We start from the raw sequence: 57,054 nt of genomic DNA, 5'->3' as shown, positions 1-57,054 counted from the left end.
GCGCGACGACGCTTGAATTTCTCTGAAACTGGATGAGCAATCTTGTCATCGGTCGCTAGGCGCATGAACCCCCGGACCAATTCCTCTGGTGTCATCCCTGCTCCATCATCAGCAATTTCTATGTAGTTTGCGTGTGAGGGATTCGAAATGCGTACGGCAACGCGTGTTGCGTCTGCGTCGTAAGCATTCTTAACGAGCTCTGACAAGGCGGTTTCATGGCGCGCAACGAGCTCTCGTCCAAGACGGGCAACCAAGCCAGCGTCGACGGAAAACCGCGCCCTGCTAGTGTCAGTACTGACCAATGCACTAGCGACCTCTGCAATCCGCTCGAAGTCGAGATCTGGCTTGTCCAGCTCAGCTGCCAGAGCTTCTCTTAGATCAAATTGAGTTGCCAACGTAACTCCGATAAGCTCCGAAAAAGATTCCTGCTTAGATCGACCGACGCTCCCGTGTACGCCAAAGTACGCCAGCTAGTCTGAGTTTTTGTCCGCAATTCCCCTGCGCGCTCGGAGGATAGAGAGTTGCTTCCGCAAGTCTGTTTGAACACGAATCCAGTCCGCGCCGAAAAAGTGCGGCAGAATGATCCCATCGGCAAATAACGTCGCTGCATCTTGACCCTCGGTTCTCATTATGTAGTCAAGACGTTCAAAGCTCTGCCTTTCTATGGAGGTTGGCGGGATTAACAATGGCAGCCTTCGCGCATCCTTCAATTCAAACTTAAGGACACCTCCGCCGTAGACTCTCCCAAGACGTTCCGCCTCAAGCTGCGTGAACGTTGTGAGCATGCTTGCGCAAATCGTGAGTGCGTGAGTTGGATCGCGGTTGATAAACGCAACACGATGTAAGGTATTTGTACACACAAGCCCCGGGTCGACAATCGCCAGCCGAGGCCCCGAGTTGTTCATATAGGTAAATATCGCGTCGCAAGTTCGCCCCAACTGCACGCGCCACCATGGGTCCCTCTTTGAGAACCAGAGCGTCCCGCGCCGTTGCTCCTTCGAAACAGTTGCTAGATATCGTCGAATTGCGCCACCTCTTGGCCCAAGTGTCTCCGGGAGAAGTAAGAGGGTGCGTTCTCCCTCTTGGGCGAGCATGCGCATTTCGTGGCTTGTGACAGATAACCCCCGGACATGACGGGCGCGCGATACGATGGGCAGCAGAGCAACTCTGGGCAGGTCGCGTTCACGGGCCTGAGTTTCGGAAATTACGAAGGATCTATTTGCGCCGGTAACGACTCCAATTTCAAGGCGGGCTAAGTCGCCAAGAATTTGGCTCTGGACCGGTTTGTGCGGCGTGACAGCGGCGCTAACAGTTTGCGTAGCCGATAGTGAAATCGTGTGCCGACGAACCTCAGACGCGGGGCCGAGACCGAACCCTTCCGCCAGAATGATCGCCGGGCGCTCCTGGGCCGCTCCCTCCCATTCAACGGGTCCATCTACTGCGACAAGCGTTACGGTTCGAAACCGTTGGCGTAGAATTTCCAGCAGTGATGCTGAGTAATCGGTGAAGGCAATCGCACCTGGCGCAATTGACGCCAGGCGACCGCCGAGTTTCAGGTAAGAAAAGCTCGCGAGAACGAAGTAGACCCAGATCCCAGGTGCTCCCGTTACTACGTTGGCAAAATCCGATCGCCCCTTCAATTCGTTTCGGATATGACGGGGCAATTGGTGGTTGCGGGTAAACGGTGGGTTTGCAACGATTGCGTCCACCGGTTTGATGCTTTCTGGCGGCAAGTTGAGGAAATCGGCATTGTGGATCGTAACTGGGCTATCTGAAAATTTGGCTTGGGCGGCGCGACAAGTATCTTCATCGATTTCGTACCCGATCACCCGACCACCAGCGGCAGCATCAAGGTTCTCTAGGACTGCCTCGACAAGCGCACCACGACCAATGCTCGGCTCAAGCACTGTCGCAGTAGGTGATATCACTGCCCAACCGGCCAGATATTGAGCCAAGTTGGCAGGCGTATAGAAAGCGCCAAGCGCTTTGCGCTTTCTAACCTGCACTATGAGAGTCGTCCCCAAAAATCGCGTTTTGCATACAACCTCTGGCCGCAGTCGACTCGGTCAGGATAGTCGCTCAAAATGGCAAGATAACCCTAAAGGAACTCGTTCCAAAGCGCAAAGGTGCCAGCGGAGCAAATGGGCCAGCCGCCCTCAGGCCGCTTCGCGTTTCAGCGCCTGCGCCATGCAGTGGATGCCGCCGCCGGTCTTGGAGATCTCGCTCATGTCGACTGCCGCGACCTCGAAGCCGCGCGCCTTGAGCTGGCCGATCAGCGTTTGGCTGGAGGTCGGCGCGATGACCCGGTCCTTGCCGAGCGACATGAAGTTGCAGCCGAGTGCCATCGTGTCCTGGAACGGCACGTCGATGATCTCGTGGCCCTTGCCTTTCAGCCAGTCGACGATGCCGGGCTCGGTGCAGGCGAGGCAGACGGCGGTGAGCTTCTCGGCGATAGGCACCACCATCAGGTCGATATGGACGTAATACTCGTCGATGAAGGCGATGCGTGTCTCCCAGCCTTCCTTTTCGAACCAGGCCTGCACCTGGCGCGCGCCTTCCTCCTGCGTGCGGGCGCCGCCGCAGCCGATCAGCACCACGCCGTCCTCGATGACGTTGAAGTCGCCGCCCTCGAACGTGCCCGCCGTGACCATGTCGTAGATCGGGATGCCGAGTTTCTCGTAAGTGCGGATCGCGGCGTAGTTCTCGCCGCGCCGCCACCAGTTGGCCATGGCGGTGATGATCGCGCCATATGGCGTCATCACGCTGGAATCGCGCGAGTAGACCTGCATCGGCAGTTCCGGCGTCGGCTCGTGCCAATGGATGTTGACGCCGAAATGCTCATAGGCGGCGACCAGGTCCTTGTGCTGCGCCTGCGCGATCTGGACGTTGCAGGGCGCCTCGCGCAGATGCTTGCGCGACAGCGAACTGGTCGACAGATGGCGCAGGAAATTCGGCGAGCCAAGCAGGACGTCGGTCAAGACGTCGGTTTCGTTGGCGAAGCCCCAGACGGTCAGCGGCTTGGTGCCGCCGGCCGGGTTGCGGCGCTGCAGCGAGAACGGTTCGGCGACGATGCGATCATGGACTGTCATGGGGTTCTCCTCGTGCTTTGATCATGCGGTTTGGTCGGGTTGACCGCTCGGTATCCACCAGTCGCGGCCGCGCGCGGTGGTGACATATTCGGGCCAGCGGAAATGGATCGGCGGGTCGTAGTCGCAGAGCGGCGCGATCCAGTTCGTCCCGCCGATGCCGCCGCCGGTGCGGGTGACGAACTCGTCCATCGCCGCATCGCGGGCTTTTCTGTCCTCGAGCAGGCGCAGTGCCGCCAGCGCGACCGTCTTGGCCGCACAGATGACCATTGGATCGATCGTCGCGGCAATGCCGCCAAGCGCGTTCATCACCCACGCCGGGTAGGGCTGGCCGCTTGCCGACCGCAGCGCCGGACGGGCGACATAGAACCTCGCCGTCGGCGCATGCCAGCTCATGTCGGTGTAGTCGTCGGAGGTCGAATTCAGCTGCGACGGCGGCAGGTCACGGCGCAGGATTTCCTCGGCCTGCCTGGGGTCGATCAGTCGCTCCAGCTCGTCGATGAATGGTTCTTCCGTCGCGGTACCCCCGGCATTGACCTGGATTTCGCGCGCGACCGCTCTGGCGGCCTCGTCCCAGTGCGGCGGCCCGACCGTCGACAGCGCGGCATAGGCGATCTCGGCCATGGCGTGGTTGGCAAGCCCCGGCCGCGATTTCGATACCCAGTGACGCTCGAATCGACAGCCGCTGATCGCGGCGGCGGCCGTGGCATTGCGATCGAGCACGGCAGTGACCTGTTCGGCCATGGCAATGGTCGGCACGCGGATCATGTATTGGATCTCGGCCAGGCCCGCCGGCAGATTGTCAGCGGTCGCCTGGCCGGCGGTCAGGATCGCCTCGCTGATCGACCAGCCGCCCTGGTGCGGCAGCATGGAATCGCGCAGCGCCTTGGAGGTCATGTACATCGTCATCAGCGCGTCGTTGGCGCCGGGCGCCCGCACCGCCGAATGCGCCTGCGGGATCGGTGCACCGTCGCCTGCGCGAACCCAGTTTTCGGGTTCGTCGCACACAAAGCGGTAGATCATCGAATAGGCGGCACCGCAATGCGTGTCCCAGCGCGCCGTGTTGCAGAGCGGCAGCATGTAGAAGGGATGGAACGAAATCATGCCGGCAAGGCCGTCATAATACCCCTTGGCCGCGTGGATCGGCTTCGAGCCGCGCACCTTCTCGGCGGGTTCGCCGGTGAAGCGCAACGTGCCGGCAATGCCGTGCCGCTGCATGGCCGCCTTGACCGCAAGCAGGCCGCCGAGGCTCGCCATGCCGAGCCCTGAATGCGGATCGGTGTGGCCCCCGGCCTTGAAGCCCAGGCCGGGCCGCGGCTGCTTCACCGTCACCGCGTCCTGGCAGTTGCCGGGCACCGCGTCATATTCGGCATAGAGGCCGATCGTCGGCCCGGCGCCATTCGTCCAGTGGGCGCAGAACGCGGTCGGCATGCCGCCCGAGCCTTCCTCGACGGAAAAGCCCTCATGCTTCAGCCGCGCGACATACCAGGCGGCCGACTGGTATTCGCGCCATGCGGTCTCGCCGAAATCGAAGATGGTGCGCGTCCACTGCGACAGCGACGGCTGGATGCCGTCGAGGCAGGCAAGCGCGGTCTCCTGCGCTGATGTCGTCACCGGTTTGTCCATGCGGCAAAGAAAGCAGTGAAGCGGCTCGCCAAAAAGTGATATGTTTTCCCGGTTCGTGCAAATTCGGTTCACCTCTTGAGAATTCCCTCCACACAGGCGCTGCGCGCCCTCGACAGCTTCGCCCGTCATGGCAGCGTCTGGCGCGCCGCCGATGAGCTGCACCTCACCCGCAGCGCGGTGAGCCATCAACTGCGCCTGCTCGAACGCGACCTCGGCTTCGACCTGCTTGAGCGCATCGGCAAGGGCGTGGCGCTGACGCCGCGCGGCCAGCGTTATGCCAGCGACGTGCGCAAGGCGCTGACGGTGCTTGGCGATGCGGTGACGCGCGATGCCGGGACCGGCGTTGGCGGCTCGTTCGCCATCTCTTGCACGCCGGGCTTCGCCTCGTTGTTTTTATGCACCCATATCGGCGAGTTCCGGCAGATGTACCCTGACGTGGCGCTGCGCATCCTGACCCCCAGGCGGCTCGACGATGTCAGCAATGCCGACGCCGATGCCTTCATCGCTTTCGGTGTCGGCAACTGGCCGAACCGCGCCGTCGAGCCGCTCTGTGAAATCTCGTTCACGCCGCTCTGCAGTCCGACGCTGCTCAACAAGGTCGGCGGCTTTTCTCGGCCCGCGGACGTGCTGCGCGCCAATCTGCTTCACCTTGACGACACCGAGGATTGGGCGCGCTGGCTGGCGCTGTCCAAGGTGGAAAACCCCGACACCGAGGGCGGCATCTTCTTTTCGGACATGAACCTCGTCTTCTCGGCGGCGATCGCCGGCCAGGGAATTGCCATGGGCGACGAACTGACCAGCCGGCGCGCCTTGAGCGAAGGCCGGCTGGTCAGGCCGTTCGACATCGCGATCAAGTCGCCGCGTTCCTATTACCTGGTCTCCGAGCACGCGAAAACGAGCCATCCGGTACTGGAGGCGTTCGGGGGCTGGCTGAGATCGAAGCTCTCGGAGAACCCGGTCAGGCCATATTGACCGACCATTGATGAATCAAATTTGCCGATCAGGCGAAAACTATTCGGTTGCGGTGAGCCTCCGGCCTGCCTACGATTTCCTCTTGGGACTGAGGAAGATGGCAGGATGCAGCAACCCGGCCGGGCCGCAGAGATCAAGGCAATCGGGATCGGCAAGAGCTTCGGCTCGTTCCGTGCGTTGGACGATCTGACGCTCAATATCGGCCGCGGCGAGTTCCTGACCCTGCTTGGCCCCTCCGGTTCGGGCAAGACCACCTTCCTGATGATCCTCGCCGGCTTCGTGCAGCCGACCGAGGGCCGCCTCCTGAGCGACGGCACCGACATTACCAACCGTCCGGCCGAGCAGCGCGCCGCCGGCATGGTGTTCCAGGGCTATGCGTTGTTCCCGCATATGAGCGTCGAGGCCAACATCGCTTTCCCGCTCAAGGTCCGCAAGAAATCGGCCTCCGAGATCAAGAAGCGCGTCGGCGAGATGATCGAGCGCGTCGGGCTGGTTGGCCATGAGAAGAAATTGCCGTCGCAGCTCTCCGGCGGCCAGCAGCAGCGCGTGGCTCTGGCTCGCGCGCTGGTGTTCGAGCCGGGCGTGCTTTTGCTCGACGAGCCGTTCTCGGCGCTGGACAAGAGCCTGCGCGGACAGATGCAGGCCGAGATGAAGCGCCTGCATCAGGAAACCGGCACCACTTTCGTCTTCGTCACCCACGACCAGAGCGAGGCGCTGGCGCTGTCGTCGCGCGTCGCCATCTTCAACCACGGCAAATTGCTGCAGGTCGGCGCGCCCGATGAGGTCTACGACCGGCCGGACAACCGCTTCGTCGCCGAGTTCCTCGGCGAGATCAACATGCTGCCGCTGAAAGGGGTCAAGCCCACCGGCAGTGGCTCGACGGGCGTCTGCGAGGACCGCGCGGTCAGCATGCATTGCAAGGCCGAGAAAGTCCGTGGCGATGCAATCCTGGCAATCCGCCCCGAATATATGTCGATCGCTGGCGAGGCCGCCGCCGGCGAGAACGGCATTGCCGCGACCGCCACCGCTTCGACCTATCTGGGGGCGGCGACCAAGCTCGACCTGACGACGCGGCAGGGCGCCAGGGTGACCGTCTCGGTGCCCAACGAGGTCGCGGCCGCGGCGCTGAGCAAAGGCAATTCCGTCTGGCTGACCTGGCCGGCGGAAAAGGGTTTCCTCCTTCCGGAAGGAGGACAATGACAACCGGCGTGGACCGATGGGACACGCAGGCTTCCGGGAATGATCAACGACAAAAAAGGGGAACTGACATGACGAACGATACCAAGAAACAAGCCATCGAGACGCTGTCCGCCAGGGCCGGTCGCGGCGAGATCTCGCGCCGCCAGTTCACCCAACTGGCAGCACTCGTGCTCGCCGGCACGCCGATGCTTTTGCGCTCGACCGGTGCCTTTGCACAGGCCAAGGAACTGGTTCTGGTGAACTGGGGTGGCGACGCCATCACGGCTTACGACGCCGCCTACGGCCAGGCTTTCACCAAGGACACCGGCATCACCGTCAAGATGGACGGCTCCGGCCCGACCGAAGGCGCGATCGCCGCGCAGTCCAAGAGCGGCGCCCCGACCTGGGACCTCGTCGACGTCGATCCATTCTCGGCCATCACGCTCGGCGCCCAGGGCGCGCTGGAGCCGATCGACTACAAGATCGTCGATAAGACGAAGATGCGGCCGGGCTTCGGCTGGGAGTATGCCGCCTCGACCTATTTCTTCTCCTACGTCATCGCCTATGATTCCGAGAAATACGGCAAGGACGCACCGACCGGCATGGCCGATTTCTTCGATGTGAAGAAGTTCCCCGGCAAGCGCTCGCTCTACAAATGGGGCGTTTCGAGCTGGGAAGCCGCACTGCTGGCGGACGGCATCGCCCCGGCCTCGCTCTATCCGCTCGACCTCAAGCGCGCGCATGACAAGATCGCCGCCTTCAAGGAGAACGTCGTCGCCTATTGGGGCGGCGGCGCCGAGAGCCAGAGCGTGCTGCTCAACGGCGAGGCGTCGATGGCCATCGTCTGGTCGACCCGCGCCTCGCTGATCGAGCAGGACTCGGGCGGCAAGATCAAGTTCATCTGGGACCAGGGTCTGATCTCGCCCGGTGCCCTTGCCGTGCTCAAGAACAACCCCGGCGGCAAGGACGCGGCGATGAAGTTCATCGCCAGTGCGCAGGATCCGCAAAAGCAACTCGTCATGTTCGACAAGCTGGGGCAGGGCCCCGCCAATCCGGCCGCCGACGCACTGATCCCCGCCGACAAGAAGCGCATCAACCCGGTCGATCCCGAGAACATGAAGAAGCAGATCGCGCTCGACATGGACTGGTACGCCAAGAACTACGGGCCGGCGCTCGACGAATACACCAAGATCATCTCGGCCTGACCAAGGCCGGGATCATCGGGTCCAGATGAGAGCATATCTCTCCGACAGGATGGGCGCGGCGCTGTTGATGGCGCCGCTGCTCCTGTTTCTTGTCCTCGCCTATGCATGGCCGTTCCTCGGTGTCGTCAAGTGGAGCTTCACGCTGCCGACGCCGGGGCTCGGCCAGTACGAGGCACTGCTCACCGACGATCTGGTGCAGTCGGTGTTCATCCGCACATTGCGCATCGCGGCCATCGTCACGGTCGTCTCGGTTGCTGCCGCCTATGCGATAACAGTCGTCTGGGTGCGTGGCACGCCGGCGCAGCGCCTTATCGCCGAATTCTGCATTCTGGTGCCGTTCTGGATCTCGGTTTTGACGCGCGCCTTCGGCTGGGTGGCGCTTTTGTCCAATCGCGGCCTGATCAACACCTGGCTGCAGGCGATCGGCTTCATCTCCGAACCGCTGACCCTGGTGCGCAACGAGTTCGGCGTCATCGTCGGCATGACGCATTTCCTCATTCCGTTCGCCGTCTTTCCGCTCGCCTCGGCCATGCGCAGCCTCGACGACCGGGTGCTGCTGGCGGCACGCGGGCTCGGCTCCAGCCGCATGCGCACTTTCTGGACCGTGTTCGTGCCGATGACCCGCTCCGGCATCATCGGCTCGGCGATGATCGTGTTCGTCTTCTCGCTTGGCTTCTTCGTCACGCCGGCGATCCTCGGTGGCGGCCGCAGCGTGATGATCGCCGAACTGATCTATCTCCGCATCTTCCAGAGCCCGGATTGGGGGCTGGGTGCGGCGATCAGCGTCGTGCTGGTGCTGTTCGTCGGTGCGCTGATGGCGCTTCTGTTCCGTTATGTCAGACCGAAGCAGTTGATCTGATGCCGACCTATCGCCCCGGACCCGTCTCGCTGATCCTGGCCGTTCTGGTGGCGCTGTTCCTGCTTTTGCCGCTGCTCGCCGTCATCCCGGTGTCGCTGACGCCGAGCCGCATGCTGGCGATGCCGTCGGGCGAACTGTCGCTGCGCCACTATCGTTCGCTGATCGAGGATCCGCGCTGGCTTCAGTCGATCCTGCTGTCGATCAGGATCGGCATCGTCAGCAGCGCGATTTCCACGGTGCTGGCGCTCTGCTTCAGCCTCGGCGTGTGGATGTTCCAGCCGCGTTTCACCGCGGCCCTCGTCGGCTTCGTGCTGCTGCCGATGGTGGTGCCTCCGGTGGTCTCGGCGGTGACGCTCTATTTCCTGCTCACCTCGATCTCCGGCGTCAGCTCCTTCTTCGGATACGATACCTGGCTTGGCGTCGCCATGGCGCATTCGGTTATGACGGTGCCTTTCGCCACGGTGCTGATCCTGGTTTCGCTCAGCCAGCTCGACCGGCGCATCGACCTTGCCGCGCGCGGCCTCGGCGCCTCGGTGTGGGAGCGCGCCACCCGCGTCATCATGCCAAACATCAAGTTCGGCATCGTCACCGCGGCACTTTTGTCCTTCGTGCTGTCCTGGGAAGAGATCGGCGTCACGCTGTTCATCACCTCGGTCAACGCCATCACCCTGCCAAGGCTGATGTGGATGGGCCTGCGCGACAACATCGATCCGGCAATCGCCGCCCTCTCGGTGATCCTGATCATCATCACCGTGCTGGTGCTGGCGATGCGCAGCTTCGTGGTCCGGTTGCGCGGCAGGCCTTGACCGCGGTCAGTGGTCGTCCTTCAAGGGCTTCGGCTACCCCATCGCGCGGCGGATTGTGCTGGACAGGCTGGCAAGGAATCTCGGCCGGGACGATGCGTCGAGCTTCCACGACAGCACCGCCATCGCCATTTGCCGCGGCAGCATGCCGACCGACAGGAACCAGCCGGCAAGGACGGCGCGGCGGCGCAGGGACGCCGACATTTCGAGGCTGGCGACAGCGCCCGCCGCCGCGAGCGCCAGCCGGGAATCATCGGCCACGGGGTGCCGGTGCCTGTCCGCGCAGAGCGACGCCAGCCGTTCTTCCAGATGGACCGGATCGTGGCGAACAACGTCTGCCGGCACGACGGTCAGGCCGGCCTGCGATGCCTGGTCCGACAGCGCCTCCATGCGGTGGAAATCGTGCTCCACCCGCCAGCGCGCCCGCTCGGCGAGCTTTTCACCGAAAACCGAATGGTTGGCGCCGTGGATCCGGTAAGCCCCGACACATTCATCGATGGACTGGACGTGGCCATGGAGCGGCGCCAGCGTCGCAAGATAGCCGTCGGCGCCCTGACGGAAATCCGGTTCCGGAATCGGCATGATCGATTCCAGGGTCGTCCGGTCGAAGGCCAGCCCGCTGGTCACGGTCGTCTGGTAGCGTCCCTTGTGCATCAGTTTCGGCACGACATCACCGCTGTCGAAGGGCAGTTCGGGCGGCGGAAAGACGTCCTTGATGTGTTGCCGCTCATCGACAATGTGCAGTCTGGATTGCACCTGGGCAGTTGCCGCGTCCCAAGTGTCGACGATCCTGGAGACGGCCCCCGGATAAAGATAATCATCGGCGTCGAGGAAGAGGATGATTCTGCCCGAACTGGCGGCAAAGCCGGTATTGAAGGCAGCCGCATGCCCGCCATTCTTTCGTCTCGGACAAGCAAGGATCCTGTCGCCGTAGGATTCCATGATGGCCGTGGAATTGTCCTGCGATGCATCGTCGACGACGATGACTTCGACGTCGTCGTGGTCCTGCTCCAGGGCGCTGTCGATGCTGCGTTCAAGGAAACGCGCGTAATTGTAGTTCGGGATAATGATGGATACCGGGATTTTGTGGGCGGTGGACTGCATCGCTTTCGACCTCGCGTCTTACGTTGATTTTGGCAAAACCCGCTCGTGGGCTGGCTCCTCTTCAAGCTCGCGCCGATCCGTCGGGAGACGGATCACGTCTCTCTGCGACTTCATGCAAAGCCGCAATTGCCTTCGAGGATCGCGGTGGCCGACTGGGTCAAGTGTGTGGCCGGCCAGCAAACGCCGACGCTCCCGGCCATCGGCCAAGGTTGACGAAAATGGCGTCGCGTTCGATCGCAGTGGGACCGAAGCGGACGCCTTGAAGGCACGGCCGATGCTGGCCTTCAAATGCGGCTGGAACAAGCCCGCCGCCTGAAAACTGGCATGTGGATGTTTGCGCTTGGCGATTTCATCGTTAGTTTGCGCGACATCGGCTGAACGGGGCATCGGCAGGTTCTGAGACGAATCGCCATCGTCTTCGCGTCGCGAACGACTATATCTGGCGGAACATGCAGACGGACAGGCTTGCGAAAGCCGATGTCGGTGGCGCAAGGCTTGAGGAAAAGGACGATGACCGCGCCCGGCGATTTGCAGCAGGCACTGTTTCTGAGACTGAAAGGCGACGCCTCCCTGTCGGCATTGCTGGGCGGTGCCGGGCTGCTCGAACGGGCGGTCGACAATGCCGCTTTTCCCTATGTGACCTGCGGTCAGACCAGTGCCTTCGACTGGGATACGGGCGTCGAGAACAATGACGATCAGCTGATCACGCTGCACGTCTGGTCGAAGGCCCAGGGTGAAGCCGAAACGCTTGCCATCATGGACGCCATCAAGGCACGCCTTGACGACGCGGTGCTGGTCATCGGTCCTCGCGGACAGACGCGGCTGTCGCTCGAGTTCACCGAAGCCCGCTACGACGAGGAGCTCCTGGTGCATCACGGGCTGCTGCGGTTTCGCGCCCTGACGCAGGAAAATGCCTGACGCGCTTTCAATATGACCGAAACAGAGTCTAGACTGCCGTTTCCCGGATTTCGTCGGGTTGGGGCGTCGAAATCACGATTGGTCATCTGTGTTTTCAGGGGTGTAGCGGACATGTTTTGTGCTTCGATCACCGTTCATTTCACGTTCAGCACCGATGCGTTACAACGCTGGCCATGAAAACGCTCCGCTCCCATTTCCGAACCGCGACACTGGCGCTATGTGCTGCCGGGCTGTTTGCGTCGCAGGCGGTGGCGATGCCGGTCATTGCCCCCGACCAGGTCAGCCCGATCGTTCTGGCCGCATCCGACTGCTATGCGATCGGCCAGCAGGTTGCCCAGCAGAATGGCGGAACGCTGGCCAAGGCCTCGCAGTCGACGCGCGGCGGCCAGCCGGTCTGCGTCATAGTCGTGCTGGTGCCCGGCAAGGACGGGCAGCGTCCGCGCCGTTCCGAGATCGTCGTGCCGCAGAACTGACCGATCCTTCATCTTACAGCTCTCGTTTCCCAGGCCGCCGGAATCGGCCTATATCTGACCCCAATCTTCAATCCGACCCCAACCTTCGATTCGACCAAGTCTTCAGTCCAAAAAAAGCTTCAACAGGTATCGATCTCCGCATGCGCGTACTCGTCGTCGAGGATGACAAGGATCTCAACCGCCAGATAGCCGACGCGCTGGTCGATGCCGGCTATGTCGTCGACCGTGCCTTCGATGGCGAGGAAGGCCATTTCCTCGGCGACACCGAGCCTTACGACGCAGTCGTGCTCGACATCGGTTTGCCGCAGATGGACGGCATCAGCGTGGTCGAGCGCTGGCGCCGCGGCGGCCGCAAGATGCCGGTGCTGATCCTGACGGCGCGCGACCGCTGGAGCGACAAGGTTTCCGGCATCGATGCCGGCGCCGACGACTATGTCACCAAGCCGTTCCATATCGAGGAAGTGCTGGCCAGGGTCAGGGCGCTTATCCGCCGGGCCGCCGGCCACGCTTCGTCCGAGCTCACCTGCGGGCCGCTGCGTCTCGACACCAAGGCGTCGAAGGCCGATGTCGACGGTGTGCCGCTGAAGCTGACCTCGCACGAATTCCGCCTGCTCGCTTATCTGATGCACCATATGGGCGATGTGGTCTCGCGGACCGAACTGGTCGAGCATCTCTACGACCAGGATTTCGACCGCGATTCCAACACCATCGAGGTCTTTGTCGGGCGGCTGCGCAAGAAGATGGGCATCGACATGATCGAAACCGTGCGCGGCATGGGCTACCGCATGCGTGAGCCGGAGGCGTAACTCGGAACCGCTCAAACCAATCGCAAGGACGCCGCTTTCGCTGCGTTTGTGGCCGCGCTCGCTGACGTTCCGCGTCATCGCCTTCTCCACGGTCTGGGCGATCCTGACCCTGGTCGTCATCTTCACCCTGATCACCACGCTGTACCGCCAGGCCAGCGAACGCGGTTTCGACAGCCTGCTTTCGGCGCATCTGTTCAATCTGATCGGCTCCATCGGCATTTCCGATACCGGAGCGCTCACCGGCGCCCCCGATCTCGGCGACCTCCGCTTCTCCGAGCCCAATTCGGGCTGGTACTGGTCGGTGGAACCGGCCTCGGAAGGCGTGCATGGCGATCTCCATTCTTCTTCGATGACCAGGGCCATCCCGTCGCCAAGCGTCGCCGAAGTGCCTTTCAATGCCAGCTTCCAGCGCAGCTATTCGGCCGAGGGTATCGACGGCGAGCAACTCGAAGTTTTCGAGAGCGAATTCGTCCTCGACGCCAAGAACCGTGCCGCGCGTTTCCGCGTCATGGGCAATCAGAGCGAACTCGAACAGGAAATCGGAACCTTCCAGCGCCGCCTGCTGACCTATCTCAGCCTGTTCGGCATCGGCATGATCGCCATCAACGCTATCGCCATCCTGCTCGGCCTGCAGCCGCTGCGCCGGGTCAGGAACGCGCTCGCCATGGTGCGCGAGGGCACCGCGCAGCGGCTCGACGGCCGTTTTCCAGCCGAGATCGAACCGTTAGCCAACGAAACCAACGCATTGATCGAAAACAACAAACGCATCGTCGAGCGATCGCGAACCCAGGTCGGCAATCTCGCCCATTCGCTGAAAACGCCGCTCGCGGTGCTGCTCAACGAGGGCCGCGCGCTCGGCGGCGCCAAAGGGCAGTTGATCGCCGAACAGGCCGCCTCCATGCAGAAGCAGGTCGATCATTACCTGCAGCGCGCCCGCGTCGCGGCGCAGCGCGACAGCGTCGTCTACCGCACGCCGGTGGCGCCGCTGGTCCAGCGCATGGTGCGGGTCTTGCAGAAGCTCAATCCGCAGACGAGCCTGTCGCTGACGCTGCCGGCATCCGAGATCGTCTTTGCCGGCGAGCGCGAGGATCTCGAGGAACTGCTCGGCAATCTTCTTGAAAATGCGATGAAATGGGCAAGGAGCGCGGTGTCGATCTCGGTCGTCCCCTTGGTCGGCAAGGATGACCATCTGTTCGAGATCAGCATCGACGACGACGGCCCCGGCATTCCCGAGGACAGAGCGCGCGACGCGCTGAAGCGCGGAAGACGCCTGGACGAGACAAAACCGGGCACAGGTCTGGGGCTTGCCATTGTCGCCGACCTCGTCAACGAGTATGGAGGCGTTCTCGCGCTCGAACGGTCCGGCATGGGCGGATTGAAGGCGGTGGTGCGGTTGCGGAGCCTTCAGTGACGTTTCCCAGGGGCCAATCGACACCGATGGCCGGCACATGTTATGGCGGCATATCGATTGGTCCCGGAGTGGCCGACAATGGCCAAATTTCCGACAAATATCAATACTATGGCGACGCCCACTTCTCCGATGACGCGGCCCCAGGCGCATCCATGGCAGGCTCCAACTCAAGAAAACCGGTTGTTGGCATGAAGATTCGCGTCGCGCTTGTTTCCGCATTGCTGGCCGTGTCCGGCTGCACCACCTTGAGCGGCAAGGGCCCGACCCTGACCCCGACACCGGCCTCGACGCCTCCTTCGGGCGGCAAGGTCACCACCTCGATCATATCCGCGATGGGCGGTGGCCTGATTGGCGGTTCGATCGGCAGCAGCCTGAGCGCAACGGAGAAGCGCAGCGCGCTCGAGGCCGAATACAAGGCGCTCGAATATACGACAAGCGGCCAGAAGGTGACGTGGAAAGGCGACCAGGCCTCGCGCTATGGCGAGGTGGTGCCGGCCCAGCCCTATCGCGTCGGTTCACAGGACTGCCGCCAGTACACGCAGACGGTGTTCACCGGCGGAGCCGGCGTCACCGCCCGCGGAACCGCTTGCCGCAACACCGACGGCAGCTGGACGCCGCTGACCTGAGATCCCGGTTGGGAGCTGGTCGCTTGACGTCGATCAAGGACGTCAGGCGCGTCTGCCGTCAAAGCGTCGCAGGATGGACATGTTGGCAGGGCAAGTCTCTGCCTTTATTGGAAGAGCCATGCTGTTCTGGGTCATAGCCGCAATCCTGACGCTGGGCGCGAGCCTGGCGGTGCTGTTGCCGTTGGCTGCCGGCTCGAAAGGCGGCGCGTTGAGCGGCGACCACGATCTGGAAGTCTATCGCGATCAATTGTCCGAGCTTGACCGCGACGCCGCGCGGGGCCTGATCCAGCCGGCGGAAGCGGCCGAGGCACGCGCCGAGATCGCCCGCCGCATCCTGCGCCTCGACAATGCGGATCCAGCCGGCAAGGCATCGGCCAGGCCGGCGTCGGCCACCTCAAGACTTGTCGCGACCGTCGCGGTGCTGGCGGTACCGTTGGTCAGCTGGGGGCTTTACAGCCAGCTCGGTTCGCCCGACCTGCCGTCACAGCCGCTCAGCGAGCGGTTGGCCAAGAACCCGGCCGACAGCTCGGTCGACGAGTTGGTCGCGCGGGCGGAGGCTCACCTTGCCGCCAATCCTTCCGACGGCCGGGGGTGGGATGTGCTGGCCCCGGTCTATCTGCGCATGCAGCGCTTTTCCGACGCGGCCGCCGCCTACCGCAACGCCATTCGCCTCGATGGCGACAGCGCTGTCCGCCAGGCCGGCCTTGGCGAAGCGATCGCCGGTGCGGCGGGCGGCATTGTTTCGGCCGATGCCCAGGATGCTTTCGAGGCGGCGCTGAAACTCGATCCGGCCAATGCGAAAGCCAGTTTCTATCTGACGGTGGCCTTGGCGCAGGAGGGGCGAACCAAGGAAGCGGTTGCCTCCTGGCAGGCGATGCTCGGCACGCTGCCGCCGGATTCACCGTGGCGCGGCGCCATCGAGCAGGTATTGGCCAAATCCGGCAACCCCGAAGTCGCTTCCGGCGCGGCCGCGAAAGGGCCCGATGCCGCCGATGTCGACGCCGCGTCCTCCATGTCGCCGCAGGACCGCGAAGCCATGATCAACACCATGGTCGCGGGTCTCGACGACAAACTGCGGCAAAATCCGCGCGACGCGGAAGGATGGATGCGGCTCGTTCGTTCCTACGTCGTGCTGGGCAAGGCCGATGAGGCGCGCGATGCTCTCCATCGCGCCATTGCCGTTTTTGGGGCCGACAGTGACGAAGCGAAGAAATTCACCACCTTTGCCGCCTCGCTCGGCCTGGCGGCGACGGAGTAGAGCATGACGCGCAAGCAGAAACGATTGTCGGTCATCGTGGGCGGACTGGCTTTCCTGGGCGCCGCCACCGGACTGACCTTCTACGCGCTCGGCCAGAAGGCATCCTATTTCTACATGCCGGCCGATCTCGCCACAGCCAGCGTCCAGCCGGGACAGCGCATCAGGCTGGGAGGGCTGGTCGAGAAGGGCACCATCGAGCGCGGGCAGGGCGCGACCGTCGCCTTTTCGGTCACCGACACCCATAAATCGGTCAAGGTCACCTATACCGGCATCCTGCCGGACCTTTTCCGCGAAGAACAGGGCGTCATCACCGAGGGCACCTTCGGCCCGGACGGCGTCTTTGTCGCCGACAGCGTGCTGGCCAAGCACGACGAGCGCTACATGCCCAAGGAGGTGGCCGATGGCCTGAAGGCCAAGGGCGTCTGGCAGGAGAGCAAGAGTGAATAGCTCTGGCAGGAGAGCAACGGTGAATTACAGGTACAGTCATGGTTGAAACCGGACATTTCGCCCTGGTCCTGGCGTTCGCGCTTTCGCTGGTGCAGACGATCGTGCCGCTGTATGGCGCGCGCCTGAACAACCAGCGCCTGATGGCTGTCGGCGGCCCGGTCGCGGTGACCGGTTTTGCGCTGACGGCGCTATCTTTCATCGCGCTGGCCAGCGCTTATGCGAATTCCGACTTCTCGGTGGCGAGTGTCTGGGAAAACTCGCATTCGTTGCAGCCGCTGATCTACAAGATCACCGGGACCTGGGGCAACCACGAAGGCTCGATGCTGCTCTGGGTGCTGATCCTGACCTTTTTCGGCGCGCTTGTCGCCGCTTTCGGCTCCAACCTGCCGGCAACGCTGCGGGCTAATGTTCTGGCCGTGCAGGGCGCCATCGGCGCTACCTTCTTCCTGTTCATCCTGGCGACGTCCAATCCGTTCATCCGGCTCAATCCGGCGCCGATCGAGGGCCGCGATCTCAACCCGGTCCTGCAGGATCTCGGCCTCGCCATTCACCCGCCGCTGCTCTATCTCGGCTACGTCGGTTTCTCGATCTGCTTCTCCTTCTCGGTCGCGGCCCTCATCGAAGGCCGCATCGATGCCTCCTGGGCGCGCTGGGTGCGGCCATGGACGCTGGTCGCCTGGATGTTCCTGACCGGCGGCATCGCCATGGGATCGTACTGGGCCTATTACGAACTCGGCTGGGGCGGCTTCTGGTTCTGGGATCCGGTCGAGAACGCTTCCTTCATGCCGTGGCTGGCGGGCACCGCGCTACTGCATTCGGCCATCGTTATGGAAAAGCGCTCGGCCTTGAAGATCTGGACGCTGCTGCTTGCCATCCTCACCTTCTCGCTGTCGCTGCTTGGCACCTTCCTGGTGCGCTCGGGCGTCCTGACCTCCGTCCATGCCTTCGCCACCGATCCGACACGTGGCATCTTCATCCTGTGCATATTGACGCTGTTCATCGGCGGCTCGCTGTCGCTGTTTGCGCTGCGCGCCTCGAAGCTGACAGCCGGCGGCCTGTTCCATCCGATTTCGCGCGAAGGCGCGCTCGTCCTCAACAATCTGTTCCTGACGACGGCGACCGCCACCGTGCTCGTCGGCACGCTTTATCCGTTGGTGGTCGAGGCCCTTTCCTCGGACAAGATTTCGGTCGGAGCGCCATTCTTCAACCTGACCTTCGCACCACTGATGGTGCCGCTGCTGGTGATGGTTCCCTTTGGACCGCTGCTGGCCTGGAAACGCGGCGATGTCTTCGCGGTCGCGCAGCGCCTGATGATGGCGTTCGGCGGCGCCCTCCTGACGGCACTGGTCACCGCCCTGTTCATCGACGGCGCTTCGGTATTGGCGGCCATTGGGGTTGGTCTTGCCGTCTGGCTGATCCTTGGTGCGCTCACCGACATCGCCGTCAAGGCGGGGTTCGGCAATGTCACGACGGGGAACATGGTCCGGCGCCTGCTTGGCTTGCCGCGCTCGGTCTTCGGCACGGCTTTCGCGCATCTCGGCCTTGGCCTGACCACGCTCGGCATTGTCGGCACGCTTTGCTTCGGCACCGAGAGGATACTGTCGATGCATGCCGGCGAGACGGTGGAATTGTCCGGCAACACGCTGCGTTTCGTCGGGCTCTATCCGGCCCAGGGCCCCAACTACAGCGAGGATCGCGGCCGCTTCGAGCTGATCGGTGTCAGCGGCAGTCCCATCGGCGAAATCAGCTCGGCCAAGCGCTTCTTTCCGGTGCGGCAGACGACGACAACGGAATCCGGCATCAAGACCCTTGGTCTTTCCCAGCTCTACATTTCGCTCGGTGACGAAGGCAAGGATGGCTCCGTCGTGGTGCGCTTGTGGTGGAAGCCGCTGGTGACGCTGATCTGGGGCGGTGGCCTGATGATGATGGCGGGCGCGGCCATGTCGCTGATGGACAGGCGCTTGCGAGTCGGAGCGCCCTCGCGGCGCCGCAAGCCGGCGGTCGCGCCAACGGGTCTGCCATGAAGGCAAGGTTTTCGCTGACGTCGATTGTCCTGCTTCTGGCGCTGCTCTTCGCCGGCGCGGCGCAAGCGGTGAAGCCTGACGAGATGCTGGCCGATCCGGCGCTGGAGGCGCGAGCCCGGGCACTGTCGGAAGGCCTGCGCTGCATGGTCTGCCAGAACCAGTCTATCGACGAATCCGATGCCGATCTGGCCCGCGACCTGCGCATCCTGGTGCGCCAGCGCCTCGTCGCCGGTGATACCGACCAGCAGGTGATGGACTATGTGGTTTCGCGCTACGGCGAGTTCGTGCTTTTGAAGCCGCGCTTTGACCTGCGCAACGCGCTGCTTTGGGGCACGCCCGTCATTCTGCTTCTGGCAGGCGGCATCTTTATCGCCTTCAACGCCCGTTCTCGCCGGCAACTGGCGACAAAATCCCTCTCCGCCGATGAACAGGCGGCGCTGGACGCGATCCTGCGCCGGGACTGACTGCGAAATGGCGTGAAGGGTGAGGTCTTCCGACAGACAGGGTCGACCGCCAACATTACCAAAGTTTCATGCGTCGGAAATGGCGTTGTAATGTGCGCCATTCTAATTCTCCTTTCCTGAGGATGCCTATCAAGGCGCGTCCCTTCGAAAAGAGGATCAGAGACCCATGAATATTGCCCCCAATTCATATTCCCGCACCCGCAAGCGTCTCCTGGCTGCCGTCGCATCCGTCGCGGTTGCCGGTGCGATCGGCGTAGGCGCGCTGACCAGCGGAACCAGCCCCGTCCTGGCCGACGCGGTGCGTGTCGAGGCGCCGCAGGTTCCAAGCTTCGCCGATGTCGTGGAGCGCGTTTCTCCAGCCGTGGTCAGCGTCAAGGTCAAGGCCAAGATCCAGCCGACCGCCGATGACGGCTCCGACGATCAGGACGGTCTCGACAATCTTCCCAACAATCCGCAGCTGCGCCGCTTCTTCAAGGAATTCAGAGGCTTTGGCGACCAGGGCGGTCAAAACGACGAAGGTCACCGCCGCTTCGGTCACCGCGACCGCAACAACGGCCAGCCGCGTCCGGTGGCGCAGGGATCCGGCTTCTTCATTTCCGAGGACGGCTACCTCGTCACCAACAACCACGTCGTCGAAGAGGGCACCGCCTTCACCGTTGTGACCAATGACGGCAAGGAGCTCGACGCCAAGCTGGTCGGCACCGATCCGCGCACCGATCTCGCCGTGCTCAAGGTCGACGGTGGCGGCAAGTTCACCTATGTCGATTTCGCCGATGATTCGAAGGTTCGTGTCGGTGACTGGGTCGTGGCTGTCGGCAATCCGTTCGGTCTCGGTGGCACCGTCACCGCCGGCATTGTGTCGGCGCGCGGCCGTGACATCGGCGCTGGCCCCTATGACGATTTCCTTCAGATCGATGCCTCGGTCAACCGCGGCAACTCGGGTGGCCCGACCTTCAATCTCAACGGCCAGGTGGTCGGCATCAACACGGCGATCTTCTCGCCGTCGGGCGGCAGCGTCGGCATCGCCTTCGACATCCCGGCCTCGACCGCTAGGCAGGTTGTTGGCGACCTGATGAAGAACGGTGCCGTGCAGCGCGGCTGGCTCGGTGTCGAAATCCAGCCGGTCACCTCGGACATCGCCGAATCGCTCGGCCTGAAGTCCAACAATGGCGCGTTGGTGTCCAGCGCCCAGGACGATGGCCCCGGCAAGAAGGCCGGCATCACCGCTGGCGATGTGATCACCCAGGTCGATGGCAAGGACGTCGCTTCGCCGAAAGAGCTTGCCCGCCTGATCGGCGCCTATTCGCCGGGCAAGCCGGTCGACGTCACCGTCTGGCGTGACGGCAAGAGCCAGACGGTCAAGGTCGATCTCGGCAAGCTGCCCGCCAGCGACAAGCAGGCCTCGAACGACCAGCAACAGCAGCCCGCCGCTCCGGCAAAGCCCGATACGCTTGCCGATCTCGGCCTCACCGTCACCAAGTCCGAAAACGGCAAGGGTCTCGTGGTGACCGACGTCGATCCCGACAGCGATGCCGCCGATCGCGGCATCCAGCCGGGCGACGTCATCACCGCGGTCAACTCGACCGAAGTCAACGGCACCGAGGACGTCACCAAGGCGATGACCGAAGCGGTGAAGTCCGGACGTAAGGCCGTGCTGATGCAGATCACGCATGACGACAACAACCGCTTCGTCGCCTTGCCGGTCGCCAAGGGCTGAAACGACTTTTCCGATGCGGCGGTATCAAACACCCCCGAACCGCCGCATGGGAAAGCATGGAGCCGGGTACGTTAGTCAGTCATCGTGCTCTCCTCCGGGGGCAGCGGGCCTCCCATCGCCCGCTGCCGCACATCTTATAGGCTGTCTAGAAGCGCCCCCTCCGGCCTGGTGCGAGGAGATGCCGCGATTGCCGATAGCGACATGCGCTAAAACAGGCATGTCCACGATGAAGACACCAGGGAACAAGATTTTATCGCGCACGCTCGGGATCATCTTGATCGCGATGCGCTTTGGCAAAGGCTAGAATGCAGATGCCTGCTACTCAACCTTCCAGCGAAATCGCGTATAACGGGCCTATGAAGATTCTCGTCATAGAAGATGATCGCGAGGCCGCGGATTATCTGCAGAAAGCCTTCAACGAGGCTGGTCATACCGCGCATGTCGCTGGTGACGGCGAGACCGGCTTCGCGCTTGCAGATGCCGGCGACTATGACGTGATGGTGATCGACCGGATGATGCCGCGCCGTGACGGCCTGTCGGTGATTGCTGGCCTTCGCTCAAGGGGCAACACCACGCCGGTGCTGATCCTGTCGGCGCTGGGTGAGGTCGACGACCGGGTCACCGGTCTGCGCGCCGGCGGCGACGATTATCTGACCAAGCCCTATGCCTTCTCCGAACTTCTGGCCCGGGTCGAGGTGCTGAACCGCCGGGCCAGTGCCAAGGAGGCCGAAACCGTCTACCGGGTGGGCGACCTCGAACTCGACAGGCTGTCGCATTCGGTCCGCCGGGCGGCGCGCGAGATCACGCTGCAGCCGCGCGAATTCCGGCTGCTCGAATATCTGATGCGCCATGCCGGCCAGGTGGTGACGCGCACCATGCTGCTCGAAAACGTCTGGGATTATCATTTCGATCCGCAGACCAATGTCATCGACGTCCACGTCTCGCGGCTGCGCGGCAAGATCGAGAAGGGCTTCGACAAGCCCATCCTGCATACGGTTCGCGGCGCAGGCTATATGCTGAAGAGCGGCTAGAGTATGATCCCGAAAAGTGGGTACCGGTTTTCTCGGACAAATGGTTTCCATTTGTCTAGAGATCATGCTCCAACAAAGAGCTGGATCAGCATGACGGCTCTACCAAACATCATGCTGATCTAGGCGACGGCATGGCCTTATCCGTGCCAGCCATCATGAAGACGACGGCAGCGCAGCTTTCGGCGCTCTACCTTCTTTTGTTCGCGATCTGCGCCGTGTCGCTCGTCTTCTACATGACCTCGCTGTCGGCACGCATGCTGACCGCGCAGACGCAGGAAACCATCAACGACGAAGTGCTCGGTCTCGCCCGTGCCTATCAGCGTGGTGGTCTGCCGGTGCTGGTCCGTGTGGTCGAGGCGCGCTCGCGCCAGCCTGGCGCCAACCTCTATTTGATCGCCGATGCCAACGGCCAGATCCTGACCGGCAATGTGCAGAGCCTGGAGCCGGGAGTGATCGAGGCCGAGGGCTGGACGACCGAGCCGTTCTCCTACAAGCGTTTCGGAGAAGGCGAGCTTGATCGCCTGCGCAGCGGAACGTCCGACCAGACGACATCTCCTTCAACCGGCGAGAATGCGGCGCCGGCCGAGGGCGAGAAGGGCCACAACGCCATTGCGCTGGTGCTGCGGCTGCCGAACCAGATGATCATGCTGGTCGGCCGCGATCTTGGCGAGCCGGAGCGCTTTCGCGCTGTCATCCGCCGTGCCCTGACGCTGGCGCTTGGCATGATGGGCCTGGGCGGCATTCTGATCTGGTTCTTTGTCGGCCGCGCCGCATTGAAGCGCATCGACGGCGTTTCGGAAGCGAGCCGTCGCATCATGGGCGGTGATCTTTCCGGCCGGCTGCCGGTGACTGGCGCCGGTGACGAGTTCGACAGGCTTTCGGAAAACCTCAACGCCATGCTGGCCAGGATCGCAACGCTCAACGAAGGCCTGAAGCAGGTTTCCGACAACATCGCGCATGATCTGAAGACGCCGCTGACCCGGCTGCGCAACCGAGCCGAGGCGACACTTTCCGGCAAGCACAAGCCCGCCGATTACCGCCAGGCGCTCGAAGGCACCATCGCCGAGTCTGACCAACTGATAAAGACCTTCAATGCCATACTGATGATCTCGCGGCTGGAGGCTGGATATTCGTCGGAGCATACCAATCGGGTCGATCTGGCGGCAGCCGTGCGAGACGTGGTCGAACTCTACGAGCCGGTGGCGGAAGAGGCTGGCGTCTCGCTGGAAGCCAAGGTCAACGGCGCTTTTATCGTCGACGGCAACCGCGAGCTCATCGGCCAGGCGCTGTCCAACATCGTCGACAATGCGATCAAGTATTCGACGGATTCCACGTCCAAACCGGCGGTCCGTGTGACGCTCGCGCGCACGAATGGCGAGATCAGGCTCACCGTCGCCGACAACGGCCAGGGCATCCCGGACGATGCCGATCGTGCCCGGGCGACCGAACGTTTCGTGCGGCTGGAGAAGAGCCGTTCGCAGCCGGGTTCCGGCCTTGGCCTCAGCCTCGCCAAGGCGGTCATGACATTCCACTACGGCCGGCTTGACCTGTTGCCCGGCAATCCGGGACTATCCGTGGTCATGAGTTTCCCCACACGCGAGGATCACTGATGGCGGCCGTTGCCAAGCGCAGCAAGACCGACTGGCTGCCGAGGCCCGAGGTCGCGCTTGTTCCCCTTGACGCAAGCCGGGCGCGGCAGGAACTGGCCGAGATCGCGGCAGCGGCACGCGAGGAAGGCCTGACACAGCTGGCCAAGTTCCTGGCCGGCAAGGGGAGGGGTCAGGATTTCCTGGCCGCCGTCTTCGACCTCTCGCCATTCCTGCGCGATACGGCGCGGCGCCGGCCTCGGATCCTGGACAGTCTTTTCGACCAGCCGGTGGAGGCTCGTCTGAAAGCGATCACCGCTGCGATCGACAAGGCGCCGCTGGCGGAGGCGATCTCGGAATCCGGCCTGATGATGGAGTTGCGCCAATGCAAGGCCGAGGCGCATTTCCTGATCGCGCTCGCCGATCTCGCCGGCGAGGCCGAAACGTCGCTGACGGTGAGGCGGCTGAGCGACCTTGCCGATGCCTGCACCCGCGCGGCGGTCGACTTCCTGCTGCGTGACGCCCATGGCCAGGGCAAGCTCAGGCTGCCGGATCTTGACAACCCGTCGCGGCAGTCGGGCTGGATCCTGCTCGGCATGGGCAAGCTTGGCGCGCACGAGTTGAATTTCTCTTCCGACATCGACCTCGTCGTGTTCTTCGATCCGGAAGTCCCTGCCGTCGTCGATCCCCTTGACGCCACCGAGCTGTTTTCGCGTCTCACGCGCCGGATGGTGCGCATCCTGCAGGACCGCACCGAGCACGGTTATGTCTTCCGAACCGATCTGAGGTTGCGTCCCGATCCCGGTTCGACGCCGCTGGCGATCCCGGTCGAAGCCGCCCTGCGCTACTACGAGGCGCGCGGCCAGAACTGGGAGCGTGCCGCCATGATCAAGGCGCGTCCGGTGGCCGGTGATCTGGCCGCGGGCGCCGCCTTCCTCAAGGAGCTCCAGCCCTATATCTGGCGCAAATACATGGACTACGCCGCGATTGCCGATGTCCATTCCATCAAGCGCCAGATCCACGCCCATAAGGGACACGGCGAGATCGCCGTGAAGGGCCACAACGTCAAGCTCGGCCGCGGCGGCATCCGTGAGATCGAGTTCTTCGTCCAGACACAGCAGCTCATCGCCGGCGGCCGCTTCCCGGAACTGCGCGGCCGCGAGACCGTGCCGATGCTCGGCCAGCTCGCGGCGCGCGGCTGGATCACCACCGAGGCGCGCGACGCGCTTGCCCGCCAGTACTGGTTCCTGCGCCGGGTCGAACACGCCATCCAGATGGTGGCCGACGAGCAGTCGCACACGTTGCCGGAAGACGATGAGGGACTGGAGCGCATTGCCCGGATGCTGGGCTTTGCCGATGCCGCAACCTTTGCCGGCGCGTTTCGCGCCTCGCTGCAACAGGTCGAGCGCCACTATGCGGCGCTGTTTGAAACAGCCCCCGAGCTTTCGGCGGGCATCGGCAATCTGGTCTTCACCGGCGACGTCGACGACCCCGACACATTGCAGACCTTGCACGGTCTCGGCTTTCAGCGGCCGAGCGACATCTGCCGTGTCATTCGTGGCTGGCATTTCGGCCGCTATCGTGTCACCCAGTCGGCGGAGGCGCGCGAGCGGTTGACGGAACTGACGCCGGCCTTGCTCAAGGCGTTCGGCCAGACGCGGCGGGCGGATGAAGCCTTGATCCGTTTCGACGAATTCCTTGCCGGCCTGCCGGCCGGCATCCAGCTGTTCTCCCTGTTGCAGTCGAACCCGGCGCTGCTCAAGCTGATGGCGACGATCATGGGCGCCGCACCCCGGCTGGCCGCGATCATCACGCGCCGGCCCCATGTCTTCGACGGCCTGCTTGATCCAGCCCTTCTCAATGAATTGCCGGATCGTGCCTATCTCTCAGGCCGGCTGTCGGCCTTTATCGAAGGCGACAGGGCCTACGAGGACGTGCTCGACCGTTTGCGCATCTTCGCCTCGGAGCAGAAATTCCTGATCGGCGTGCGCCTGCTCGCCGGCTCGATTGATCCGGCCCGCGCCGGGCGCGCCTTTTCCGACCTGGCCGACCTTACCATCGAGGCCGCGTTGCGGGCGGTGATGGCCGAATTCGCGGGGCGTCACGGCACGATTGCCGGCGGCGTGGTTTCGCTGCTGGGCATGGGCAAGCTTGGCAGCCGCGAATTGACGGCCGGGTCGGATGTCGACCTCATCCTGCTCTACGACCACGACGCGGACGCCGAGGATTCCGACGGGGAAAAGCCGCTGGCGCCTTCGCATTACTACACTCGTATGACACAGCGGCTGATCTCGGCCGTATCGGCGCCGACCGCGGAAGGGGTGCTCTACGAACTCGACCTGCGTTTGCGCCCGTCCGGCAACAAGGGGCCGGTGGCCACCCATATCGACGCCTTCAAGAAGTACCAGCGCCATGAGGCCTGGACCTGGGAGCACATGGCACTGGCACGGGCCCGTGCCATCGCTGGTGATGCCCGGCTCTGCGCCGAAGTCGAGGCGGAAGTCACAGCGGTGCTGGGTCAGCCGCGCGATGCTGCAAAGGTGAAGGCCGAGGCCTCGGACATGCGGGCCATGATCGAGAAGGAAAAGCCGCCGCGCGACCTGTGGGACATCAAGCTTGTTCCCGGAGGACTGATCGATCTCGAATTCATCGCCCAGGTGGCCGTCATTACGCGGCAGGTCGAGACCGGGCCGCGTGTGACTGGGACGGCCGAGACACTGTCCCGCCTGGCGCCTCGCTTTGCCGATTCCGGGGTGAGGCAGGAGCTTTGCGAAGCCTATGGCCTCTATCTGGCGCTGACCCAGATGACGCGGCTGTGCCTCACCGGAGCCTTTGAGCGCGACGATGTTCCGCCGGGGCTTTCGGATCTGCTTCTGGCGGTCACCGACCTGCCGGATTTCGGTGTGCTGGAAGCACATCTCAAGGAGACGTCGCAGAAGGTCAGGCAGGACTTTGACCTTTTGCTTTGTGCCGGGCGACCATAGCTGGCCTGGTTCTCAGGCGGCCACCTTGACCACCGCAGGCGCCTTCTTCACCGGTATCCGCACCGACACGATCGTGCCGACACCTTCGGTCGAACGGATTTTCAGCGCGCCGCCCTGGAGTTCGGCCAGCGAACGCGAGATGGCGAGGCCGAGGCCGGATCCGGCATGGTTCTTGGAGAACTGGTTCTGCACCTGCTCGAAGGGCCGTCCGAGCTTGCCGAGCGCCTCCTTTGGGATGCCGCAGCCATTGTCCTCGATCGTCAGCACCAGCGCGCCCGATGTGTTGCGGGCCCTGACCGATATGTGACCGCCCTGGCCGGTGAATTTCACCGCGTTGGACAGCAGGTTGATGACGATCTGCTTGATCGCCCGGCGATCGGCGAACAACGTCAGCGCGTCGGCGATGCGTGTTTCCACGGTGATCGCCTTTTGTGCGGCCTGCAGCGAGACGACGCGCACCGTCTCGCTGATCAGCGGGCCAAGGTCGATCTGCTCCTGGTCCAGCGAGAACTGGCCGGCCTCGATCTTGGACATGTCGAGAATATCGTTGATGACGCCCAGCAGGTATTTGCCGCTGCTGTTGATGTCGGTGGCATATTCCTCATAGCGCGACGAACCCAGCGGGCCGAACAGTCCTTGTTCCATCAGTTCGGAGAAGCCGATGATGGCGTTCAGCGGTGTGCGCAGTTCGTGCGACATGTTGGCCAGGAACTCGGATTTGGCCCGGTTCGCCGCCTCGGCGCGCTCGGTTTCCTTCATGTATTTGCGGTTGAGGTCGACCAGTTCGCGCGACCGTTCCTCTTCCGCCCGGCGGGCGAGGCTTAAATCATGGATGGTCGCCATCAGCCGGCGCTCGCTGTCGACCAGCTTCTCCTGGTGCAGCTTGATCTGGGTGATGTCCGAGCCGACAGAGACGATGCCGCCATCCCTGGTCTTCAGCTCGTTGACCTGCAGCCAGCGGCCGTCGGACAGCTGCCGCTCGAAAGTGGCGCCGCCTTGCGGACCATTGGTGTTGGCGAGCCGGCGCTCTGAAGCAAAGGCCAGCATCCGCTCTTCCAGCGACACCCGCGTCACACCTGGCATCACGTCGCGATCCGAGAGCCCGTTGTCCTGCTGGTATTTGGAGTTGCACATGATCAGGCGCTGCGCGGAATCCCACAGCACGAAGGACTCATTGATGTTCTCGATCGCGGTCCTGAGGCGAAGATCGGCCGCCTCCGAACGCAGTGCCAGATGGCGCTGCTCGGTGACGTCGACGGCGATGCCGATCAGCTGGATCTCCGGCGCCTCCGGATCCATGACCTGTGCGCGGGCGCGCATCCACACCCATTGGCCGTCGGCATGCCGCATCCGGAACACCTGGTCGATGTGGTCGATTTCGCGCGCGACAATTCTGTTGGCGAGCTCGAACAGGTCTCCGTCCTCGGGATGAATGATCTCGTCGACCTCACCGAAGGACAGCATCGTCTCGCAAGGCTCGTAGCCGAGCATGTCGTACATCGAACGCGACCAGTACATCTTGCCGCGCACCATATCCCAGTCCCACAGGCCGCAGCGGCCGCGCACCAGCGCCATGTCGATGCGCTGATGCGCTTCGAGGTAGATGCGGTCGGCTGCCTGAGCGCGCGCCGCCTGCCCGAAATAGGCATAGAGGATGATGATCAGCACGCCGGCGGTCAGCACGAACAGGGTGACGTTCAGCGAGACTGTCTTGCGCCAGGTATCGAAGACGGCTTCCTGCGGAACCAACGCCGCTGCGGCTCCTTTCCCGTCCTTGGCCACGCTTACCGCCGCGTACCAGTCTTGCCCGCCGATGCTGACCTCCATGACCCCGGCGCGGTCGCCGAACATGAACAGCGGCTGGCCGCCCTCGACGAGGCCGTCGAGCGAGTGGCCCTGCCAGGGCGTCGAGCGCGGCGTTACCGCGGTGATCTTGAAGGCGCCGTCGGTGATGACGAGCACATGGCTGCGGCCCATCGCACCCTGGCGGCTGGTGGTCTCCAGCAGGTCCTGGATGGCGCCTGGCGGCGTATCGGTGACGGTGGCGAGCGAACTGGCCAGTTGGCCGGCCGCCAGTGTGAGGATCGCCTTGGCGTCGCGCTCCACATCGTCGCGTTCGTTCATCAGCGACAGCACGCGCAGCGCCGCGATGACGATCAGGAAGATGACGATGAGGGCCGGTATCGACCGGCGCAGCAACGGTTCGGCAGCCAGAAGCCGCTTGTAGGCTGGTTCGGCGATGAGCCGCGTATTCCCGGCAAGGCCATCGCTTCTCGTCTCGCGACGCGCAAAAGCCATCCCTCCGGGCGCGCCCCACGCGTCCGTCTTCGCCATAAATGGCACTCCCCGATTTCAGTATGCCCGACTCTACAGGCTTGACGATCCGGCAACGCCGCACTTCCGAATCGCCATTAAAGAATCAAAGGTGATTCGCCTTGTCCAGTGCTCCGGCGAAAAAAGATTAAAAATCGACTAAAATAAAGCCGAAGCGGCTCGACCTAGGCTTCCTTGACAAAATGTAGTTTATAAACTACATCACCGTATGATCGATCTGAAGGAGACCGAAACGTTTCGAAAATGGTGGACGCGACTAAAGGATGAGCGCGCTCGTGGCGCGATCTTTGCCCGGCTTGACCGTCTTGCGTATGGCCATCCGGGAGACGTTGAGCCCGTGGGAGAGGGGATAAGTGAGTTGCGTATCCACCATGGTCCCGGCTACCGCGTCTATTTCCAGAAGCGGGGCAACACGTTCATCGTCCTTCTGTGCGGCGGCGACAAAGGCAGAAAAAGGACGTCAAGACGGCGAAACGTCTGGCACAAGAATGGAGCGAATGAGATGACTGAAAAACTGACAAGTTTTGATCCGGCTGAAGGCCTGACCTCCGATGAAGCGATTGCGGCATTCATGGCGGAGGCGTTTGCTTCCGAAGATTCCGGCTATATCGCGCATGCTCTGGGTGTCGTTGCCCGCGCCAAGGGCATGGCCCAAATAGCAAGCCAGACAGGGCTTTCGCGTGAACAGCTTTATCGTTCGTTCAGTGAGAACGGCAATCCGACCCTGAAAACGACAATCGCTGTGATGAAGGCCCTTGGAATCGAGTTGACCGCTAAGGCACAGCCTCATCAGTCGGTTTGACAGACTCTGGGCACGGAAGCCTTTCGATAGGAAGCAGAGCCCTCATCTAAGCCAGTGTACGCTCGACAATGTCCCTTAAGTCCGCCGACAGGTTTTCGGCATTGGCGATCGAAAGCAGCGCTTCCCGGGCCTTGGCCTGGCGGCCCGGCTCGAGCGAACGCCATGACCTGAGCGCCGTTGCCAGCCTTGCCGCCACTTGGGGGTTCCGCTTTTCGACCTCGAGCACCGTCTGCGCGAAAAACCGGTAGCCTTCGCCGTCGGGGCGATGGAAGCCGGTCTGGTTAGCGCTGGAGAATGTGCCGATCAGCGAGCGCACCCGGTTCGGGTTGCCCATCGAGAAGGCTGGATGAGCGGTTAGCGCCCGGACCGTGTCCACCGCCTGCGGCCCCGGCACGCTGGCCTGGATCTGGAACCATTTGTCCATGATCAGCGGGTCGGACGCATACTTCGTTTCGAATGCCGCCAGCGCCTTTTTTGCCTCCGGCGAACCGTGGTGTCGATGCGCAAGCACGCCAAGGGCTGCCGCGCGGTCGGTCATGTTGGTCGCCGACTGGAAATGCCCGGCGGCCAATGCCGCGCCGCCAGGCAGCAGCGAGAGATAATCCAGCAAAGTGTTGCGCAGGGCGCGTCGTCCAGCGCTCGCCGCGTCGGGGCTGAACGCGGTCCTGTCGGCAAGACTGTCGTAGAGGCCGGAAAATACCGCGCCATTGGCGGTGCCGATGGCGAGCGCAAGGGCTTGCCGGGCCGTGTGGATGGCGTCGGGATCAATGTTCCTGCCGATGTCGCGGGCGATGTCGGCATCGCCGGGCAGCGCCAGTGCCAGCGCCCGGTAGGCCGGCTCCAGCGTCTCGTCGCCGGCAATGCTGCCGGCGAGTTCGGTCAGCCGTTTCGCGAAGACCGGCTGCTTGCCGCCGAGGATCTCGCGGAAGGCTGAAATCAGCGCGTCGGTGAGCAGCGTATTGAAGGCCTGCCAGCGCGAGAAGGCGTCGCTGTCATGGCGGGCAAGGAAGAACTGGTCGTCGGCCTTCTGCTCGACCGACAGCGTCACCGGTGCCGAGAAGCCGCGATTGAGCGACACCGCCGGGCGTTCCGCCACGCCAGAGAAACGCACCATGTGTCGGCGCTTGCGGACATGGATGACGCCGTCGTCGACGCTGGCGCCCTCGACGCCGCTGTACGACACCGGTTTGCCGCCGGCTCCGATCAGCCCGAAGGCGAGCGGGATGTGCATCAGCCGCTTGCGACTTTCGGAGGGTGTCGGCGGCACCGACTGTTCGATCTCGAGCGTGAATTCCTGCAAAGCCGGATTGTGCGTCGAACTGACCGTCAGATTGGGCGTGCCGGCCTGATGATACCAGAGCGCGAACTGCGAAAGGTCGCGGCCGGACGCATCCTCGAACACTTTGATGAAATCCTCGATCGTCGCCGCTTCACCGTCATGCCGCTCGAAATAGAGGTCCATGCCGGCACGAAAGGCATCCGGGCCGAGAATGGTGCGGATCATGCGCACCACTTCGGAGCCCTTCTCGTAGACCGTCGCCGTGTAGAAATTGTTGATCTCGCGGTAACGGCGCGGTCGCACCGGATGCGCCAGCGGACCCTGGTCCTCGGGGAACTGGTGCGCGCGCAGCGTGCGCACCTCGGCGATGCGCTTGACCGCGCGCGAGCGCTGGTCGGCGGAGAATTCGTGATCGCGGAAGACCGTCAACCCTTCCTTCAGGCAAAGCTGGAACCAGTCGCGGCAAGTGATTCTGTTGCCTGTCCAATTGTGGAAATATTCATGCGCGATGATCGCCTCGATATTGGCGAAATCGGCATCCGTCGCGGTCTCCTGGTCGGCCAGCACGTATTTGTCGTTGAAGATGTTGAGGCCCTTGTTCTCCATCGCGCCCATGTTGAAGTCGGACACGGCGACGATGTTGAAGACGTCGAGGTCGTATTCCCGGCCGAACGCCTCCTCGTCCCATTGCATCGATCGCTTCAGCGCATCCATGGCGTAGCCGGCGAGCTTCTCCTTGCCGGGCTCGACATAGATGCCGAGCTCGACCGTGCGGCCCGACATCGTGACGAAACTGTCGGCGACCTGGCCGAGATTGCCGGCCACCAGCGCGAACAGATAGGACGGCTTGGGGAAGGGATCGTGCCAGACGGCATAGTGCCGGCCATCGCCGAGGTCGCCCTTTTCGACCGGATTTCCGTTGGACAGAAGCAGCGGCGCCTCGGCGCGCAAGGCCTCGATCCGCACCGTGTAGACGGACAGGATATCGGGGCGATCGAGGAAATAGCTGATGCGGCGGAAGCCCTCGGCCTCGCACTGCGTGCAATAGACATTGCTCGAGCGATAGAGACCCATCAAGGCTTCATTGTTCGCCGGTGCCAGCTCGGTTTCGACGCGCAACTGGAAACGGCGCGCTGCCGGCGGCTTGAGAATGGTGAGTTGGTCAGGGCTGGCCAGCAGGTCGGCGGGTTTCACTTTCTTGCCGTCGATCTCGATGCGCTTGAGCACCAGCCCATCGCCATCGAGCACCAGCGGAGCCGACACCGAAACGCCGTCGCGACGCTCGATCGTCACTGTTGCGGTGACGATCGTTGCCTGTGGCGAGAGACGGAATTCAAGGTTCGTTTCCGGAATGAGGTAGTCGCTGGGGCGATAGTCTTCGAGTTTGAAGACCTGGCCTGTGTCGGTGCGCATTCCGGGTTTTTTCCTGTCGATTGCGTTGGAGGCGGATTGTTCCCGCTGATCCAAGAAATTTGAAGTCCGCGCTCTTTACACGAAACAGCCCCTCGACAAAACTGCGACAGGGCCTATTTCAGGCCTTCCTTTCCAGCATCGCGAGGCACTCATGACCATCGTCACACCGAAGTTCGGGATGGGCGCTTCCGTGTTGCGGCGCGAGGATGCCGCTTTCATCCAGGGGCGGGGCCGCTATACCGATGACATCCAGCCGGCCGGCGTGCTGCACGGCTATGTCCTGCGCTCGCCGGTGGCCAAGGCCAGCTTCACCGTCGGCTCGACCGATGCAGCCAAGGCGGCTCCAGGCGTCCATCTGGTGCTGACGGCCAAGGATATTGCCCATCTCGGCGATCTCAAATCCGGCGTCATGCAGGAACAGCCCGACGGCACCAAGGCGCCGACCCGCGACATTCCGGTCCTGTGCCGTGATCGCGTCAATTATGTCGGCGATGCCGTTGCCTTTGTTGTCGCCGATAGCCGTGCCCTGGCGCAGGATGCCGCCGAACTGATCGATGTCGATTATGACAGCGAGGATGCTGCGTCCGGCACGGCGACCGCGCTTGCCGAAGGCACGCCGCTGGTGTGGCCCGAGCTCGGCTCCAACCGCGCCTTCACCTACCACATGGGCGACAAGGCCAAGACGGCGGCGGCTTTCGCCAGGGCGGCTCATGTCACCCGCATCGAGTTCGTCAACAACCGGCTGGTCTGCAATTACATGGAGCCGCGCTCCGCGATCGGCGAATGGAACGCCGGCGAGAACCGTTTCGTGCTGACCACCGGGTCGCAAGGCGTGCATTCCATGCAGTACATCCTGGCCAGCGTGTTCAAGATCAAGAAGAACCAGCTGCGTGTCATCACGCCGGATGTCGGCGGCGGTTTCGGGCCGAAGAGCTTCGTCTATCGCGAATATCCGCTGGTGCTGGAGGCAGCGAAGCGGCTTGGCCGTCCGGTGAAATGGGCCGGCGACCGCACGGAACATTTTTTGACCGACGCGCAAGGCCGCGACAACGCCGTGACGGCCGAGATGGCCCTCGACAAGGATGGCCGCTTCCTCGGCATGCGGGTCGATCTGCTGGCCAATATGGGCGCCTATGTCTCGCAATACGGCCCGTTCATTCCCTATATCGGCGTCACCATGTCGACCGGCGTCTATGACATCAGGGCGCTCGATGTCACGGTGACCGGCCTTTACACCAACACCTGTCCCGTCGATGCCTATCGTGGCGCCGGCCGGCCGGAGGCAGCCTTCCTGCTGGAAAAGCTGGTCGATGCCTGTGCCCATGATCTCGGCCTGCCCGTCGAAGAGATCCGCCGCCGCAATTTCATTCGGCCGGAGCAGTTTCCCTATCGCACGCAGACCGGCCGCCTCTACGACAATGGCGAATTCGAGGGCCATATGGAGCGTGCCATCGAACGGTCTGAGTGGAAGGCGTTTCCGCAGCGGCTCGAACAGTCGAAAGCCGGCGGCAAGATCCGCGGCATCGGCATGGCGACTTACATCGAGGCCTGCGCCTTCCCGGGCTCCGAGCCGGCATTCGTCGAACTCAATGGCGACGGCACGGTGACGCTCAAGATCGGCACCCAGACCAACGGACAGGGTCATGCCACCGCCTATGCGCAGTTCCTGTCGGAAAAGCTCAATCTCGACATCGACAAGATCCATGTCCGCCAGGGCGATACCGACGAATTGAAGGCCGGCGGCGGCACCGGCGGCTCGCGCTCGATTCCGCTCGGGGGTGTATCCGCTTCCCGTGCGGGCGAGGATCTGGCCAACAAGATCAAGCGCATCGCCGCCGACGAGCTGGAGGCTTCCGCCGGTGACATCGAGCTGTCCGATGGTGTTGCCCGCATCGTCGGCACCGACCGCACGATCGATTTTTCCACCATTGCCAAGGCCGCGAAAAACCCCGATGACCTCAAGGGGTTCGGCGAGTTCGTCCAGGACGAATGCACCTATCCGAACGGCACCCACATCTGCGAGGTCGAGATCGATCCCGACACCGGCTCGACCGAGATTGTCCGCTACACCATCGTCGACGATTTCGGCGTCACGGTGAACCCGATCCTGCTCGCCGGCCAGGTTCATGGCGGCGTCGTGCAAGGCGTCGGCCAGGCGCTGACCGAAAACACCGTCCATGGCGAGGATGGGCAATTGCTGACGGCGAGCTTCATGGACTACGCCATGCCGCGCGCCGACAATTTCCCGTTCTTCCATTTCGAAACCCGCAATGTGCCGTCGACCACCAATGCGCTGGGCATCAAGGGCGCGGGCGAGGCTGGCACGATCGGCTCGACACCGGCGGCGCTCAACGCGGTCACCGATGCGCTCTGGCGCGCCTATTGCGTCAGGCATATCGAGATGCCGGCTACACCAGCGCGCATCTGGGCGACCATCCAGGAAGCGGCGCCAAGGTGACATCAAGGGCGGGGGCAGCACCAGAAACGGCGGGCGGTCACGACACGATGAGGGGCATTGCCCTGAAGATCGTGTCCGTCGCGGTTTTCGTCGGAATGCAAACCTGCATCAAGGCGGCCGGCGAGGTGCCGGCCGGGCAGATCGTCTTCTTCCGCTCGTTTTTTGCCATCTTCCCGATCATTGCCTTTCTGGCATTTAAGGGACAGTTGCCGACGGCATTCGTCACCAAACGTCCCTTCAACCACGTCGCGCGCGGTATTGTCGGCGTCGGCGCCATGGGGCTTGGCTTCTTCGCGCTCACCAGGCTGCCGCTGCCGGAGGCAATCACCCTGAACTATGCACAGCCGCTGTTGGTCGTGGTGTTCTCCTCCGTTTTCCTTGGCGAGACGATCCGAGTCTACCGCTGGAGCGCGGTGGCAGTCGGTCTGGTCGGCGTGCTCATTATTTCCTGGCCGGAACTCACTCTGCTCAATTCGGATGAAGCGCTCGACGATCAGGAGGTCCTCGGCGTCTTGGCGGCGCTGGTGGCGGCGGCGATCTCGGCCGTCGCCATGCTGCTTGTGCGCAACCTCGTGCAGACGGAGAGGACGGCGACCATCGTGTTATGGTTCTCGTCGACAGCGAGTGTGCTCTCGCTGCTGACGCTGCCTTTCGGCTGGCAATCGCTGACGCCGGTGCAAGCCGCGCTGCTCATTATGGCCGGCTTTTGCGGTGGCCTCGGCCAGATCCTGATGACCTCGGCCTATCGCCATGCAGAAGCCTCGGTGGTGGCGCCGTTCGAATACACCTCGATGATCCTCGGCGTGGTCGTCGGCTACTTTGTCTTCGGCGACGTGACGTCGCTGAGCACGCTGGTCGGCGGTGTGATCGTGGTAGCCGCCGGCATCTTCATCATCTGGCGCGAGCGCCAACTCGGGCTGGAGCGCACCCGCACCCGCAAGGCGGCGCTGCCACAGGGGTAGTCAGGACCGTTCGGCTCGTTCCCTCGCCAGCCGCACCAGCACCGTCCGTGTCTGCTCATCCGCCGGGAAGAACGATTCGATCGCCAGTTCAGAGAGCGTTACGTCGAGCGGCGTGCCGAACACGGTGATGGTGCTGATGAACGACAGAACCTGGTCGCCATGCGCAAGCCTGAGCGGATGCACGATCGCATTCGGCTCGACAGGCGCCGGCCGGCTGCCCTTCAAGCCGGATGGGTAGCCGCGCAGCTCGCGCTCCAGATCGATCAGCACGGGGTCGCCGGTGGCGTCATTCTGGTGCTTGAGGCGCTCGAGCAAATGCGTGCGCCATTCCTGGAGGTTGACGATGCGCGGCGCGATGCCGCCCGGGTGCAGGCTGAGGCGAAGCACATTGACCGGCGCCGCCAGCAAGGAAGCCTCGCTGACATCGGCGAGGAACGGACTAATCGCCGCGTTCGCCGAAACCAGGTTCCAGTGCCGGTCGACGGCCAGCGCCGGGAACGGCTCATGCCCCTTGAGCACGGTCTCGACGGTGGCAAGCGCCGGCGCCAGCGTGGCATCGGTGAGCGGCCTTTCGCCGAAGCTCGGCGCAAAGCCCGCGGCCAGCAGCAGCTGGTTGCGCTGCCTGAGCGGGATCGAAAGCTGCTCGGCCAGATGCAGCACCATGTCGCGCGAGGGCGCGGCACGCCCGCTTTCGACGAAGGAGAGATGGCGCTGCGAGATCTCGGCTTCCATGGCGAGGTCGAGCTGGCTCATGCGGCGGCGCGTGCGCCATTCGCGGATCAGGCTGCCGGCGGAGGTTTGGGCTGTCGTCATGGGAGCATGACTAGGTCAGTGGGAGAGGGGGTTCAATTACTTTGGAGGTTATCGGTACAGTATCTATTCCGAGATTGGCGAAAGCGGAGATGACGGCCAATCTCCCCCCGTGTGGGGGAGATGCCTGGCAAGGCAGAGGGGGGCGCTGTCCCGCCGACATGTCAGCAGCCCGCGACTGCTCTGTCAGGCGAGAAGGGAGATCATAAAGGCTGGCGATCCTTCGCGCCCCCCTCTGTCCTGCCGGACATCTCCCCCACGAGGGGGGAGATCGGCTATTCACTCTAGCGCCTTCAGTTTCGCCTTGACCTCGAGGAAATCTCGCCACGCCAGTTTCTTGTGCGCCGGCGTCCGCAAGAGATAGGCCGGGTGCAGCGTCGGCATCGCTGGAATGGCGGTGCCCGACGCCGTCGTGTGCACGCGCCAGTTGCCGCGCAGGCGCAGAATACCCTCAGTCGTGTTGAGCAGCGTCTTGGCGGAAGGCCCGCCGAGATTGACCAGCACCTTGGGATTGACCAGTTCGATCTGCCGCTCGATGAACGGCCGGCAGATCTCGGTCTCGTGCGGCGTTGGCGTGCGGTTTCCCGGCGGCCGCCATGGAATGACGTTGGCGATGTAGACCGAAGAACGGTCGAGACCGATCGCGCCCAGCATGCGGTCGAGCAGCCGGCCGGAGCGGCCGACGAAGGGCAGGCCCTCTATGTCCTCGTCGCGGCCGGGCGCCTCGCCGACCAGCATGACCGCGGCTTGCGGGTTGCCGTCGGCGAAGACGAGGCTCTTGGCGGTGGCCTTGAGATTGCAGCCGTCGAAGGCAGCCATGTGCTGGCGAAGCTCTTCGAGTGTGGAGGCGCTTGTCGCCATTTGCCGGGCGAGGGCGGCCTGCGCCTCGTCGGGGACGGCGGCGGTGGCGGACACGGTGCGCACCGGCGCATCCGGCACCCTGCTTGCATCCAACCCGGGCGATGCTGCTGGCCGCTCCGGCGCGTTGTCTTCGCGAGGCGACGGCAAGGGCGCCGGCGCGCGCTCGACAGGCCTCGGCGCCGCCTCGGCGAAGCGGTTCACCGGAGCGTCTTCCAGCGCCTCATCGACGCCGGCGCTGGCATAAAAAGCCAGGATGTCGGCGATTTCGGTCGGGCTGTTGGGGGCGGCAGTCATGGCGCGCACATTCGTCCGCATGGCCGAAATTTGCAAGGCCGGCGGCTTGCCCTATCCCGTCGGTATTCGCGGATCCTGCACCAGGTAGAAGGTCCATCGCGGCGTGTAGTCGGTCACCAGGAATTCGAAACTGGCGGTCTTCAGCGGGTCGACCTTGCCGTTCTTGAACAGCAGTCGGTCATAGGGTTCGAAGTCGCGGTCGAAATCGGCGAAATTGCTCGACCAGATATTGTCGGGTGTCTTGTTGCGTTGGTCGAAGGAAAGCCCGTCGCCGAACACGCTCGGCTGGTCCAGCGTCTCCTGAAGCTCGAACTGGAATTCGATCCAGGCCTGGCCGCTGTTGTTGAGCACGTCAATGCGCATATACATGATGCCATTGGCGAACTCGCCCGCCTTGCCGAATGTCTGGATCGGCTTCGTGGTGCGAATGGTCAATGTCACCGGTGTCGCCGAATTCAGCTCTTCGGTGATGACCAGCGGATCGTCCTTGGTTCCGATGCCGGAAGCCCCGGTGATGCGGAAGCCGCCAAGTTCGTCGGAGAAGGAGTAGGCGCCTGTCGCCCAGACCTTCACCTCGTCCGCGGCGGCATGACCAGGTGCCAACATCAAAAGTGCCAGAAGAACCGCCCGGCAGGCCCGGCGGGGCGGGAAAAGAAAGCGCGTTGAAGAAAAGCCGACTGGGCCAGGAATGCGCATGCCGGGAAGTATGGCCGATAAGCAAGCCGTCGAACAAACAAAAAAACGCGGGGCGCGGCGGATCTCATCGGACAGCAACGGCGGCCGGGCCGCAAGATGCGCGACTTTTTGGCCAAATCCGCCCAAATCCGCCCAAATCCGCATTGTCACGTATGCGCCGGTTTCCTGTCGTCAATTGATGCGCTATGCAGCGCAAGAGCCAGCAAGATAGGCAACTGCGGCAAGCCAGTGCGGAGGGGTTGATGAGCGATATCGAACGTGAAAGCATGGAATTCGACGTGGTTATCGTCGGTGCCGGACCGGCCGGCCTTGCCGCGGCCATCCGCCTCAAGCAGGTCAATCCCGAGCTTTCCGTCGTCGTGCTGGAAAAGGGCGGCGAGGTCGGCGCCCATATCCTTTCGGGCGCCGTGGTCGATCCGATCGGCATCGACCGGCTGCTGCCGGGCTGGCGCGAGGAGGACGGCCATCCTTTCAAGACGCCGGTCACGGCGGACCATTTCCTGGTGCTCGGGCCTGCCGGCTCCTTCCGTCTGCCCAACATCCTGATGCCGCCGCTGATGAACAATCACGGCAACTACATCGTCTCGCTCGGCAATGTCTGCCGCTGGCTGGCCGGCAAGGCCGAGGCGCTTGGCGTCGAGATCTATCCGGGCTTTGCCGCCACCGGCCTCATCTACAATGACGAAGGCGCCGTCACCGGCGTCGTCACCGGCGACATGGGCGTCGAGAAAGACGGCACGCACGGTCCGGGCTTTGCGCCGGGCATGGCGCTGATGGGCAAATATGTGCTGATCGGCGAGGGCGCGCGCGGCTCGCTCGCCAAGCAGCTGATCGCCAGATACAAGCTTTCCGACGGCCGTGAGCCCGGCAAGTATGGCATCGGCCTCAAGGAACTCTGGCAGGTCAAACCGGAGAACCACCGGCCGGGTCTCGTCCAGCATTCCTTCGGCTGGCCCCTCGACATGAAGACCGGCGGCGGCTCGTTCCTCTATCATCTGGAGGACAACCAGGTGGCGGTCGGCTTCGTTCTCCACCTCAACTACAAGAACCCCTATCTGTCGCCCTTCGACGAATTCCAGCGCTTCAAGACCCATCCGGCGATCGCGGCTACGTTCGAAGGCGGCAAGCGGCTGGGCTATGGCGCGCGCGCCATCACCGAGGGCGGCTGGCAGTCGGTGCCGAAACTGTCCTTCCCCGGCGGTGCGCTGATGGGCTGCGCCGCGGGCTTCGTCAACGTGCCGCGCATCAAGGGCTCCCACAATGCGGTGCTCTCCGGAATGCTGGCGGCCGAGCATGTCAGTGAAGCAATTGCCGCTGGCCGCGCCAATGACGAGCTCGCCTCCTACGAGGAAGCCTGGCGCGCGACCGACATCGGCAAGGATTTGAAGAAGGTGCGTAACGTCAAGCCGCTCTGGTCGCGCTTCGGCACCATCGTCGGCGTCGGCCTCGGCGGCCTCGATATGTGGCTGAACACGCTGTTCGGTATCTCGCCCTTCGGCACGCTGAAGCATGGCAAGGCCGACTATGCGACGCTAGAGCCTGCCGCCCAGCACAAGAAGATCACCTATCCGAAGCCCGATGGCGTGCTGACCTTCGACCGCCTGTCCTCCGTGTTCCTGTCCAACACAAATCACGAGGAAAACGAACCGGTCCACCTGCTGGTCGGCGACATGGACCTGCAGAAGCGTTCCGAACACGATGTCTTTGCCGGACCCTCGACACGCTACTGTCCGGCGGGCGTCTACGAATGGGTCGACAAGGATGGTAATGCCGCGGCCGACCCATCGGCGAAGGATGTGCGCTTCGTCATCAACGCGCAGAACTGCGTCCACTGCAAGACCTGCGATATCAAGGACCCGAACCAGAACATCAACTGGGTACCGCCCCAGGGCGGCGAAGGCCCTGTCTATCAGGGTATGTGACCTCGCGCCGCCAAAGCGCTTGGAGCGGCGGCAGCAAAAAACGTGGGTCAGGGCTGGCCGCAAGGGTGTCCAGGCCAGCAGGGACGTTGAAACGGCCACCGGTCTATGGTTCTTTCTCCAGGGATAAGGAGAAAGGCCGATGCGCCGGATCGTTCTGACATGCCTCATTGCTATCGGGACGCTATGCGCTCCAGAAGCCTTTGCCGGCACAAGGGCAGTTATCCAGACGCGGACCTACGACGTTACCGGAAGCTCGGGCGCGGCTTTCATCGATGCGATGGACAGCAAAGGCCCCAGGCACGGTTTCATGACGCATGCCATCGCCACGACTGCCTATACCGTCGACTGGGATCTTGGCGGAGGTCAGGAGAACGGCTTCTGCCGGCTGCGGCGGGTCAACGGCACGCTTAATCTGTTCTACACCTTCCCTCGCATTGCCTCGCCCATGACGCCGGCGCTGAAGCGGCGCTGGAGCCGATTTTTCGCCGGCGTTCGGGGCCATGAGGAAACGCATGGGCGCATCGCCAGGCAGATGATGCGCACCACCGAAAAGTCGATCACCGGCCTGCAGGCCGCCAACGACCCGTCCTGCTACCAGACGCGCCGCGAGGCCCGGCGTCGCATCCAAGCCGTCTATGCCGAATATGAGGCCAGGCAAAACGCCTTCGATCGGCGCGAACATAGCCGCGGCGGCCACGTCGAGCACCTGATCGCAGCCTTGATCCGAAACCCATGAGCGAGCGAGTGCTTCGCTCGTTTGATGCGTCAGCCTTGCGGCTTGGCTGGCAAGGCGCTCGCCGCGAGCGCAGTGGCGTGCCCATCCTCAGGCTGCTTCTCATCGGAGCGAACCGAGAACTCGACCAGCACCGGCAGATGGTCTGAACCGGTGTCTTCCAGCCGGGTCGCGGAATGAACGGTTACCCCGCCCTTGCTGAACACCTGGTCGATCGGCAGTCCAGCAAAGCGCCGCAGCACATCCGGCAGCTTGATGTAGAGCCACGTCGGTCCCGCTGACGGCATGACGGTCAGGCCGCCGAGGGAGGCGACCCGCCGCACCGCCGCACTCCACGGCACGGCGTTGCAATCGCCGGCCATGATGGCGGTTTCGCCGAGCGAGGAAATCGAATTCGAGAGTTCGCCGATCTGCCAGTTCTGCTCGCGCGGCCATGGCCAACTGAGATGGATGGCAGCGACGTTGACGGCGGTGCCGCCGAAATCGACCGCCGCGATCGCCATCGCACCTCGCGGCTCGCAATGCGGCGCGCTGTCGGCGGCAAAGGGCCGCCGCGACAGCAGCGCTACGCCGAACACGCCGTTAGGGTACGGGCAGAGGATCCGGTATGGGTAGGCGCTGGTGATGTAACCGAGCTCGGTTTCCCACATCGCCGACACCTCGTCGAGGGTGATCACGTCGGGGTTGGTCCGGCCAATCAGCGAAAGAACCTTTTTCGGCGTCGGATTGTCGTAGCGCAAATTCATCTGCAGCAGGTTGTAGACGATCTGGTCGGCGGGCTTGGCGACCGCTTGCACGGGCCATAGGCGCGGCAGCGTACTCATCGTCGTGGCGACGCTGGCGATCGCAAAGAGCAGCGCCACGGCCGCTTGCAGCCGAAACGAGCCGGCAAGCAGCGGCAACGCCAGAAGCGCGATCAGCAGGCACAGGTGAAGGCGAAAATGCGAGAAGGAATCGAAGGCCGGATGCAACGTGCCGAGGAATCCGGCCAACAAGGCGAGCGACAATGCCGTCATCGCCAGGAATGCCACCCCAGCTATCATATTCGAGCGCGCGCCGCCTGTTGTCATTGAGGCCGTGTCTGTCGAGTGTCGCCTGACGATCCGTTCGATCTGCTTATCGATCAAATTGCGGCCTGAGCAAGACGACGAATTGCCTCGCCGGGACTTCGAGACCGCCTACTGGAACGCGGTCTCCGAAAAACTTCTGAGCTTGCGCGAATGCAGCCGCTCCATCGGCATTTCCGCCAGCTTTTCCATTGCCCTGATGCCGATGGTCAGGTGCTGCGCCACCTGGCGCTTGTAGAACTCGGTCGCCATGCCGGGCAGCTTCAACTCGCCGTGCAGCGGCTTGTCGGAAACGCATAGCAGCGTGCCGTACGGCACGCGGAAGCGGAAACCATTGGCCGCGATCGTCGCCGATTCCATGTCGAGCGCGATGGCGCGCGATTGCGACAGGCGCTGCACCGGTCCGCGCTGGTCGCGCAGTTCCCAGTTGCGGTTGTCGATGGTGGCGACCGTGCCGGTGCGCATAATGCGCTTCAGATCGTAGCCCGACAGGCCCGTGACTTCGGCAACCGCTTCCTGCAGTGCGACCTGGATCTCGGCCAGCGGCGGGATCGGCACCCAGACCGGAAGATCGTCGTCGAGGACGTGGTCCTCGCGCACATAGGCGTGCGCCAGTACATAGTCGCCCAGCGCCTGCGTGTTGCGCAGACCGGCGCAGTGGCCAAGCATCACCCAGGCATGCGGCCTCAGCACCGCGATATGGTCGGTGATCGTCTTGGCGTTGGAAGGCCCAACCCCGATATTGACCATGGTGATGCCGCCATGGTTCGGTTTCTTCAGGTGGTAGGCCGGCATTTGCGGCAGGCGGGCGGGCGGGGTGCCCTCGCTTGCCGTACTGGCGCCGGCGCGGGTCACGACATTGCCCGGCTCGACGAATTCCACATAACCACCACCGCCATTCTCCATTAGGCCACGCGCACGGGCGACGAACTCGTCGATGTAGAACTGGTAGTTGGTGAACAGCACGAAGTTCTGGAAATGCTGCGGGCTGGTGGCCGTATAATGGGTCATACGGTGCAGCGAATAGTCGATGCGTTGCGCCGTGAACGGTGCCAGCGGCCGCGGTTCGCCGAAGGCGACCTCGAACGTGCCGTTGGCGATCTGGTCGTCGGTACCGTCCAGGTCCGGAACGTCGAACAGGTCGCGGATCGGCCGCTTGATGCGTTCGGCGGCGGCGCCGTCGACATAGGTGCCCTCCAGGAAGGCGAAATGCAGCGGGATCGGCGTGGTCGATTCCGAGACCGTCACCGACACGCCATGGTTACGCATGATCAGGCGAAGCTGCTCGATGAGGTAATTCTCGAACAGTTGCGGCTGGGTAATCGTCGTGGCGAAATGGCCAGGTGTCGGCATATGGCCGTAGGCCTGCCGCGAATCGACCTGGGTAAACGAATTCGTGGTCACGCCGATCTCGGGATAGAAGGCCCGGTAGCGCTTGCTGCCGTCGGCGCCGGCGGCCAGAGCCGTGAAGGAGTCGCGCAGGAACTTGGTGTTGCGGTCGTAAAGCGCCTGCAGCGTCGCGACGGCCTTCTCGGCCCGGTCAAAGCTTTGCCGGCCAAAAGGCTCCGGCATGACGACTGATTCTATGGCCTGGGGGTAGATTCGCTTTTCCATAGCTCAATATAGAGACTTGGATAGGCGGTTGGGAGGGGTGTCGCTGTCGAAGGCGCCCAAAGCGCCGTTTTTTCTTCACCCACGCTGCAGGCTGACCAGCAGCACGAAGCCGACACCTGACTTTCTCAGCGCCGGAGCCTCGATGGTCGAGCCGGCATCGGCGCGCATCATCGGCACGGCCAGGACCGGGGCGGCCAGGAGCACCAGGATAAGCGCCGCCCGCGGCAGAAGCCGGAGGGTTTTGAGGGCGTTGGCGGCGATGCGGTTCATGATGTCTGTGCTTTTCTTTTCGAGGTTTTCTGGTTTCAGTGGCGAAGGTTGGTCGGGCAGGCGAGACCGCAAAGTCTGGTGGCTTCGTCCCAGGAGCGGGCCGGACGGCCTGCTTCGGCGACGAGAATGGCGAAGAACATTCCAAACAGGCTCATCAGCAGGCAGACGATGGTGAAGCGGCGAGCAAGCATCGGTGGTGTCTCCTTCAACACGCCGGAGAATGCCCTGACGCCTGTGAACCGGCTCTGAGACCGGCGTTCATCTGCGGTTCAAATTGATTGACGGGATCTGACTGGGCTGAGGACGGCCAACAGCGGCAAGGCATCGAGCGCCGAAGCCCGGCGTCTCGATGAAACGAAAACGGGGCCCGTCAAAGCCCCGTGGTCATGTCGCAAGGCTGCAGCCGATCAGAGCTTATGCCAGGTCTGGCTCTTGCAGATCAGTCCGCCGAGCACGCAGCCGCTCATCTTGAGCGAGGTGCCCGACAATGTCGCCTTGCCAGAATAGGTCTTGTCGTTCGCCGGATCGGTGATGTTGCCGGTGTACTTGTTGTCGCCGGCCGCCTTGAGGGAGCCAATGGTCTTGCCGGCGTATTTGCCGGATTTGAGCGTGATGGAGAACGAGCCGCCGCCTCCAATGGCCGCGGTGTCGCCGGCCTGCGTCTTCCAGTTGCCCTCGATCGGATCGGCCCACGCCGCGCCCGCCATGATCAATGTGGCTGCAAGGGCCAGGCTCACTTTTCGAAACATGTTCTTCCTCCCTTAGGATAGCCGGCCGGATGCTCCGCCTCGCCGGTCTGCCGCTTACGCAAACGTAAGCTAATCCAGCTCCCATCAAAACAAAAGCGGTGCCGTTGCGGAAGCGTTTCGGATTTTAAAGGCGTCTGAATGTGCTTCCTCGGTGAGGAAATGAAACGATCACGGAATTGGCTTTGTCCGCCGTGGTTAGCGGAGTGTTGATTCCCACTCTCAAAATTTTCGTCAAATTTGCGAAAACCAGCCGAATTGCTGGCTTCGTATCCTTAACGAATTTTCGTGTTTACCTCTTGTTTTAGCTTTGTTTTCCTCAAATTAAGCACGCCATTTAACGACGGATTCAAGCCTGCGCGGCATTCTCGAAAGCATCGAAAGAGCGGCCCGGACGAGACAAACGGAGGCAGCTCTCAGGAGCCAGACAGGGGACTAAAATGGCACGTTTTGAAATGCTTGAAGCAGGTTTCGGCGCAACTGCCCAGGCCGACATTCTTTTCGAACTGGGCATGATGTATGCGACCGGTCGCGATTGCGAGACCGACGTCGTCGCCGCCCACAAATGGTTCAACATCGCCGCCATCAAGGGCTCGGCCCGCGCCGCGGAATTGCGCTCGGAACTGTCGGCGGCGATGTCGAAGGTCGAGATCGCCAAGGCGCTGCGCGAAGCTCGCGAATGGATGACCATGCACTGAGTTCCACCAGACGGGACGCCCCGGCCAAGACCGCGAAGACGGTCGGGCCACAAACAGGGACAAGGCTGCGCAGACAGCCAGGCAACAGGCCATCAACCACAAGAATGCGGCAGGCCGGGCAGGTCCAAGCCGTGCGAACGACCATGATCCCGAAATAAGGAATCCGGTTTTCGGACCAAGATCATGGCTTGGAAAGACAGGGAAGGCGCGTTGGGCTCGGGGTGCGGGGGCACTTGCGGAACAGCTCGACGAGCGAAAAGCCACGACCAGCCGAAACAAGGCTGGCGTGGCTTTTTGCGTGGATGAGGGGCCCCAGGCCCAATCGAGCGGCGCCAATGCGCCTAGACAGGCCCAATGAAGGATGAAATTGTCCGGCCTCTCTGGAAGAAGCGCGGCCGGGCGGCCGTGCGTGAGTGGAGGAGTTCTATCACCATGAAAAAAATGAGTATTTTGAGCGCGGCCATTTTCGGCCTGATGATGAGCGCACCGGTCGCGTTCGCCGACGACATCACCGTTTCGGTGGTCGGCCCGATGACCGGTCAGCTCGCCACCATAGGCGATCAGTTCAAGCAGGGCGCACAGGCGGCCGCCGATGCCATCAACGCCGCGGGCGGTGTCAACGGCTCGATGATCAAGCTCGACATCGAGGACGACCAATGCGATCCCAAGCAGGCCGTGTCGGTCGCCAACCGCATCGTGGCCAATGGCGTCAAGTTCATCGATGGCCATGCCTGTTCGGGCTCGAGCATTCCGGCCTCGGCCGTCTATGCCGAAGCCGGCGCGCTGATGATGAGCCCGGCGTCCTCGAACCCGGTACTGACCGACGCCGCGGCCAAGGCCGGCTGGCCGACGATCATGCGTCTCTATACGCGTGACGACGCGCAGGGCGCCTTCATCGGGCCGTGGATCGCCAAGAAGTTCGCCGGAAAGAACGTCGTCATCCTGCACGACAAGAGTGCCTACGGCCAGGGCGTGGCCGACGCGGTCAGGGCAACCATGAACACCGGTGGCCTGAAGGAAGTCTACTATGACGCCATCAATCCCGGCGAGAAGGATTATTCGGCCCTTGTCACCAAGCTCAAGGATCTGAAGGCCGACGTCGTCTATTTCGGCGGCTATCATCCTGAAGCCGGCCTGATCCTGCGTCAGTCGGCCGAACAGAACCTGAAGTTCCAGCTGATCATGCCGGACTCCATTGCCTCGCCGGAATTCTGGCAGGTTGCCGGCCCGGCGGGCGAGGGCACCATGTTCGTGTTCCCGTCGGATCCTCAGGCAAAGCCGGAAGCCAAGGCGGCCGTCGAGAAGATCAAGGCCGGCGGCTTCGTGCCCGAGGGCTTCACGCTGTTCTCATACGCCGTGGTCCAGGCGTTCGCCGAAGGCATCAAGCGCGCCGGCAGCGACGATCCGGCCAAGGTTGCCGAAGCCCTGAAGAACGGCACGCCGATCAGCACCGTTGTCGGCGATGTCACCTTCGACGAGAAGGGCGACCTCAAGAATGCCAGCTACGACATCAACCAGTGGCACGACGGCAAGTACGCGCCAATCGCGCAATAATCGCTATCATTTCGCTGTTGGAAATGGCTGGGCTTGCCCGGCCATTTTCGTTTGGTCGGCACTCTACGGCGCCCCCCTCTGTCCTGCCGGACATCTCCCCCACGAGGGGGGAGATTGGCAGCTTCGGTGGCGGCGCTCTTCCTGCAGCGTTGGCGGCTAGCGAAAGCCGACGCGACATTCGATCTCCCCCCAAGTGGGGGAGATGTCCGGCAGGACAGAGGGGGGCGCTGGCCCGCCGACATAGCTATTTTTAGTCAACCAGAACCAGCCCAGCCATGGCTGTCTTCGGCGAACCGCACCAGCACGGTACCGTCGGTGACCTGCGATCCTTCGGTGGCGATCTCGGCGATCAGCCCGTCATGCGGCGCGGCGATGGTGTGCTCCATCTTCATCGCTTCGAGGATCAGCAGCGGCTGGCCCTTGATCACCGCATCGCCCTTCGCCACGCGCACAAGCTTGACCAGCCCCGGCATCGGCGCGCGCAGGCTGCCGGAGGCGGCAGCCGCCTCATCTGCCCTTGCTAGCGGGTCCGGCACCGCGAACGTATAGCCGACCGCGCCTTCGAACACGGTGACGTGGCCGGGCCAGCGGGCGAGGCGGGGAACGGCGCGGAAATCATGCACATTGGTGCTGTCATAGGGTGCATCGAGCGCGACTTGGAAGCGCCCGTCCGGCCGCACCGAAACCTTTGCCACAATGTCGTCCTCGCCGAACTTCAGCCGCGTACGCCGCGCCACGCTGTGGAAATGCGCATAGCCGGCAAGCGACGACCATGGGTCGTCCGAACGCGGCGATGCTTCCGCGCCGGAGGCGGCGAGGGCGGCTGCCGAGATGATCTCGCTGCTTGGCGGCGCGACCTCGGTCAGCGCCGCCTGGTGTCTGCCGATCAAGCCGGTGTCGACGTCTCCGGCGCAAAAATCCGGATCGGCCGCCAGAGCTGCAAGAAAGGCGGTGTTGACGGTGGAACCGGCAATTTCGGTTTGCGACAACGCCGTACGGAGCGCCTCCAGCGCCGCCTGCCTGTCCTTCGCACCGATGACAAGCTTGGCGATCATCGGATCGTAATAGGGCGAGATGGCATCGCCGGCCCGCACGCCGGTCTCGATGCGCATCGTGGCCCCTTCGGCGGCTGCTTCGGGAAAATTCAGATGATGCAGCGTGCCGGTTGCCGGCAGGAATCCCTTGGCCGCATCCTCCGCATAGATGCGCGCTTCGAAAGCATGGCCGGCAAGCGCGATCTCGCTCTGCGTCTTCGGCAGCTTTTCGCCGCAGGCAACGCGCAGCTGCCACTCGACCAGATCGGTGCCGGTGACCATCTCGGTGACCGGATGCTCGACCTGCAGGCGCGTGTTCATTTCCATGAACCAGAAGCGGTCGGCTTGCAGGCCCTGCGAGGCGTCGACGATGAATTCGATGGTGCCGGCGCCGGAGTAGCTGATCGCCTTGGCCGCTTTTACAGCGGCGTCGGTCATGGCCTTGCGCAATGCCGGCGTCATGCCGGGGGCGGGCGCTTCCTCGATCACCTTCTGGTGGCGGCGCTGCGCCGAGCAGTCGCGTTCGTAAAGATGAACGGCGTTGCCAAAATTGTCGCCGAACACCTGCACTTCGATGTGCCGTGGCTTGTCGACATATTTCTCGACCAGCACGCGGTCGTCGCCGAAAGCGGCCTTTGCCTCGCGCCGGGCGCTGGATAGAGCCTCGGAGAAATCGTCGGGATGTTCGACCCGGCGCATGCCCTTGCCGCCACCGCCGGCCCGCGCCTTGATCAGCACGGGATAGCCGATTTCGCGTGCCTTGGAGGCGAGCAGCACGATCTCCTGTGCCTCGCCATGATAGCCCGGAACGACAGGAACGCCGGCCTTTTCCATCAGCCGCTTGGCGGCGTCCTTCAGCCCCATGGCACGGATCGAGGCGGCCGACGGGCCGATGAAGATAAGCCCTGCCGCCACCACTTGATCGACGAAATCAGGGTTTTCCGACAGGAAACCATAGCCGGGATGGATGGCCTGCGCCCCCGTGGCCAGGGCCGCCGCGACGATCCGGTCGCCGCGCAGATAGCTCTCGCCGACCGGCGAGGAGCCGATATGCACCGCCTCGTCGGCCATTTCGACATGCAGCGATTTCGCGTCGGCATCCGAATAGATGGCAACGGTGTGCACGCCCAGCTTGCGCGCCGTGCGGATGACGCGGCAGGCGATCTCGCCCCGATTGGCGATCAGGATCTTGGCGAACATGGAGCCTCCCGGTTTTGCCTCGGGCGGCGCTGGTTCGGCAGATGCCCGGCTATTTCGAAGCAGCGATCTCGCAGGCGCCGCCCGTCGTCACCCTGTGGCGGGCGACCGTACCCTCGCAGGATTTCATCGCCAGATCTTCGGCCACCTTCTGAGAGGGAGCGTTCAGCTTTGCGCCGCAGATGATATACAGCGATCTCACCCGTGTATAAGGCGTCGTGGCGTAGGCCGAATGGCCACCCGCCGCAATATAGGCCTTGTAGGCCTTGGTGCATGGTGCCTTCTGCGTGTAGGGAAGAGTTGGCGGAAAACGCTTGTCTCCTTCGCTTCCCGAAAGCGACACGGCGATACTCGCGCTGGATGCCGCGAGCAGAAGAATTACTGAAAGTATTGAGGCGGATGCATTCTGTAGGTGTTTCGGTTTCATTTTTAGCCCATCCCCATTGCGTAGTGCAGCGCAAGCACAAGCAGTAGCGAATATTTCCTGCCACCACTAGCTCTGCGGCGAGGGCTCGCGATTTCGTGATGGGATGGATGGCCACACCGATGTCGTTCATCTCACATCCTGAACACGCCGAAGCGGGTTTCCTCGATCTCCGCATTGAGTGCTGCCGACAGGCTGAGCGCCAGCACCTCGCGCGTCTTTGCCGGGTCGATGATGCCGTCATCCCAGAGCCGCGCGGACGAGTAGAGCGGGTGCCCCTCATGCTCGTATTTCATCAGGATCGGCTTCTTGAACTTCGCCTCTTCTTCCGCGCTCCACTCGCCGCCCTTGCGCTCGATGCCTTCGCGCTTGACCATGGCGAGCACCGTTGCCGCCTGTTCGCCGCCCATCACCGAGATGCGGGCATTCGGCCACATCCACAGGAAGCGTGGCGAATAGGCTCGACCGCACATGCCGTAATTGCCGGCGCCGAACGAGCCGCCGATGATCATGGTCACCTTCGGCACCTTGGCGGTGGCCACCGCCATCACCAGCTTGGCGCCGTCCTTGGCGATGCCGCCCGCCTCGTATTTTCGCCCGACCATGAAGCCGGTGATGTTCTGCAGGAAAACCAGCGGTATCCCGCGCTGGCAGCACAACTCGATGAAGTGCGCGCCCTTCAGCGCGCTTTCGGAAAACAGCACGCCATTGTTGGCGATGATGCCGACCGGCATGCCGTGGAGATGGGCGAAACCGGTGACAAGCGTGGTGCCGTAATTTTGCTTGAACTCGTCGAATTCGGAGCCGTCGACGATGCGCGCGATCACCTCGCGCACATCGTAGGGCTGGCGCAGATCGGTCGGCACGATGCCGTAGAGTTCATCCGCAGGATGAAGCGGCGGATGAGCTTTCCTAGAGGTCAGGCTTACGGTCTTGTTTCGATTCAGGTTCTTGACGATGCGCCGGCAAATGGCCAAGGCGTGCTCGTCGTCCATCGCATAATGGTCGGCGACGCCGGAAAGCCGCGTGTGCACGTCCGCGCCGCCCAGATCCTCGGCGCTGACGTCCTCGCCGGTGGCCGCCTTCACCAGCGGCGGGCCGCCGAGGAAGATGGTCGCCTGGTTGCGCACCATGATCGTCTCGTCCGACATCGCCGGCACATAGGCGCCGCCAGCCGTGCAGGAACCCATCACGCAGGCGATCTGCGGAATGCCGGCCGCCGACATGTTGGCCTGGTTGTAGAAGATGCGGCCGAAGTGCTCACGGTCGGGAAACACCTCGTCCTGGTTGGGCAGGTTGGCGCCGCCGCTGTCGACGAGGTAGACGCAAGGCAGATTGTTCTGCAGCGCGATCTCCTGCGCGCGCAGATGCTTCTTCACCGTCAGCGGATAGTAGGTGCCGCCCTTCACCGTGGCATCGTTGACGACGACCATGACCTCGGTGCCTTCGACGCGGCCGACACCGGCGATCAAGCCGGCCGCCGAAATCTCCTCGCCATACATCGACCACGCCGCGAATTGGCCGATCTCGAGGAAGGGCGAGCCGAAATCCAGCAATTGCGCGAGGCGCTCGCGCGGCAACAGCTTGCCACGGGAGACGTGGCGTTCACGCGCCTCCTCGGAGCCACCGCGCTCGACGCTTGCCGCCTTCTCCGCGATGTCGGCGACCAGCGCCCGCATGCGCTCGGCATTGGCACGGAAGATCTCGGAGGAGGGGGAGATCTGCGTTTGGAGAACGGCCATCCTACACCCCCTCGGCCATGATCTCGCGGCCGATCAGCCAGCGGCGGATTTCGCTGGTGCCGGCGCCGATCTCGTAGAGCTTGGCATCGCGCAGCAGACGCCCAGTCGGATAGTCGTTGATATAGCCGTTGCCGCCAAGCAGCTGGATGGCGTCGAGCGCCATCAGCGTCGCCTTCTCGGCGGCGAACAGCACGCAGCCGGCGGCATCCTTGCGCGTCGTCTGGCCGCGATCGCAAGCGGCGGCGACGGCATAGACGTAGGCGCGCGCGGCATTCATCGTCGTGTACATGTCGGCCAGCTTGCCTTGCACCAGCTGGAACTCGCCGATCGCCTGGCCGAACTGCTTGCGCTCGTGCACGTAGGGGATCGCCACGTCGAGGCATGCCGCCATCAGGCCGATCGGACCGCCGGCAAGCACGGTGCGCTCATAGTCGAGGCCCGACATCAGCACCTCGACGCCGCGCCCTTCCTCATGCAGCACATTGTCGAAGGGCACTTCGACATTCTCGAACACCAGCTCGCCGGTATTGGAACCGCGCATGCCGAGCTTGTCGAGCTTTTGCGCCACGGAGAACCCGGCCATCGCCTTCTCGACGATGAAAGCGGTGATGCCGCGCGATTTCCGCTCCGGATCGGTCTTGGCATAGACGACCAGCGTTTCGGCATCCGGCCCGTTGGTGATCCACATCTTGGTGCCGTTGAGCACATAGCGGTCGTTGCGCTTTTCGGCGCGCAGCTTGAGCGAGACGACGTCGGAGCCTGCGCCGGATTCCGACATGGCGAGTGCGCCGACACGCTCGCCCGAGCACAGCGGCGGCAGGAATCTTTCCTTCTGCGCCGGCGTTGCCCAGCGGTTGATCTGGTTGACGCAAAGATTGGAATGAGCGCCGTAGGAGAGGCCGACGGAAGCCGAGGCGCGCGAAATCTCCTCCACCGCGATGACGTGGGCCAGATAACCCATGCCGCTGCCGCCGAAATCCGGATCGGCCGTTATGCCGAGCAGGCCGAGCGCGCCGAACTCGCGCCACAGATGCGCCGGAAATTCGTTCTGGCGATCGATGTCGCCGGCGATCGGCGCGATCTTGTCCTGGGCGAAGCGCCGCACCATGTCGCGCAACGCCTCGATGTCTTCGTCATGCCCGAAGCTGAGCGTGTTCGTGTACATGCCGTTCCTCCCCGGTAGTTGTCGCGCCAACCAGCCGCATTGTCATCGAAAGATATGTCGCAGTCACTTCAGCGATCGACAGCCGCTCGCCCGGGCGAAACCAGACGATGACGCCGGTCATCATCTGGATCAGCGCCATCGCCGTCAGTCCGGTGTCATCGATGCTGAAGGCGCCTGCCTCCGCGCCATCGCGCAGGATCGAGCGCAGTTCCTTTTCATAGGCCGTGCGCATGCGCAGGATCTGGGTCAGCCTGTCGGGCGAAAGGCTGCGCAATTCCATGTTCGACACATGCGTGGCGTGCCGTCGCTCGATATGGAAAGCGATGTGGTTGCGCACATAGGCCGCAAGCTGCTTCGCTGGATCGGCGCCGACTGGCCTAGCCTGTTCCCAGGCCCCGCGAAGCCCTTCCATGTGCTCGCGCATCAGCGTGAACAGCAGGTCCTCCTTGGTCGGGAAATAGCGGTAGAGCGCGGCGGCCTGCACGCCGACTTCCGCCGCCAACTGGCGCATCGACATCGCCTCGTAGCCGTAGCGCGCAATCAGGCTGACCGCTGCCTGCCGGACGGCCGCCTCGGTCTTTTCGCCATCGGATCCTGTGGTGCGCGCCATGCTCGCCTCATCGAAGCGGCATTAATAAAACGAACGTTCAATTAATTCAAGTGGCTAAATCAAGTGGGAGCAAATCCGCCTATGCGACGATCCTGAAGTCTCCAGGCGCGGTCCATGTCTCGAGTTCGTCCACATCGATCCGCGAAACCGATGCACCCGCCGGGCCTTGCCAAAGTCGTTCGACCATCGTTGAGACCGCGGCATCGTGACCGGCAAGCCATGCCGTTACCGAGCCGTCTCTCTCGTTGCGCACCCAGCCTGCCAGACCAAGCGCTGTCGCTTGGCCTTGCGCCCAGATCCTGTAGCCGACGCCTTGCACTGTGCCATGCACGCGCGCCTGCACCGCCCTTTTCCGGTCATCCATGTTTCATCCATGTTTCGGTCATCCATGGCTCGCTCCCTTGCACAGGCTCCCTGCATAGAGGCTCCCTGACATAGAGTCTGGCGCAGGATTGGCCGAAGGCAATTGGCCCGAAGGGATTGATGTCATTTGAAGGGCGGAAGATGGGTGACTTGGTCCGCTGAATGGTTGACTTGGTCAACTTTCATGTAATGATGGGACGACGTGGAAATCTCAGGGGGAAGCGCCGACATGCCAGCCGGGCGGAATACCTTGATCGGCGACATCCGTCGCTTCAACCGGTTCTACACCGGCTTGATCGGGCTGCTCGACGAAACCCTGACGCAAAGCGCCTATACGCTGACCGAGGCGCGCATCCTGTTTGAACTCGCTCAGCGACCGGGCCACATCGTCGGAAATCCTGGCGGCAAGGCAGGCTTTCTTGCGCGGGCGCTTCGACTCGATATCGGACCAGCAGCATCCGAAATCGCCCGGGAACTCCATTTGGATCCTGCCTACGTCACGAGAATCCTTCGAAAATTCTCCGCTGCCGGCCTGATCGAAATGCGCACGGACCCCGTACCGCGTCTTCTCTCGCTCACGGCACGGGGCATGGCCGCGCTGGCCGGACTTCAGGCGGCCGCGGATCGCGATCTCGCCCGCTTGACCGAGAGGCTTGGCGATAAGGAAGCCGCCGAATTGTCGGATATGCTGATGCGCGTCAGCCACCTGCTTGGCGGGGCGCCGGCATCCTAGCGCTCTAGTTGCCCCGTGCCGCGGCCAATGCGCCGGGCAGCTCCTCGGCGAAAATGTCGAGCTCGTGGTCGAGCCCGACGCTGACGCGGATGCAGCGGTCCAGCCGTGGCGCCATCGGCTTGCGGATGAACACGTCGCGCGACAACAATCCTTGCAGCACTTTCAGCGCGAAATTGCCGTCATGGCCACAATCGATGGTGACGAAATTGGTCGCCGAGGCCAACGGCTTCAGCCCGTTCTGTTCGGCGATCGCCGTGATGCGCCGGCGCCCGGCAGCCACCCGCGCCACCACTGTCTCGAGATAGGCCTGGTCGGCAAGCGCCTCGACACCGGCGATCTGCGCCATGCGGCTGACACCGTAATGGTTGCGGATCTTTTCGAAGTCGCGGATCACTTGCGTCTCCGCCACCGCATAGCCGCAACGTATCCCGGCGAGCCCGTAAGCCTTTGAAAAGGTGCGCATGCGGATGACGTTCGGCCGGGAAGTATCGATCGGCGGCAGGGCCGAGGCCGGCCCCAATTCGCCATAGGCCTCGTCGAGCACCAGCATGGTGGTTTCAGGCAACGCCTCGATGAAGCGGATGATTTCGCCCGCCTCCCACCAGGTGCCCATCGGATTGTCCGGGTTGGACAGATAGACCAGCGGCGCCTTTTCCTTGACGACCGCCGAAAGCAGGCCGTCCAGGCTTTCGTGGTCGTTCTCGTAAGGAACGGTCACCAGCCGACCGCCAACGCCGGCGACATGGAAGTTGAAGGTCGGATAGGCGCCGAGCGAGGTGACCACCGCATCGCCTGGCGCCACATACATGCGCGCCACCAGGCTGAGCAGGCCGTCTATGCCTTCGCCGACAACGACATTCTCGACCGCCACGTCGTGATGCGCGGCGACGGCAACCTTGAGATCGTAATTGTCCGGGTCGCAATACATCCACATGTCGCGCGCGATCTCGGCCATGCGGGCTATGACGCGCGGCGACGGCCCAAAACTGCTCTCATTGGCGCCGATGCGGGCACGGAAAGCCCGCCCGCGCTCGCGCTCCTGCGCTTCGGGGCCGACAAACGGCACAGTCGAAGGAAGCGCTGCGATGAGCGGTGTGAGGGGAGGGCGCTGGCGCATGACGGAAGCTCGCATGGAAGGGGCTTTCTTGCTAGCTTGACCGCATGGTTGGCGCAAGCTGTGGTGGCCTCGGTTTGTCGTGCTGGATTCCTGCGACTGTCTTTGCTAGCGAGGCAAGATGAACAATCGTCTGCCGCCCGCTTGGTCCAAACACCTGAAAGCTCCGTCCGGCTCGAAAATCCCGCACCCGAAAATCGCACAGCCAAAGGCGAACCAGCTATCGCGGGCACAGGCCGACGACGCGTTGCTCGGCAGGCGGTAGAGCTTCATCAAGCAAACCGGTTGCTTGAGGCCGAGGCACCTGTGTCAGCGCGTCCTGGCCCACAACCCGCCCGAGCCTTCTTCGAGCGAGACCACGGCCGAGAAGCCATTGCCGGCATCGAAGTAGTACTGCACGACGTTGGTGTCGATATTGCCGTAGGGGACAATCGTATCCTCCATGACGTTGCCGGCATAGCCGATGAACGTATCGAAAGCAGATTCGTCTTTACCGACGCGCAGGCCACCGAGCTGGGTCCAGGCGAAGTTCAGCGAACGCCCTTGTTGTGCCCCTGCCAGCCGTCACCTCACTCAGAAAGCTCTCGTTAACCTTCAGGCCCGCCGCAACCGCTTGTTTCCAGCCGAATCCGGCAATCGGCCGACGGAATCATGGCAAAGCCTGGACTCGCCGGCCTGGGATTTGCCGCAGAACCGCCGCAGTTGGGGAAACCCGCGATTTCCGGCGCCATCTTATTTTTCCATATAATGATGCGGGCTTGTTGATTGTGGCGGCGCTTTTCTTTATCTGCGGCGCAACGGAGAGGTGGCCGAGTGGTCGAAGGCGCTCCCCTGCTAAGGGAGTAGAGGTCAAAAGCTTCTCGTGGGTTCGAATCCCATCCTCTCCGCCATCCTGCTTCGGGTCCGTTCCGGACACATGGGTTACGGTTTATACCGGAGACATGGGTAACACTTTTGGCCCGAAAGGGTTTTGGAGTGGTTCGAGCCTGCATGTCTCATCGTCGAAATATCCCAAATCATAGTCCATGAAGGTAGCCAGCCAGATATGGTCCTCGACCTGTTTGATGCCGACGGTCTGGCCGGCGAAGACGAGACTGAGATTGATCTTCTTGCGATTGTAGCAGATGCGGCCGCAGGTGGTGACGGTGACAGCCTTGTCGTGAAACGGATAGTCGAGGTCCGGCAGGCCGGTGTAGGGGCGCGTTGAGGGCGTGTAGCGCTCTGCCGGACAGTCCATGCCGAGTGCCTGATGCGGGCGTTCTGAGTTGAACTCGTCGATGAAGTCATCGAACCTGGCCTGCTGCTGAAGGAAATTGGCGCCTGCCGGTTTGGTGGCTTCCCTCTTCAGGGTGAGGTGCATGCGTTCATGGCGCCCGTTCTGCTGCGGGCAGCCCGGCTTGATGCGCTCGATGTCGATGCCCAGGCGCAGCCACCAGACCGACAGCTTGCTGAGGTTGAACAGCGCGTTGGGGCTGGCGAAGGGAACGCCATTGTCGGTCCTGATCGCGCTGGGCAGGCCGAACTCTTTGAAAACGCTTTCGAACACGGTGAAGGCAAAGGCTTCCTTGGTGGTCGACAGC

50 protein-coding genes, 1 tRNA gene and 2 pseudogenes (1 of these 53 only partly in view) are annotated in these 57,054 nt (G+C 63.1%); 28 read left to right on the top strand and 25 right to left on the bottom strand.

Annotated elements, in window-relative coordinates:
* From LB577_RS21650 to LB577_RS21635, 4 genes are all read right to left on the bottom strand, one after another.
* A protein-coding gene (locus LB577_RS21650) for an ATP-binding protein (RefSeq protein WP_224688252.1) crosses the window boundary here: on the bottom strand, positions 1–395 show its beginning. The gene continues 1,879 nt to the left of window position 1, outside the view; only the first 395 of its 2,274 coding nucleotides appear in the window; its start codon is at positions 393–395; its stop codon lies beyond the left edge, outside the window.
* A gap of 75 nt (positions 396–470) precedes the next feature.
* Positions 471–2,006, bottom strand: coding sequence for an N-6 DNA methylase (locus tag LB577_RS21645; RefSeq protein ID WP_224688251.1), 1,536 nt, complete (start codon positions 2,004–2,006; stop codon positions 471–473).
* A 150-nt stretch (positions 2,007–2,156) separates the two neighbouring features.
* Entirely contained in the window at positions 2,157–3,089 is a 933-nt protein-coding gene (locus LB577_RS21640) for a dimethylarginine dimethylaminohydrolase family protein (protein WP_023764372.1), read from the bottom strand.
* Positions 3,090–3,110: 21 nt separating this feature from the next.
* Positions 3,111–4,712 carry an amidohydrolase gene (locus LB577_RS21635; protein ID WP_224688250.1) on the bottom strand — a complete coding sequence of 534 codons (1,602 nt, stop codon included), beginning with the start codon at positions 4,710–4,712 and terminating at the stop codon, positions 3,111–3,113.
* 75 nt (positions 4,713–4,787) lie between these two features.
* Here LB577_RS21635 and LB577_RS21630 point away from each other — a divergent pair, with 75 nt between their 5' ends.
* From LB577_RS21630 to LB577_RS21610, 5 genes are all read left to right on the top strand, one after another.
* A complete protein-coding gene (locus LB577_RS21630) occupies positions 4,788–5,684 on the top strand; it encodes a LysR substrate-binding domain-containing protein (RefSeq protein ID WP_023777919.1) in 897 nt (298 codons plus the stop codon).
* A gap of 105 nt (positions 5,685–5,789) precedes the next feature.
* On the top strand, positions 5,790–6,884 hold the full coding sequence (locus LB577_RS21625) for an ABC transporter ATP-binding protein (RefSeq protein WP_023764370.1): 1,095 nt from the start codon (positions 5,790–5,792) through the stop codon (positions 6,882–6,884).
* A 68-nt stretch (positions 6,885–6,952) separates the two neighbouring features.
* The gene (locus tag LB577_RS21620; protein ID WP_023764369.1) at positions 6,953–8,068 is read left to right on the top strand and encodes an ABC transporter substrate-binding protein; all 1,116 of its coding nucleotides are present in this window, start codon (positions 6,953–6,955) and stop codon (positions 8,066–8,068) included.
* A gap of 25 nt (positions 8,069–8,093) precedes the next feature.
* Positions 8,094–8,927, top strand: a complete 834-nt coding sequence (locus LB577_RS21615; RefSeq protein ID WP_224688249.1) for an ABC transporter permease — start codon at positions 8,094–8,096, stop codon at positions 8,925–8,927.
* On the top strand, positions 8,927–9,733 hold the full coding sequence (locus LB577_RS21610; protein WP_224688248.1) for an ABC transporter permease: 807 nt from the start codon (positions 8,927–8,929) through the stop codon (positions 9,731–9,733). Before LB577_RS21615 ends, LB577_RS21610 begins: the two co-directional genes overlap by 1 nt.
* A gap of 33 nt (positions 9,734–9,766) precedes the next feature.
* Here LB577_RS21610 and LB577_RS21605 read toward each other — a convergent pair whose 3' ends face one another.
* Both LB577_RS21605 and LB577_RS21600 read right to left on the bottom strand, forming a co-directional pair.
* A complete protein-coding gene (locus tag LB577_RS21605; RefSeq protein ID WP_224688247.1) occupies positions 9,767–10,834 on the bottom strand; it encodes a glycosyltransferase family 2 protein in 1,068 nt (355 codons plus the stop codon).
* 18 nt (positions 10,835–10,852) lie between these two features.
* The gene (locus tag LB577_RS21600) at positions 10,853–11,221 is read right to left on the bottom strand and encodes a hypothetical protein (RefSeq protein WP_224688246.1); all 369 of its coding nucleotides are present in this window, start codon (positions 11,219–11,221) and stop codon (positions 10,853–10,855) included.
* Between the two features lie 123 nt (positions 11,222–11,344).
* Here LB577_RS21600 and LB577_RS21595 point away from each other — a divergent pair, with 123 nt between their 5' ends.
* The 13 genes from LB577_RS21595 (at position 11,345) to LB577_RS21535 (ending at position 26,579) form a co-directional block, all read left to right on the top strand.
* A complete protein-coding gene (locus LB577_RS21595; protein WP_224688245.1) occupies positions 11,345–11,752 on the top strand; it encodes a DUF3168 domain-containing protein in 408 nt (135 codons plus the stop codon).
* Between the two features lie 173 nt (positions 11,753–11,925).
* A complete protein-coding gene (locus LB577_RS21590) occupies positions 11,926–12,225 on the top strand; it encodes a hypothetical protein (RefSeq protein ID WP_023777913.1) in 300 nt (99 codons plus the stop codon).
* 140 nt (positions 12,226–12,365) lie between these two features.
* A complete protein-coding gene (locus LB577_RS21585) occupies positions 12,366–13,031 on the top strand; it encodes a response regulator transcription factor (RefSeq protein ID WP_013896433.1) in 666 nt (221 codons plus the stop codon).
* Positions 13,015–14,442 carry an ATP-binding protein gene (locus LB577_RS21580; protein ID WP_283257688.1) on the top strand — a complete coding sequence of 476 codons (1,428 nt, stop codon included), beginning with the start codon at positions 13,015–13,017 and terminating at the stop codon, positions 14,440–14,442. The genes LB577_RS21585 and LB577_RS21580 overlap by 17 nt, the downstream gene beginning before the upstream one ends.
* Positions 14,443–14,630: 188 nt before the next feature.
* On the top strand, positions 14,631–15,068 hold the full coding sequence (locus tag LB577_RS21575) for a hypothetical protein (RefSeq protein WP_023764360.1): 438 nt from the start codon (positions 14,631–14,633) through the stop codon (positions 15,066–15,068).
* 118 nt (positions 15,069–15,186) lie between these two features.
* On the top strand, positions 15,187–16,326 hold the full coding sequence (gene ccmI, locus LB577_RS21570; RefSeq protein WP_224688244.1) for a c-type cytochrome biogenesis protein CcmI: 1,140 nt from the start codon (positions 15,187–15,189) through the stop codon (positions 16,324–16,326).
* Positions 16,327–16,329: 3 nt separating this feature from the next.
* Complete coding sequence (gene ccmE / locus LB577_RS21565; RefSeq protein WP_013896429.1) at positions 16,330–16,773, top strand: cytochrome c maturation protein CcmE; 444 nt, start codon at positions 16,330–16,332, stop codon at positions 16,771–16,773.
* 38 nt (positions 16,774–16,811) lie between these two features.
* Positions 16,812–18,797 (top strand): heme lyase CcmF/NrfE family subunit, encoded by a 1,986-nt coding sequence (locus tag LB577_RS21560; protein ID WP_224688243.1) that lies wholly within the window; start codon positions 16,812–16,814, stop codon positions 18,795–18,797.
* Positions 18,794–19,261 (top strand): cytochrome c-type biogenesis protein, encoded by a 468-nt coding sequence (locus LB577_RS21555; RefSeq protein WP_224688242.1) that lies wholly within the window; start codon positions 18,794–18,796, stop codon positions 19,259–19,261. The genes LB577_RS21560 and LB577_RS21555 overlap by 4 nt, the downstream gene beginning before the upstream one ends.
* Before the next feature lie 166 nt (positions 19,262–19,427).
* Positions 19,428–20,978: a Do family serine endopeptidase gene (locus LB577_RS21550; RefSeq protein WP_023764357.1), complete on the top strand. Its 1,551-nt coding sequence runs from the start codon at positions 19,428–19,430 to the stop codon at positions 20,976–20,978.
* A gap of 356 nt (positions 20,979–21,334) precedes the next feature.
* A complete protein-coding gene (locus LB577_RS21545) occupies positions 21,335–22,009 on the top strand; it encodes a response regulator transcription factor (RefSeq protein WP_023764356.1) in 675 nt (224 codons plus the stop codon).
* 131 nt (positions 22,010–22,140) lie between these two features.
* Positions 22,141–23,619, top strand: coding sequence for a sensor histidine kinase (locus tag LB577_RS21540; RefSeq protein ID WP_224688241.1), 1,479 nt, complete (start codon positions 22,141–22,143; stop codon positions 23,617–23,619).
* Entirely contained in the window at positions 23,619–26,579 is a 2,961-nt protein-coding gene (locus tag LB577_RS21535; protein WP_224688240.1) for a bifunctional [glutamine synthetase] adenylyltransferase/[glutamine synthetase]-adenylyl-L-tyrosine phosphorylase, read from the top strand. The genes LB577_RS21540 and LB577_RS21535 overlap by 1 nt, the downstream gene beginning before the upstream one ends.
* A gap of 12 nt (positions 26,580–26,591) precedes the next feature.
* On the opposite strand, the gene LB577_RS21530 is transcribed toward LB577_RS21535, so the two are convergent.
* Positions 26,592–28,913: a PAS domain-containing sensor histidine kinase gene (locus LB577_RS21530; protein ID WP_224688239.1), complete on the bottom strand. Its 2,322-nt coding sequence runs from the start codon at positions 28,911–28,913 to the stop codon at positions 26,592–26,594.
* Positions 28,914–29,121: 208 nt separating this feature from the next.
* Here LB577_RS21530 and LB577_RS21525 point away from each other — a divergent pair.
* A pseudogene (locus tag LB577_RS21525) lies at positions 29,122–29,322 on the top strand (type II toxin-antitoxin system RelE/ParE family toxin); the annotation flags it as partial.
* Positions 29,323–29,415: 93 nt separating this feature from the next.
* Positions 29,416–29,715 carry an addiction module antidote protein gene (locus LB577_RS21520; RefSeq protein WP_224688238.1) on the top strand — a complete coding sequence of 100 codons (300 nt, stop codon included), beginning with the start codon at positions 29,416–29,418 and terminating at the stop codon, positions 29,713–29,715.
* A gap of 46 nt (positions 29,716–29,761) precedes the next feature.
* Here the strand turns inward: LB577_RS21520 and pepN are convergent, their stop codons facing one another.
* Complete coding sequence (gene pepN / locus LB577_RS21515; protein WP_224688237.1) at positions 29,762–32,407, bottom strand: aminopeptidase N; 2,646 nt, start codon at positions 32,405–32,407, stop codon at positions 29,762–29,764.
* A gap of 151 nt (positions 32,408–32,558) precedes the next feature.
* On the opposite strand from pepN, the gene LB577_RS21510 reads away from it, so the two are divergent.
* Complete coding sequence (locus tag LB577_RS21510) at positions 32,559–34,865, top strand: xanthine dehydrogenase family protein molybdopterin-binding subunit (RefSeq protein WP_224688236.1); 2,307 nt, start codon at positions 32,559–32,561, stop codon at positions 34,863–34,865.
* A gap of 47 nt (positions 34,866–34,912) precedes the next feature.
* Complete coding sequence (locus LB577_RS21505; RefSeq protein WP_224688235.1) at positions 34,913–35,827, top strand: DMT family transporter; 915 nt, start codon at positions 34,913–34,915, stop codon at positions 35,825–35,827.
* Here the strand turns inward: LB577_RS21505 and LB577_RS21500 are convergent, their stop codons facing one another.
* The 3 genes from LB577_RS21500 to LB577_RS21490 form a co-directional block, all read right to left on the bottom strand.
* Positions 35,828–36,640, bottom strand: a complete 813-nt coding sequence (locus LB577_RS21500; protein WP_224688234.1) for a helix-turn-helix domain-containing protein — start codon at positions 36,638–36,640, stop codon at positions 35,828–35,830.
* Between the two features lie 276 nt (positions 36,641–36,916).
* Positions 36,917–37,792 (bottom strand): uracil-DNA glycosylase family protein, encoded by an 876-nt coding sequence (locus LB577_RS21495; protein WP_224688276.1) that lies wholly within the window; start codon positions 37,790–37,792, stop codon positions 36,917–36,919.
* Between the two features lie 51 nt (positions 37,793–37,843).
* Positions 37,844–38,488, bottom strand: coding sequence for a hypothetical protein (locus LB577_RS21490; protein WP_224688233.1), 645 nt, complete (start codon positions 38,486–38,488; stop codon positions 37,844–37,846).
* A 242-nt stretch (positions 38,489–38,730) separates the two neighbouring features.
* On the opposite strand from LB577_RS21490, the gene LB577_RS21485 reads away from it, so the two are divergent.
* Positions 38,731–40,410, top strand: coding sequence for an electron transfer flavoprotein-ubiquinone oxidoreductase (locus LB577_RS21485; RefSeq protein ID WP_224688232.1), 1,680 nt, complete (start codon positions 38,731–38,733; stop codon positions 40,408–40,410).
* A gap of 139 nt (positions 40,411–40,549) precedes the next feature.
* A complete protein-coding gene (locus tag LB577_RS21480) occupies positions 40,550–41,146 on the top strand; it encodes a DUF922 domain-containing Zn-dependent protease (RefSeq protein ID WP_224688231.1) in 597 nt (198 codons plus the stop codon).
* A gap of 29 nt (positions 41,147–41,175) precedes the next feature.
* On the opposite strand, the gene LB577_RS21475 is transcribed toward LB577_RS21480, so the two are convergent.
* The 5 genes from LB577_RS21475 to LB577_RS21455 all read right to left on the bottom strand — a co-directional run bounded on the left by LB577_RS21475 (position 41,176) and on the right by LB577_RS21455 (position 44,843).
* On the bottom strand, positions 41,176–42,186 hold the full coding sequence (locus LB577_RS21475; RefSeq protein WP_224688230.1) for an endonuclease/exonuclease/phosphatase family protein: 1,011 nt from the start codon (positions 42,184–42,186) through the stop codon (positions 41,176–41,178).
* A 135-nt stretch (positions 42,187–42,321) separates the two neighbouring features.
* A complete protein-coding gene (locus tag LB577_RS21470) occupies positions 42,322–43,782 on the bottom strand; it encodes an AMP nucleosidase (protein WP_224688229.1) in 1,461 nt (486 codons plus the stop codon).
* Positions 43,783–43,899: 117 nt separating this feature from the next.
* Positions 43,900–44,094: a hypothetical protein gene (locus tag LB577_RS21465; RefSeq protein WP_023764342.1), complete on the bottom strand. Its 195-nt coding sequence runs from the start codon at positions 44,092–44,094 to the stop codon at positions 43,900–43,902.
* A 35-nt stretch (positions 44,095–44,129) separates the two neighbouring features.
* Positions 44,130–44,285, bottom strand: a complete 156-nt coding sequence (locus tag LB577_RS21460; protein WP_013896407.1) for a hypothetical protein — start codon at positions 44,283–44,285, stop codon at positions 44,130–44,132.
* A gap of 216 nt (positions 44,286–44,501) precedes the next feature.
* Positions 44,502–44,843, bottom strand: coding sequence for a DUF2147 domain-containing protein (locus LB577_RS21455; protein ID WP_023764341.1), 342 nt, complete (start codon positions 44,841–44,843; stop codon positions 44,502–44,504).
* A gap of 437 nt (positions 44,844–45,280) precedes the next feature.
* Here LB577_RS21455 and LB577_RS21450 point away from each other — a divergent pair, with 437 nt between their 5' ends.
* Together LB577_RS21450 and LB577_RS21445 are read left to right on the top strand one after the other, a co-directional pair.
* Positions 45,281–45,538: a sel1 repeat family protein gene (locus LB577_RS21450; protein WP_224688228.1), complete on the top strand. Its 258-nt coding sequence runs from the start codon at positions 45,281–45,283 to the stop codon at positions 45,536–45,538.
* A 432-nt stretch (positions 45,539–45,970) separates the two neighbouring features.
* The gene (locus LB577_RS21445; RefSeq protein WP_023764340.1) at positions 45,971–47,092 is read left to right on the top strand and encodes a branched-chain amino acid ABC transporter substrate-binding protein; all 1,122 of its coding nucleotides are present in this window, start codon (positions 45,971–45,973) and stop codon (positions 47,090–47,092) included.
* Between the two features lie 254 nt (positions 47,093–47,346).
* Here LB577_RS21445 and LB577_RS21440 read toward each other — a convergent pair whose 3' ends face one another.
* The 6 genes from LB577_RS21440 to LB577_RS21415 form a co-directional block, all read right to left on the bottom strand.
* Positions 47,347–49,326, bottom strand: a complete 1,980-nt coding sequence (locus tag LB577_RS21440; protein WP_224688227.1) for an acetyl/propionyl/methylcrotonyl-CoA carboxylase subunit alpha — start codon at positions 49,324–49,326, stop codon at positions 47,347–47,349.
* Between the two features lie 49 nt (positions 49,327–49,375).
* Positions 49,376–49,750 carry a hypothetical protein gene (locus LB577_RS21435; RefSeq protein ID WP_224688226.1) on the bottom strand — a complete coding sequence of 125 codons (375 nt, stop codon included), beginning with the start codon at positions 49,748–49,750 and terminating at the stop codon, positions 49,376–49,378.
* Between the two features lie 131 nt (positions 49,751–49,881).
* A complete protein-coding gene (locus LB577_RS21430) occupies positions 49,882–51,489 on the bottom strand; it encodes a carboxyl transferase domain-containing protein (protein WP_224688225.1) in 1,608 nt (535 codons plus the stop codon).
* Between the two features lies 1 nt (position 51,490).
* Positions 51,491–52,654, bottom strand: coding sequence for an isovaleryl-CoA dehydrogenase (locus tag LB577_RS21425; protein WP_224688224.1), 1,164 nt, complete (start codon positions 52,652–52,654; stop codon positions 51,491–51,493).
* Positions 52,623–53,264, bottom strand: coding sequence for a TetR/AcrR family transcriptional regulator (locus LB577_RS21420; protein ID WP_224688223.1), 642 nt, complete (start codon positions 53,262–53,264; stop codon positions 52,623–52,625). Before LB577_RS21420 ends, LB577_RS21425 begins: the two co-directional genes overlap by 32 nt.
* Positions 53,265–53,343: 79 nt before the next feature.
* A complete protein-coding gene (locus LB577_RS21415) occupies positions 53,344–53,628 on the bottom strand; it encodes an acylphosphatase (protein ID WP_224688222.1) in 285 nt (94 codons plus the stop codon).
* A gap of 249 nt (positions 53,629–53,877) precedes the next feature.
* Here LB577_RS21415 and LB577_RS21410 point away from each other — a divergent pair, with 249 nt between their 5' ends.
* The gene (locus tag LB577_RS21410; protein ID WP_224688221.1) at positions 53,878–54,360 is read left to right on the top strand and encodes a MarR family winged helix-turn-helix transcriptional regulator; all 483 of its coding nucleotides are present in this window, start codon (positions 53,878–53,880) and stop codon (positions 54,358–54,360) included.
* 4 nt (positions 54,361–54,364) lie between these two features.
* Here the strand turns inward: LB577_RS21410 and LB577_RS21405 are convergent, their stop codons facing one another.
* Together LB577_RS21405 and LB577_RS21400 are read right to left on the bottom strand one after the other, a co-directional pair.
* Positions 54,365–55,477 (bottom strand): pyridoxal phosphate-dependent aminotransferase, encoded by a 1,113-nt coding sequence (locus LB577_RS21405; protein WP_224688274.1) that lies wholly within the window; start codon positions 55,475–55,477, stop codon positions 54,365–54,367.
* Between the two features lie 330 nt (positions 55,478–55,807).
* Positions 55,808–56,017: pseudogene (locus LB577_RS21400) on the bottom strand (porin); the annotation flags it as partial.
* A gap of 256 nt (positions 56,018–56,273) precedes the next feature.
* On the opposite strand from LB577_RS21400, the gene LB577_RS21395 reads away from it, so the two are divergent.
* A tRNA-Ser gene (locus LB577_RS21395) sits at positions 56,274–56,364 on the top strand.
* A gap of 38 nt (positions 56,365–56,402) precedes the next feature.
* On the opposite strand, the gene LB577_RS21390 is transcribed toward LB577_RS21395, so the two are convergent.
* Positions 56,403–57,054 (bottom strand): integrase core domain-containing protein (locus LB577_RS21390; protein WP_224688220.1); only part of this gene is annotated, 652 nt, incomplete at its 5' end.

Origin of the sequence: Mesorhizobium sp. B283B1A (genome assembly GCF_020165735.1) — a bacterium.
Lineage (GTDB): Bacteria > Pseudomonadota > Alphaproteobacteria > Rhizobiales > Rhizobiaceae > Mesorhizobium > Mesorhizobium opportunistum.
This window is presented reverse-complemented; position numbering and strand designations above follow the sequence as displayed.

What these genes read in the sequence shown, in the direction of transcription:
- LB577_RS21520 (WP_224688238.1), top strand. Translation starts at nt 29,416, where the DNA reads ATGACTGAAAAACTGACAAGTTTTGATCCGGCTGAAGGCCTGACCTCC.
- LB577_RS21455 (WP_023764341.1), bottom strand. Translation starts at nt 44,843, where the DNA reads ATGTTTCGAAAAGTGAGCCTGGCCCTTGCAGCCACATTGATCATGGCG.
- LB577_RS21550 (WP_023764357.1), top strand. Translation starts at nt 19,428, where the DNA reads ATGAATATTGCCCCCAATTCATATTCCCGCACCCGCAAGCGTCTCCTG.
- LB577_RS21640 (WP_023764372.1), bottom strand. Translation starts at nt 3,089, where the DNA reads ATGACAGTCCATGATCGCATCGTCGCCGAACCGTTCTCGCTGCAGCGC.
- LB577_RS21510 (WP_224688236.1), top strand. Translation starts at nt 32,559, where the DNA reads ATGACCATCGTCACACCGAAGTTCGGGATGGGCGCTTCCGTGTTGCGG.
- LB577_RS21505 (WP_224688235.1), top strand. Translation starts at nt 34,913, where the DNA reads ATGAGGGGCATTGCCCTGAAGATCGTGTCCGTCGCGGTTTTCGTCGGA.
- LB577_RS21450 (WP_224688228.1), top strand. Translation starts at nt 45,281, where the DNA reads ATGGCACGTTTTGAAATGCTTGAAGCAGGTTTCGGCGCAACTGCCCAG.
- LB577_RS21485 (WP_224688232.1), top strand. Translation starts at nt 38,731, where the DNA reads ATGAGCGATATCGAACGTGAAAGCATGGAATTCGACGTGGTTATCGTC.
- ccmI (WP_224688244.1), top strand. Translation starts at nt 15,187, where the DNA reads ATGCTGTTCTGGGTCATAGCCGCAATCCTGACGCTGGGCGCGAGCCTG.
- LB577_RS21405 (WP_224688274.1), bottom strand. Translation starts at nt 55,477, where the DNA reads ATGCGCCAGCGCCCTCCCCTCACACCGCTCATCGCAGCGCTTCCTTCG.
- LB577_RS21445 (WP_023764340.1), top strand. Translation starts at nt 45,971, where the DNA reads ATGAAAAAAATGAGTATTTTGAGCGCGGCCATTTTCGGCCTGATGATG.
- LB577_RS21430 (WP_224688225.1), bottom strand. Translation starts at nt 51,489, where the DNA reads ATGGCCGTTCTCCAAACGCAGATCTCCCCCTCCTCCGAGATCTTCCGT.
- LB577_RS21555 (WP_224688242.1), top strand. Translation starts at nt 18,794, where the DNA reads ATGAAGGCAAGGTTTTCGCTGACGTCGATTGTCCTGCTTCTGGCGCTG.
- LB577_RS21500 (WP_224688234.1), bottom strand. Translation starts at nt 36,640, where the DNA reads ATGACGACAGCCCAAACCTCCGCCGGCAGCCTGATCCGCGAATGGCGC.
- LB577_RS21420 (WP_224688223.1), bottom strand. Translation starts at nt 53,264, where the DNA reads ATGGCGCGCACCACAGGATCCGATGGCGAAAAGACCGAGGCGGCCGTC.
- LB577_RS21560 (WP_224688243.1), top strand. Translation starts at nt 16,812, where the DNA reads ATGGTTGAAACCGGACATTTCGCCCTGGTCCTGGCGTTCGCGCTTTCG.
- LB577_RS21605 (WP_224688247.1), bottom strand. Translation starts at nt 10,834, where the DNA reads ATGCAGTCCACCGCCCACAAAATCCCGGTATCCATCATTATCCCGAAC.
- LB577_RS21530 (WP_224688239.1), bottom strand. Translation starts at nt 28,913, where the DNA reads ATGGCGAAGACGGACGCGTGGGGCGCGCCCGGAGGGATGGCTTTTGCG.
- LB577_RS21475 (WP_224688230.1), bottom strand. Translation starts at nt 42,186, where the DNA reads ATGATAGCTGGGGTGGCATTCCTGGCGATGACGGCATTGTCGCTCGCC.
- LB577_RS21490 (WP_224688233.1), bottom strand. Translation starts at nt 38,488, where the DNA reads ATGCGCATTCCTGGCCCAGTCGGCTTTTCTTCAACGCGCTTTCTTTTC.
- LB577_RS21635 (WP_224688250.1), bottom strand. Translation starts at nt 4,712, where the DNA reads ATGGACAAACCGGTGACGACATCAGCGCAGGAGACCGCGCTTGCCTGC.
- LB577_RS21440 (WP_224688227.1), bottom strand. Translation starts at nt 49,326, where the DNA reads ATGTTCGCCAAGATCCTGATCGCCAATCGGGGCGAGATCGCCTGCCGC.
- LB577_RS21540 (WP_224688241.1), top strand. Translation starts at nt 22,141, where the DNA reads ATGGCCTTATCCGTGCCAGCCATCATGAAGACGACGGCAGCGCAGCTT.
- LB577_RS21470 (WP_224688229.1), bottom strand. Translation starts at nt 43,782, where the DNA reads ATGCCGGAGCCTTTTGGCCGGCAAAGCTTTGACCGGGCCGAGAAGGCC.
- LB577_RS21610 (WP_224688248.1), top strand. Translation starts at nt 8,927, where the DNA reads ATGCCGACCTATCGCCCCGGACCCGTCTCGCTGATCCTGGCCGTTCTG.
- LB577_RS21435 (WP_224688226.1), bottom strand. Translation starts at nt 49,750, where the DNA reads ATGAAACCGAAACACCTACAGAATGCATCCGCCTCAATACTTTCAGTA.
- LB577_RS21620 (WP_023764369.1), top strand. Translation starts at nt 6,953, where the DNA reads ATGACGAACGATACCAAGAAACAAGCCATCGAGACGCTGTCCGCCAGG.
- LB577_RS21465 (WP_023764342.1), bottom strand. Translation starts at nt 44,094, where the DNA reads ATGAACCGCATCGCCGCCAACGCCCTCAAAACCCTCCGGCTTCTGCCG.
- LB577_RS21535 (WP_224688240.1), top strand. Translation starts at nt 23,619, where the DNA reads ATGGCGGCCGTTGCCAAGCGCAGCAAGACCGACTGGCTGCCGAGGCCC.
- pepN (WP_224688237.1), bottom strand. Translation starts at nt 32,407, where the DNA reads ATGCGCACCGACACAGGCCAGGTCTTCAAACTCGAAGACTATCGCCCC.
- LB577_RS21585 (WP_013896433.1), top strand. Translation starts at nt 12,366, where the DNA reads ATGCGCGTACTCGTCGTCGAGGATGACAAGGATCTCAACCGCCAGATA.
- ccmE (WP_013896429.1), top strand. Translation starts at nt 16,330, where the DNA reads ATGACGCGCAAGCAGAAACGATTGTCGGTCATCGTGGGCGGACTGGCT.
- LB577_RS21480 (WP_224688231.1), top strand. Translation starts at nt 40,550, where the DNA reads ATGCGCCGGATCGTTCTGACATGCCTCATTGCTATCGGGACGCTATGC.
- LB577_RS21415 (WP_224688222.1), bottom strand. Translation starts at nt 53,628, where the DNA reads ATGGATGACCGGAAAAGGGCGGTGCAGGCGCGCGTGCATGGCACAGTG.
- LB577_RS21425 (WP_224688224.1), bottom strand. Translation starts at nt 52,654, where the DNA reads ATGTACACGAACACGCTCAGCTTCGGGCATGACGAAGACATCGAGGCG.
- LB577_RS21575 (WP_023764360.1), top strand. Translation starts at nt 14,631, where the DNA reads ATGAAGATTCGCGTCGCGCTTGTTTCCGCATTGCTGGCCGTGTCCGGC.
- LB577_RS21545 (WP_023764356.1), top strand. Translation starts at nt 21,335, where the DNA reads ATGAAGATTCTCGTCATAGAAGATGATCGCGAGGCCGCGGATTATCTG.
- LB577_RS21595 (WP_224688245.1), top strand. Translation starts at nt 11,345, where the DNA reads ATGACCGCGCCCGGCGATTTGCAGCAGGCACTGTTTCTGAGACTGAAA.
- LB577_RS21625 (WP_023764370.1), top strand. Translation starts at nt 5,790, where the DNA reads ATGCAGCAACCCGGCCGGGCCGCAGAGATCAAGGCAATCGGGATCGGC.
- LB577_RS21460 (WP_013896407.1), bottom strand. Translation starts at nt 44,285, where the DNA reads ATGCTTGCTCGCCGCTTCACCATCGTCTGCCTGCTGATGAGCCTGTTT.
- LB577_RS21615 (WP_224688249.1), top strand. Translation starts at nt 8,094, where the DNA reads ATGAGAGCATATCTCTCCGACAGGATGGGCGCGGCGCTGTTGATGGCG.
- LB577_RS21590 (WP_023777913.1), top strand. Translation starts at nt 11,926, where the DNA reads ATGAAAACGCTCCGCTCCCATTTCCGAACCGCGACACTGGCGCTATGT.
- LB577_RS21495 (WP_224688276.1), bottom strand. Translation starts at nt 37,792, where the DNA reads ATGACTGCCGCCCCCAACAGCCCGACCGAAATCGCCGACATCCTGGCT.
- LB577_RS21600 (WP_224688246.1), bottom strand. Translation starts at nt 11,221, where the DNA reads ATGCCCCGTTCAGCCGATGTCGCGCAAACTAACGATGAAATCGCCAAG.